The following is a 57,671-nucleotide window of genomic DNA, read 5'->3' on the forward strand; positions in this document are numbered from 1 at the left end:
ACTATCAGGCTTACCGAGATGCTCGTTTGCGCCCAGCGCAAAGCTTCTAGCTTTTTCTTCTGCCATATCAGATGTTGAAAATACCACGATGAACAGATCATCAAGCCGTTCATTCGAACGTAGCTCCTTGAGCCATTCAAGTCCACTTTTACAGGGCATATTCAAATCTAATAATAGGACTATGAGCTGATCATGCTCTATTTCCAAGACCATTTTGGGCAAATACTGAGCAAATGCTGCACTGGTTTGAAAATAGTGAAAAGAAACGGGCACTGCACTGCGCAGAAGAGCGGTCTTAACCAAGAAAGCATCTTCTGGATCATCATCCAACATCAAAAATTTCACGGCAACGTCATTACTCTTGACCATCACTCTCCACCTGCTTTTTAGCCAATTCAATGCGCATGGTAGTACCTACATTTTCTTTTGAACTTGCAGTAATAGTGCCACTGTGACGCTGTACTATTTTGCGACAAATCGCCAGCCCCATCCCTGTTCCGGTAAACATCTGCTTATCGTGAAGTCGCTTGAAGACCTCAAATATTTTATCCGCATACTGTTGGTGAAAACCTATGCCATTGTCGGCGACTTCATAGCGCACAAAGTAATCATCTTCACTACCACTAATACGGATGACAGGCGGCCTATCTGGATCGTGATACTTCAAGCTGTTATCTATAAGATTCTGGAAAAGCTGCCTTAATTGCACTTGGTCCGCCACCACATCGGGCAAGTTTGTTACTTCTACCTGCGCATGCGACTCTTCGACAGCAAGCTGTAAGTCATCCAATACTTCTTCCATCAACGCGTTCATTCGCACGGCTTTAAACGGATTAGCCTTAGACGTTACGCGACTGTAAGCCAGTAGATCCGTTAATAAGTCACGCATACGATGGGCTGCATTCACAATGTAGTCCGAAAAGACTTTCCCTTCATCGTTAAATTCTCCGTACTCCCCCTCTTGTAGCAAAGTTGAGAATGAGATGATCTTGCGAAGAGGTTCACGAAGATCATGGGAGGCAATAAAAGCAAATTCTTGCAACTCTCGGTTTGACGTTTCTAACGCTTCATTACGCTCATGGATTCGCTTTTCGTATGCCTTACGTTCACTGATATCTACCACTGCGGCCACAATCTCAGTGCCTTCATCCAACTCAACGGGGTGTAACCCCACTTCTACTGGAACATAGGAACCATCGAACCGGATACCAAAAAGATTCCGGCGGGCACCCATTTTTCGTTTTGCGGGTTTATCTTGGAACGCTTGGCGGTCGACAACGTGCTGATGACGAATTTCGCTTGGCACCAAGTTATCCACCGGTTGACCGATTAAATCCTCCACACTGCAGCGGAATATCGAAGCCACCATCGTGTTCGCTTGGGTAATGAAACCTTCTCGATTGACCACCAACATACCATTAGGGGCCGCATCAAAAATGCTTGTCATACGCTTGTTTGCCTGTGCTGTCGCTTGAACCTCTTGCTCTAACCGCGTCTTAATGTCTTCCAGTTCGCGGGTACGTTGAGCAACATCATACTCAAGAGAATCAGATGCTTTACGTAACTGCTCCTCTAGCGCCTGTCGCCGATGAATTTCTTGCTCAAGTTGCCGATACGGTGAACGGTGACGGTCATGTTTATTAAACGCGACAAAGACGCAGATCAGGCACACTGCCACCACATAAGCCATTCCCATCCCAAAGCTTAATGTGTCCAATAATGAGTCAAACTGCGCATAACGATTCATGTCTAACATGATATCAGTAGCCGATAGAGAGGCTAAAATAAGCGTGATGATTTGCAACGCCTTTCCTTGTGCTTTACTTGAGCCGGCACGGTTGTAACGCCATAACCCCCATAGTAATGCTGCATAGCAGAGCAAGAAAAATGCATCCCATCCGACTTGAACGTGCGTGCCCATAACGCCCCCTTGGCTAAAACACAGTGTAGTAACGCATTTGAATCAGTATAGATGAAGATCATAGAAGCATAATAAAGCTGGCCAATCCTAGCGCCGCAAGACTTTGATACAATTGGTTGCTCTACTTTACTACCTGCGTGCATAAGGTTTGCTACATTTACCCAGTCTAGGGTGAGCGTTTTCTAAGCATATGACCTAGATTTAATAACAATACGTTAGTTAAAAAGTCCCATAACAATAACAAGGGTTACTAATCATGAAAAAAATTGCATTAGGTTTATCTAGTCTTGCCATTTCTGTTGCTGCAGCGACAGCTCATGCAGGTGAAGTAGAAGTTCTACACTGGTGGACATCCGGTGGTGAAGCGAAGTCTATCAACGTTCTTAAAGAGTTGATGACAGAGCAAGGCCACACTTGGAAAGACTTCGCGGTTGCTGGTGGCGGCGGTGAATCTGCAATGACTGTTCTAAAATCTCGCGCAATCGCTGGTAACCCACCTGCGGCTGCCCAAATCAAAGGCCCAACTATTCAAGAGTGGGGTGATCTAGGCTTCCTAACCAATCTTGACGCTGTTGCGAAACAAGGCCAATGGGATGTAGTGCTGCCACAGGTAGTCAGTGATGTCATGAAATATGATGGTCACTACGTAGCGGCTCCTGTTAACGTACACCGTGTAAACTGGCTATGGGCTAACCCTGAAATCTTCAAGAAAGCAGGTGCATCTATCCCTAGCACTTGGGATCAATTCTTTGAAGCAGCTGACAAAATCAAAGCAGCCGGCTTCACACCACTTGCTCACGGTGGCCAAGCTTGGCAAGACGCTACCTTATTCGAAGCCATTGCTCTGGCAAAAGGCTCACAATTCTACACAGCAGCATTCGTAGGTCTTGATGACGCAACGCTTCGCGGCGCAGACATGATCGATGTGTTCAAAACATTCAAGAAAACACGTGACTACGTTGACCCTGGTTTCTCTGGTCGTGACTGGAACATCGCTACGTCTATGGTGATCAATGGTGATGCAGCAATGCAAATCATGGGTGACTGGGCGAAAGGTGAATTCACAGCCGCGGGCAAAAAAGCGGGTATCGATTACGTTTGTTACGCAGCGCCAGGCACAAGCGGCCAGTTCACTTTCAACATCGACTCTCTAGCAATGTTCCAAGTGGATGACGAAAGCGCTCAAGGTGCTCAGCAAGATCTTGCTAAGTTAATGCTTGAACCTACTTTCCAAGAAACATTCAACCTTAACAAAGGTTCGATTCCAGCTCGTCTAAACATGCCTCGTGATAAGTTCGACACTTGTGCACACGCTTCTATGGATGCCTTCCTAGCAAGCTCAACAACAGGTGACCTAGTACCGAGTATGGCGCACGGCATGGCCGTAAGCTCAATGGTGCAAGGTGCGATTTACGACGTTGTTACTAACTTCTACAACAGCGAGTCTATGACAGCTGAAGAAGCCGTTGACCGTCTAGCTCGTGCTGTCAAAGCAAGCATGTAATTTGTGTTAAAAAAACGAGGCTGACCAATAGGTTAGCCTCTCTTCTCTCCCTTAAGTAGAAGCACCCATTATGAATAAAAATGCCGCCAACGCTGGGTCTGGAGCGACTCCAGCTGGTCGTCCTGCACGCCTAAGTTTGGCTGATTGGATGCCCAAAATTGTTATGGCACCGACGGTGATTGCTGCCATCGTGTGTATTTACGGCTACATGATATGGACCGCCGTACTCTCTTTCACCAACTCTCGTATGCTGCCAACGTATAAGTTCGTAGGCTTTGATCAATACGAGCGCTTGTTCATGAATGATCGCTGGATGGTAGCCCTATCAAACCTGGGTATCTTTGGCGGCCTATTCATTCTGATCTGTCTGTTTCTTGGTGTCATGCTGGCCATTTTCTTGGACCAGAAAATCCGGGCAGAAGGGGCAATCCGTACGATTTACCTTTACCCAATGGCGATCTCATTCATCGTAACGGGTACGGCCTGGAAGTGGTTATTAAACCCAACCAACGGTATCGAAAAAATGATGATCGAGTTGGGCTTTGAAGATTTCCGTTTCAATTGGTTATCTGACCCTGACATGGTGGTGTACTGTTTGGTCATCGCAGCGGTATGGCAAGCATCTGGCTTCGTCATGGCGTTGTTCCTAGCAGGCCTTCGTGGTGTTGACAGTGAAATGATCAAAGCCGCACAACTAGATGGCGCGAGTACCATTACGACTTACCGTCGTATCATTTTGCCATCACTAAAACCGGTATTCTTCAGTGCCTTGGTTATCCTGTCGCACATCGCGATTAAGTCATTCGACTTGGTAGCCGCATTGACCAATGGTGGTCCAGGTTATTCATCAGACCTACCGGCAAACTTCATGTACGCACACGCCTTTACACGTAGCCAAATCGGCTTAGGTGCCGCGTCTGCAATGGTAATGTTGGGCTGTGTATTGGCCATCCTAGTTCCTTACTTGTACTCAGAATTACGAGGTGAGCGTCATGAGTAATGTAGCAAAACGCCAAACCTCTACGTTAGATAAAGTGCTTCGTATCGCGCTATATGTCTGCCTTTTAGGCATGGCAGCTGTTTACCTAGCGCCTTTCTTAGTCATGCTGTTAACGTCTCTTAAAGACGTAGAAGAAATCCGCTCCGGCACATTGCTGTCGCTGCCAAGCTCGCTGAACTTTGATGCCTGGTCTAAGGCATGGAGTGGTGCGTGTACTGGTAGCCAGTGTGAAGGTATGGCGCCGTACTTCTTCAACTCGTTCCAGATCGTTATCCCTGCCGTTGCCATCTCTACATTGCTAGGCGCTTTAAACGGCTACGTGATTTCACACTGGAAATTCAAAGGCAGCGACGTGTTCTTCGCAGCATTGCTAGTGGGCTGTTTCATCCCATTCCAAGTAATCCTATTGCCGATGGCGCGAACTCTGGGTTGGTTGGGCATTGCGAACACGACAACAGGCTTGGTCATGGTACACGTGGTGTACGGTGTGGCGTTTACCACACTGTTCTTCCGTAACTTCTACCAGTCTATTCCAGTAGAACTTGTGAAAGCAGCACGTCTAGACGGTGCCGGCTTCTTCACTATCTTCTACCGTATTATCTTGCCGGTATCGACGCCAATCATCGTCGTAACGGTTATTTGGCAGTTCACGCAAATCTGGAACGACTTCCTATTTGGCGTGGCGTTCTCTGGCTTCGACACACAACCTGTGACGGTAGCTCTTAACAACCTTGTAAACACCAGCTTCGGTGGTAAGGAATACAACGTCGACATGGCTGCTGCCATCATCGCCGCCCTACCAACATTGGTGGTTTATATCTTAGCGGGTAAATACTTCGTTCGCGGTCTAACAGCGGGCGCAGTGAAAGGCTAAGTCTTAAGGTTTAATTTAAAGGTTGACGGCCGGCGACAACATCCGCCGGCCAGTGAAAGAATTTGGAGAAAGAATCATGGCAAGTTTAACGATTGATAATGTAAAAAAACGCTACGGCCAAACGGAAATCCTAAAAGGCATTAACATCTCGATTGAAGCAGGTGAATTCCTAATTTTGGTCGGCCCTTCTGGTTGTGGTAAATCGACTCTGATGAACTCGATTGCCGGCCTAGAAGACGTATCTGAAGGTCGCATCCTAATCGGTGATAACGACGTTACTTACGCAAGCCCAAAAGACCGTGACATCGCGATGGTATTCCAGTCTTACGCCCTGTACCCAAACATGACCGTTGCTGAGAACATCTCATTCGGCCTGGAAATGCGTAAAGTGCCAAAAGAAGAGCGTGAAGCGGAAGTGGAACGCGTTGCAGAGATGCTACAAATCGGTCACTTGCTGAAGCGTAAACCAGCGCAACTATCCGGTGGTCAGCGTCAACGTGTGGCCATGGGCCGTGCCCTAGCGCGTCGTCCTAAGATGTACCTATTCGACGAACCACTATCGAACCTAGACGCGAAGCTTCGTGTAGAAATGCGTACTGAAATCAAGAAGCTGCACCAGAAGCTTGGTACCACCATCGTCTACGTAACTCACGATCAGATCGAAGCGATGACCCTTGCGGATCGCATCGCGGTGATGAAAGACGGCGAAGTACAGCAGCTGGGCACACCACAAGAAATCTACGACAACCCGACGAACTTATTCGTAGCAGGTTTCATGGGTTCACCAGCGATGAACTTCATCCCAGCAAAAGTGGTTGAGCAAAACGGTTCCTACGCACTGGAGCTACAAGCGGCTACACCAACGATTGTGCCTTTCCCGAAACCAGACAGCTTAAAAGCACACGTTGGCAAAGAGATCCTACTGGGCCTTCGCCCTGAAATGATCACCGAGCCACAGCCACATAAAGAAGGCAAAGAGTTCGTTGTCACAGCAGACATTGATGTGGAAGTAACAGAGCCAATGGGGGCTGACACCATGGTGCTGACACGCATTCAAAGCGCGGAAGTGAACTGTCGTTGTAACCCTGCTTACCCAGCTCGCGCAGGGGAAGCGATTGCTATGATGTTTGATACATCAAAAGCCGTTGCCTTCGACAAAGACAACGGTCAACGTATTGATAACTAACGTTTTGTAGGTAAGACTCACAGAACTTTTCGCCGGCGCAAGCCGGCTTTTTTTGTTTCAACTATACGCAATATCGTTGAAATACTTCATATTCAATCCATAGAATTATTTCTTTATCATTATCAGTTTGGATTGGTAGTGCACAAAAAAAGCAGCACATAAGACATAGCTGGAAAAATCTGGAAAGCTCAATTGAATCAGAAGAAAGCGGAACTAAAAGTGCTGGCTGCTTGACCAGCACTTTGGTTTTAACAGTATTGGTTTAAATTAAACCCAATCATAAAGCGACACTAGGTTCGCAAAGTTCTCAGCAGCTTCGTCTGTAAGTGCAATTTCAACACCTATCCAACCATAGCTAGTCGAGCCCTCATCTAGACGACTCTCATAGCCAGCAAGCTCTAGTGCGGTAGGATCTCGACCTAAGATGTTTTGATAGAATGTTGAAATAGTATCTTGAGTATCAGATTGAGCATTAAGACCTGCTTGATCTTCAAACCATTTAAGGATCGCTTCGTGATGAGTCTCTCCTGCTTCAAGTAACTCAGTTCCAATAGACCACTCCTCAAGGGAAGCACTGCGCCCCAAAAATATGGTGAATAGTCCGCCAAGCACGGTTTCCTCAGGGGTCTGAGCGACCATAAGGTTATCACCATCATCAAATGCAATCATTTCTACGTTAGACAGGTTTATCATGGACCCATCTTGATATTGAGTGATTTGTAGAAGGCCATCTACCTCCTCAATGGCTAGATCATCTTGTGAACCTGCATACTGCATTACATCAAAGCCGGCGCCGCCATCGACTTCAAGACCTAAACCAAAGTTGAGATATCTTTGTTCATCCAAATCGGATCCATTTAAGAATCGATTAGATGAGGTGATAAGAATATCTTCACTATCGCTAAAGCCCGCTAGAAGCTCATCATCGCTCATCGAGTTCAAAGATGAGGAACCAGACACACTGCGAAAGGTATCGACAATATCTAGATTCGACGTTGAAGTATTTTGCCATGCTTCTGATTGAAGTATAGCAACTTCTTCAGCTGTCAGATTACGCCCTAACCATGTAGATACTAGGTACTGTCCGATAGCTTCCGCTTCGTTTCCAGCAACATAGAGTTGAGAATCATCAAATTCAAGGAGCTCTACATCGACAATCGAGGTTGTTTCTCCGTTGGTTTTATGAGACAGCACAATATGATCCTGCTCCACCGAGATATTGTAATCATCACGATTACCGATTAATTCTGCGGTATCGAAGCCAAATCCACCATTCAATTCATCATTGCCCTCACCACCGGCTAGAGTATCTTGGCCCGCTCCACCAAACACTGTGTCATTCCCTGCTCCGCCATCGACTAAATCATTGCCTCCGAGACTACCAATAGTGTCGCTACCCCCACCAGCATGAAGCTCATCGTCGTCCTCTCCTAAGACAATAAACTGACTACCATCATCCGCAGTGACAATATTCGCACCTAAACCACCACGAGCATCGGCATCACCAACGATGGTAACGAAGTCTATATCATCTAATTTCAGCTTAGTTCCCTGCGGCAGGCTGCTAACATCAATAACTAAAGCTTCCTGACGACCCGAAGTACCGCTGATTAAAATAGTGTCATCTGCTGAAATATCACTACTTAATTCAGGGGTAATGGTTCTAACAAGAACCTGAGTTCCTTCATCTAGACTATCAAGATAGCTTTGTGCGCTTGCTATTAGCTCATCTTCTAAATCGTCACTGGCATGTGTACTAATACTACTAATTAATGTACCGGAGGCGACCGTTATAGTTTGTGTATTGGAAGGTCCTTGTGAAGTTAGTCCAGCCCCAGTAGGTAAACTAACTGACAACAATGCCCCGCCATCATCGTCTTCTGCTAATACGATGTCGGCTAGGTTACGATTTTGAGTTTGAGTGTCGTCTTCTCGTGTTGAACTCACGATTGGGACAGTGGTGGTCTGAGAACCGTTTGAGTTGGTAACTGTCGTTACATTTACACCGTCTGTAGTATTGACTTGAGTCGTTGTGTCATCAACATCGCTAACCGTTATCGCGAATGTTTGGACATCTTTAAGAGCACCTTCTCCATCATCGGTGACGGTAACCTGTACAATATAAACATTGTTTTTGTTTGCATCAGTCGGTGACTCGAAATCAGGAGCGGTTTTAAAACTCAGCTCCCCCGTAGTACTATTGATCGTAAATAGGGACCTATCGGCTCCGCTAGTCAGACTATAAGTTAGATTATTCGCATCGGTGGCTTTAACGGTAGTAACGTAAGTACCATTCTCGGAAACAGTTATAGATGGATTATCTACCCCACCGTTACTGGTGATAACTGGTGCGTAATTAGTAGTATCTTGCTTAGTTTCGACTAGTGTAATGGTAGTATTACCACTGACTGAGTCGTAAACCGCAGAGAATGAACCGCTAGATGAAGTGATGCCTAGTAAGTTTAAGGTATTGCCACTGCCGAGGTTTAAGGTGTTGCTCGCAACAGAGTTGTTCAAGCTAGATAAATCGGCCCCCATAACAATGATGCTATCACCCATGGCGAAATCCGTAATGGTGTCACCATTAAAATCGGTAGCAGAGTCCGTAAATGTATCATTGCCATCTCCGCCTGTTAGACTATCTAATCCACTCCCACCGCTAAGGGTGTCATCACCACTCTCACCATAAAGAATATCGTTGCCTGGACCGCCGAGGAGAACATCATTACCATCTCCTCCCCATAGAACATCATTATCAGTTCCTCCATTGAGGTAATCATTTCCCAATCCGCCATAAATGGAGTCATTACCTAGAGAGCCTAATAAGGAGTCGTTGCCATCCTCTCCGCTTAAAATATCACTGCCAACACCGCCACTTAGGACATCATCGCCAGCGCCACCGTAAAGGATATCATCAGCGCTACCGCCATTAATGGTATCAGAGCCATCACCACCAAGAATGCTATCATTGCCTCCTTGTCCCAAAATGGAATCATCTCCTGCTCCGCCATCAATAGTATCATTTCCATTGCCAGCCGAGACAGTATCGTTTCCAAGCCCACCTGTAACGTTATTTATAGAGCTAGAGTTAAGTACGATAAAATCATTGCCATCTCCCCCATCAATGGTATTGGTTCCGGTACCTCCAGAAAGAGTATCGTTACCATCACCGCCAAAAAGCCAGTCATCATCGCCGCCGCCTTTGAGGGTATCGTCCCCATCGCCACCGAAAAGTGAGTCGTTGCCATTTACACCAACAAGGGAGTCATTGCCGGTACCACCGATAATGGAGTCGTCGCCAGTATAACCGTACAAAGTGTCGCTGCCAGCACCACCGCTTAAAGTGTCGTTATTTGCAGTAGCAATAACCGTATCTGTTTGATCACCACCCACAAAGTTGATAGTTCCTGTGGTGGCGCTGCTGTTATCTATATATAAATAATCCCAAGTGGTGTTAGTGGGTGTAGATCCCCCACCAGGACTGCCCGTTAAAACTACACCATTTATTCTCCAGCTTGAGCCAGAAATATCGATAACAACATCGGTCGTTGTCCAATCAGTGGTGCTTACGGTAGCACCACTTACATAAAGGGAGGTTAAGCCATCGCCTATACCATCTTGGTTTGCATCTGGGTTGTAATTCCAAACTCCTGACATTCTCATACCTCTTAAATGAAGGGGCTATCGCTAAAGCACGTATCATATTAGCTACTGAACTCCCCTCTGCATGGGGTGCTATTTTTTTGTTTTGATTTCTGACTACTTTCTGGGTTCGTCCTCAGACCTAAGCTATTCAGATTGGATATTTCGTATCGAGTAACCATATTTGATGGATACTCGATGATTGTATCAAGAGTAGTTTCGTTGAAAGCATTACGTCAAGATAGTGACCAAAGAGAGCAAACAATCTTCTGCTTTCTTATATGAAGTCAACACCAACCTAGCTTCCCGCTAAGCTTACTTCTCGACCAATTAGCTGTGTAAAAGCCGTTCCGTAATGCTGAACTTCAAGAAAATTCGCGCATTCAGGAAGGGGTTTATAAACTTTAAAGGTTTTCATGATTCCAAGAGATGCAGCACTCTCTAAAGGCCCAATAAAACTTGTATCGCAGTCCAAAAAGTATGGAAGCTGTGACCACTGCTTCATCTGTTCTTGGTTAAGAAAAAAGCAGCCCGAATGAGGATTCAGAGGACGCTTAAACCGTATGTGTTTCCCTAATGCCTGCCCAGTAATTGTTGGTTCATCGTTTACATTTTGAAATTGACCGGTTGCACCAGGGCGAAGGTCTCCGTCTATGTAACATTTGAGCGCACTTTGTTGTGTTGAATATTCAAAGCGATTAGGTTGTAACAACCTGTCATGGCCGACGCGCGAGTTAAACCAATTAAGCTTGGAAAAAAATAAAGGGTCATGAATAATGATGTCATCTTCTAGAAAACAGTAATAATCATATTTCCCTAGATTTTCTTTCAGAACTCTGTGGCACTCATACCCTAGCAGCAACGGCTCGCAGTCAGACTCCCTGATGCTAAATAAGCTTTCATGAAGTTCAAGTTGTTTAAGAATGTGTTGCTCTTGAGTTGTACAGATGACAATGTCTATCGAAATGTTTTCTTCACCATTCGCTTTAACAGCCAGCTTGCTGTAATGCTCAATCATCCTTTGAGAGATACCAAAGTTCTGATGCAATGCTAAAATACTCTCAGTCAAAGCCCTGATTCTTGGTTGAGGGTCTTTACGAGATGATCCATGATCGCCTTTATTGCTCGCTTTATAGAAGTGCGGAATGGTAATGAGAATTTTCATAAAATGGTCTTCAGAAATTTCAAATTTAAATATTTCCAGCTTACCATGCTATAAACTAATCACTTATCTTTCGAAGATATAATTGGCAGTTGGGCGCACTTATAATGCTAACTTTTCGACAATACAAATTAGTAAAAGCATCAATTGCTGGCTTAGGACAACGCATAGGATCAACACCATAAGGTAAATGTTCTTGCCAAAGATAATCGTCAAAACCAAGTACACCATCGTTTCTTAGCAGCCTAAAACCCATTAGAGCATCACATAATACGTCTGTTGCTTGATGTGATCCATCGACGTAGATAAAGTCGAAATATCCTCGTTTACCCTCCACCAGAAGCTTAGAAAGTATGTTGTCGCTGTAACCTTTGTGGATTTCTAGATGTACCGAGTTTTGTGCATTACTAATCGCATTCTGAGTATTCTGATAGAATCGCTTTTCTATTTTATCCATATCAATCTGCTTATGTTCTAATCCGCCTTCCCATGTATCAACACAGTGAAGCTCAATCTCTTTGTAGGCAGCTAGATGGTCTATAAGGTAGCAAGCGCTTCGGCCTTCGAACGAGCCAATCTCTAAAATTCTAGTAGGATTAATTTGCGGAATTAAAGAATCCCAAATTTTCTTTGCAGTTAAATCAAACCAATTGTTCGTAAACTCGTAACATAGCTTGTCTGTCATCTGTCTCTCCAAGCGCTAGCCCGTCTTTAAAGATCTGTTTATGTTTATTAGAGCCTATGCTCAAGTACACGCATCACCATTAAGTTTATGAGTGCTATAGATTTAAACTGTGATGAGCACATTTCAGACAACTAGTTTGTTCTTGTAATGATACTTTCAACGTAATGCTTCAGACTCCTTTGCGCATGCCAACCAAACTCGTTTTTAGCACGAGAGACATCTAGTTGGGAGCTCATTCTATTTCCCAATCTCTCAGGTAACATAATCAGCTCTGTTTTAAACATTTCAGCCACTTCTAAAATCGAATAGCAATCTGTACTTCCAAGTCCATAACCATCTCCCTCTCCTTCCATACCAACACGAAATAGGCCTTCCACAATGTCAGAAACATGCGTGAAATGGCGCCGTTGAGTTCCAGGGGCAACGACAGTAAGAGGTAGATTCTTTTCATATTGTTGTTTGAATAAAGCAATCAGTGTGGCGTAATTGCCCTCAGAGATTTCTCTGGGCCCATAGACATTATAAAAATATGTAATGGCGTATCGAAGATTAAACCAATCACCGTAATTTATAATCAGATCCGTATTACTGGCTTTTGTCCAAGCATAAGGGCTTAAATTGCGACCTAGACCGCCATCAGAAAATTTCGTACTCGACCCTGCATATACAAGCTTTATATTGTGCTGCCTAGAAAATTCTAATACAGCTTGAGTACCCACTATATTGCTCTGCATTACGCGCGCCACATCTTCAAAGCTTTGCTCAACTCGAGCGTACTCCCCTAGATGAAAGATGATTGAGGGTATCGGAATATCGATGTTTGCAATATCCAATATATCACCAACAATGTAATTCACTCCATTGACATGATTGCTTGCCGATCCAGTACTGTAATTATCTAGCGAGTGTGTAATGAACTTCTCAGATACAAGCTTTTCACATAGATGTGATCCGATGAAACCCGCACCACCAGTTACGAGGATATGCTTATTATTCATATTTATTACCGTGCCCTACGGTTTAATTAAGCTCACTGCTTCGGAACTCTCTAATTGATATTGAAACTAGGACCTATAACACCAAGAAAGTCTCATCAACTTCGAAGCCTATCAGCATCGAGTACTATGATATTAATCACTTTAGTCTGCTGTTTTGAGTGGCCATATATGAGGCGACACATCAAAGGAATAACTTCAATCTTACATCTAAATCATACTAATCCAACAAATAGACCAATAGGCTCAATAAAAGAATTATTTTTCATTTACTAAACCTGTCCATTAGATCAATTTTGCCTCGCAGTTGTCATCTTGTTGGGTTACATTGTTTTACAAGTGAGCGCCCGTCTCATGTTGGAATCTTGAATAATACAAACTCACGCAAAGGACAAAAGAATGAACGCACATCGATTGATTGCGCCACTCGCCTTATCAGGTGTTGTGATCGCTTTGGCTGGCTGTTCAACCATGAACAGCGATATGGCTTCCAGCCCAATGTGGCAAGAAGGCAAGGAATATCACCTAACCATCCTGCACACCAATGACCACCACGGTCGCTTCTGGCAAAACAGTAATGGCGAGTACGGTATGGCGGCTCGTAAAACCTTGATCGACAACATTCGTGAAGAGGTTATGTTAGAAGACGGCAATACCCTGCTATTGTCCGGTGGTGATATCAACACCGGTGTGCCTGAGTCCGATTTACAAGATGCCGAGCCAGACTTCAAAGGCATGAACATGCTGCAGTACGATGCCATGGCTCTAGGTAACCATGAGTTTGATAACCCTCTAACCGTATTGAAGCAACAGCATGAATGGGCAGGCTTCCCATTCTTATCTGCTAACATCATCGACAATAAAACGGGCAAGCCATTATTTGATGCTTACAAGATCTTCACTGTTGATGATCTACGTGTAGCCGTTGTCGGATTCACTACCGACGATACGGCTAAAATCGGTAACCCTGAATATCTAGACGGCCTGACCATCAAGTCACCGATCGAAGTGGCGCAAGACCTGATTCCAGTACTGGAAAAGAAAGCGGACCTGATCGTCGCGGTCACCCATATGGGCCACTACGATAACGGCAACCATGGTGGTAATGCCCCAGGTGATGTGACATTAGCGCGCACCGTTCCAGGTATTGATGTGATCGTGGGTGGTCACTCGCAAAACCCACTATTTGAGCCAGACGTACAAAGCGGCACCTTGATTCTTCAAGCCCACGAATGGGGTAAATACGTAGGCCGCCTCGATATGACCATTAAAGATGGCATAATCGTCGCGTCGGACTACGAGCTGATCCCAGTTAACCTGAAGAAAAAAGTAAAGAAAGCCGACGGTTCCAGTGAGCGTGTTTTCATCGATAAAGAAATCGTCCAAGACCCAACCATGCTGTCTATGTTGCAGCCTTACCAAGACATCGGCCAAGAAAAACTGGGTGTTAAAATTGGCTTCACCGATGGTAAGTTAGTCGGCGAACGTGGCATTGTCCGTTCACAAGAAACCAACCTTGGTAATCTTATTGCAGCGGCTATGATGAAGAAAGTGAACGCAGACGTCGCGGTCATGAACTCAGGCGGTATCCGTGATGATATTCCAGCAGGCGACATCACTTACAAATCCGTATTACAGGTTCAGCCATTTGGTAACGCGCTAGCTTACGTTGATCTAACGGCAGAAGAGCTGACTGATTACCTGTCTGCAGCAGCCGCTAAAGAAGCAGGCTCTGGTGCCTTTGCTCAATTCCAAGGCGTGTCTTTGGTATTAATGGACGGCAAAGCGACCAACATCAAAGTCGGTGGCAAAGCACTGGAAGCAGGCAAAACATACCGTATTGCCATGAACAGCTTTACAGCAACCGGTGGTGACGGTTACCCGAAAGTCACTGATCACAAAAACTACGTGAACTCAGGTTACGTAGATGCTGACGTATTGGTTGAGTACATCAAGGATTACTCGCCAATCATGATCAACAACTACAAACCAACAGGCGCTGTGATTCGATAAACAATCGACTTATAAACCTTTACAAAAAGCCAAAGCGTACCTTGTGACGCTTTGGCTTTTTTGATCCAAGTCGGTAACACACAAAATTAGACTTATCTAATATTAAATAATTCTTTATACTCTTTTCATAAACAACACTTCTAGAGGAAGCGGTTATGAAATCAAATGTAGGTGGTTTAGATAAAGTACTGCGTATTGTTTTGGGTGTAGCGCTGATCGCACTGGCGTTTTTCGGAGTCGTCGGTGTGTGGGGATATGTGGGTATTATTATTCTCGCGACGGGCATTTTTAACTTCTGCGGCTTATACACACTGCTCGGCATCAACACCTGCAAGTTAAAATAAAACAGGTAGCAGTCAGTCTTATAAAAAGCGAGCACAAGCTCGCTTTTTATTGAGCTAAACGCTGATAATCTAGCGACCACTCTAACGGTTTTGGTAGTTTTTCAGACATTAGAGTTGAGAAGTACTTCATCTCATCGCCCCTTTCTTCCCAGCTGTGAGTACGCGTGCCTCGCTCGGATTGTAACGTCACAGAAACGCGATCCCCGACTTGACTAAAACTGGCCTGAATTTCCCTGCCATCATCACCTTTCAGCTTGGTATTCGAGTGCGTATTTACTGTCCATTGTGGGCCGTCTGTACATTGCCATTTGAAGGTTTGCTCTGTTAGCAACAAAGACCATCGCTGACACACCTGCGCTTCTTCCTCCAAACGTGATCGAGCAATACTACGCACGAAGAAATTCATCTCTTTCACTACTTTTTCTATGGCTTCAGAGGTGCTGCTTGAGGCCAAGTTCATATCGTGAATTTGCCACCCTCCCGTCAGCGTTGTATCCGCCATCACCTGAATGGAGCAACTTAACCCTACGACTAACGCGAGTTTATTCTTTTTGTTCATTGCGTATCTCCCTTTTAAGGGATTCAGGATGGCACATTAGACTGTTTGAAAAACGTACAATAAGGTGCAATTCATATAGCAATACAACTCACACAGTCACTAAGCACAAAAAAGGGAGCGAATAGCGCTCCCTTTGATCACCTATCTAGCGATAGATTAAGCTTCTTGGAACAGGGCTTCACGCTGCATTTCCATGATTTCGCTGATACCTTTGCGCGCAACAGACAACATGCCGATCATATGCTCATCGCTGAACGCTTCGCCTTCTGCCGTGCCTTGGATCTCGATAAATCCGCCTTTATCGTTCATGATCACATTCATATCCGTTTCCGCACTGGAATCCTCTGGGTAATCCAAATCCAATACTGGCGTGCCTTGGTAAACGCCCACAGAGATCGCCGCGATCTGCGATACGATTGGGTTCTCTTTGACTTTCTTGCTTTCAACCAGTGTTTTCACCGCGTCCGCTAGGGCCACGAAACCACCAGAGATCGATGCCGTACGAGTGCCACCGTCGGCTTGAATCACATCACAGTCAATCGTGATCGTGTATTCGCCCAGCTTTTTCAGATCCAGAGCGGCGCGTAGAGAACGACCGATCAAACGTTGAATCTCCACGGTACGGCCACCTTGTTTGCCGCGCGCCGCTTCACGGTCCATGCGGCTGTGGGTCGAGCGTGGCAACATGCCGTATTCTGCTGTGATCCAACCTTGGCCTTTGCCTTTCAAGAAACGTGGTACGCCTTGCACAACCGTTGCAGTACAAATCACTTTGGTATCACCGCATTCCACTAATACGGAACCTTCCGCGTGCTTTGTAAAGTTACGCGTAAATTTCATTGGACGTAATTGATCTGCTGCTCTACCGCTTGGACGCATAAAAGTCTCACTGTTATTCGTTTCTAAAACCGTGATTATAACGAACCTTGGCAAAAATGACTGCCCATCCTGACGGGAAAGTCAGTCTTAGGTTACACTAACCGCATCTTTTATTTCGCTGTTAGGAATCAACATGACTGCAAGCATGACCGCGTTCTCGCGCCAAGAAGCCGTATACGACTGGGGCACCATCAGCTGGGAAATCCGCTCAGTAAACCAACGTTACCTTGAGCCACACTTCCGCCTACCGGAACAATTCCGTGAATTGGAATTTGGCTTCCGTGACAGCCTACGTAAAAAGCTAAACCGCGGTAAAGTGGAATGCCAGCTACGTTTTTACGCCGAAGATACCGCTGCCAAAGGCCTTAACATCAATGCCGAAAACGCCCAAGCGCTAGCCAACGCCGTGAAAGAACTTGGCACTTGGTTCGATGGCATCAAAACGCCTTCACCACTGCAAATCCTACAATGGCCAGGCATTCTAAGCGATGAAAGCGCCGATGCCGACGAAGTGAAAAAAGCCGTAATCGCTTTATTTAACAAAGCCTTAGACGACATGATCAGTGTACGTCAACGCGAAGGCGAACAACTTAACGCCATCATCAAAGAGCGCCTAGACAGTATCGATGCCATCGTGGCCGATGTAAAAGAGAAACTACCAACGATCATCGCCGCGCAAAAGCAAAACCTACTGGATAAGCTCGAAGCGGCAAAAGTCGAGCTAGACCCAATGCGTGTCGAAGCGGAAATCGTCATGCTGGCACAAAAAGCCGACGTCGCCGAAGAAGTGGATCGCCTAGCGACCCACACCAAAGAAGTCCGCCGCCAGCTCAAAGAAAAAGGCCCAATCGGCCGCCGCCTAGACTTCCTAATGCAAGAACTCAACCGCGAAGCCAACACGCTGTCTTCTAAGTCTATTGTGGTTGAGACAACCAACAGTGCGGTGGAATTGAAAGTCTTGATTGAGCAGATGCGCGAGCAGATCCAAAACATCGAATAGATTTTTCACCCGTCCAAGAATGTCTTAGAAGCCCTGTATTACCTTGTGAAGAGCATTGAAAATACAGGGCTTTTTTATTTTTCCCGTCCAAATCAGTTTGCAGATGTCCGTTACCAACTACCTGTTTAGTGGTGGGCAGAATGGTGGGCAGCCCCCTCATTTTGGCTCAATAAGCGTTTTGCGGTGAGCAAATTGGTGGGCAGTAAGTTGCCTAATTCTCGCATTTAACTCGCCACCACAACAGGTTAGCTGCTGATTCAATAAGCAAATCGGTGGTGGGCAGCCATTATTGCCCCCTCCATTATTTCAGCAACTATGGAGTAAACATGGGAAAACTCACAGCAAAACAGGTTATTGCATACAGCAAAGCCGAACCAAAAAAATACTCAGACGGTGAAGGGCTATACTTTTGCGTCCGCAAACAAGGCTCGCCTTATTGGATGATCCGCTACACCACAGCCAAAGGAAGACGAGAAGCAACCTTGGGGCAATTTCCTTTAATGTCGTTGGCAGACGCCAGAATTGCCGCCGCATACTTTCGAAAGGAAGTACGTGACGGCATCGATCCTCTTCTGGAAAAACAGAAAATCGAGTTACCTGAGATTGAAACCGTGGATCAACTGTTCCATGACTGGTATCGAACCGATCTGAGTCGACGACTAAAGCATCCCAAGATTCCGTATCGGGTTTACACCAAAGACATAAGCCCAGTCATTGGCATTAAGTGTATTGCTGAGGTGACCGCACGCGACGTGCGCGAAGTATTAGAGCGCATTCGAGAAAGTAACCGCCCTACCATTGCCAACGATACCTTGATGTACATGAAGCAGCTGTTTCGACATGCGATAAAGCTAGACTTAACGCTGAACAACCCCGCCGCAGCATTTACCGTGGACGATGCTGGTGGCGTGGAGTCCAGTAAAGACAGAATGCTCAGCAAAGAGGAAATTCACTACGCCTTTAGCGTGTTTCATACCCATATCAATAGCTTTGGCCGCGACAACTACCTCGCTTGCTGTCTGTTTTTGGTGTTGGGCGTACGCAAAAGCGAACTGTGCGAAGCCATGTGGCGTGAAATGGATTTAACCACGGGCGTATGGGATCTTCCCAAAGAGCGCAGTAAGACTGGCGTGCCAATCAGCATCCCCTTACCGCGCCAAGCCATTGCTTGGTTTAACGAGCTGCAAATCCGCGCTTGTGGCTCGCCTTATGTTTTCCCTGCCAGACGAGCAAGCCATCGTCCACATATGGGGCCAGATACGCTAAACCGGGCCATTTCTAAACTCTTTGGTCGCGAGCCTGGGCGCAAAAAACAGCCTCCCAATAAAATGGGCAAACTGGAACACTTCACCGTACACGATTTACGCCGCACCTTTCGCAGCCTTGCCGCCTCTTTGGGCATTGCAGGCAACGTGGCAGAACGCTGTCTTAACCATAAGCTAAAAGGCGTTGAGGGCATCTACGACCGCCACGATTACTTTGAAGAGCGCCGAATTGCCCATCAAACCGTGGCTGATGTGGTTGAACCACTAGTGAACTTTGAGCCCTCTTCACAACACCACACAGGAGGACGTTAACATGCAACTGATGATGCGACTCGCCCCCATTACCTTTCCAATAGCCATGCTGGCAGGCCTTGGTTGGTGTATTGGCATTGCCTTACTCGAACAATCTCATGGCTTAGGCTACGCACTTACCCGATATTGCCTGACGACATTGGTGGTTCTCGCCCCGTGGCTGACGCTAAAACTCACATTCTACGTGATTGTCAGCCTAGGACGTAAACTAGGACTCATCCCGCCTGCACGCCCAACGCACAGCCTAGGTTATGAAGAATCACTCTATTGGTTCAGAGTATTGGCGTTCTTCGATGGCAAACGCAGCCGTATGCCAAAAAAGCCAATCAGGCGAAATTAGCAAGCCCCCATTTGCTCACTTACTGTGGGCAGTTGGGACAATGGGGCAACACTTGATACCACAAGCTTTAGAAGGTGAATAAGAGGGATTTGAACCGCCCCAAGGAATGGGGCAATTGGGGATGCGGTAAAAACTCCTAACCGCATCAAAAATGCCAAACTTGCAAAAGTCCCAATATGGGACTAACATCTATTTATGAGAATTATCGCACTATCAACCTTAAAAACATTTTGGGAAGACAGCCCAGAATACATTGACGCTAAAGAGCCAACGTTAGCGTGGTATAGGCATGCATTAAACGCTGATTGGGGATCACCGGCGGATGTGAAACAGGACTTTAGAAATGCCAGCATCCTCAAAGATGGGCGTGTCGTGTTTAACATTGCCGGTAATAAATACCGATTAGTCGTTTGGATCAATTATGCCTACAAGGTGGTTTACATACGGTTTATCGGCAGCCATGCACAATACGATCAAATTGATGTGCAAACGATTTGAAGCCAAAAGGTAGTAACAAGAGGTAAATATAATGGACATCAGACCTATTAAAACAGATGCCGACTACCGCGCGGCATTAAACGACATCGAAAACCTAATGATGGCGGAGCCAGATACCATTGAAGGCGAAAAGCTGGACATTTTGGTTACGTTAGTCGAGGCCTACGAAGCAAAGCATTTTCCAATGGATTTGCCAGACCCTGTTGAGGCAATAAAGTTTGAGATGGAGCGCAAAGGCTTAACGGTTAAAGATCTTGAACCCATGATAGGTAAAAGCAATCGTGTTTATGAAATCCTAAACCATAAGCGATCACTCACGCTAAAAATGATTTGGAAACTTCATGAAGGGTTAGGTATTCCAGCAGAGTCGCTGATCAAGCCACCGCAAGTTCGCGCTTCATAGTGCTTCGAATCAAAATTAGTTTGTTATGAATGATGCTCGCTACCCAAACATTTCTGCTATTGATAACAGGCTAGCTGAGCTTGAAAACGAAAAGCAGCAGCTTCTCGCATTAAGAGAGGCTTTGCGTAGCGCTCAAAACGAGCGTTCAGTACAGACATTCACGCCAGCACAAAAGGTCGCCCTGTTCAGACAACGATTTCGTGGACGAGAGGATATCTTTGCCAATCGTTGGCAAAACCAACAGGGCCGAAGTGGCTACTCCGTAGCCTGTGATAATGAATGGGTAAACGGGGTTTGCAACAAACCCCGCATTAAATGCCAAGACTGTTCACACCGAAAGTTTAGCGAACTAAACGAGCGCATTATTTACAGGCACCTTGCCGGTCATCAAGTGGTCGGGCTGTATCCCTTAATGAAAGATAATACGTGCTATTTGTTGGCAGCCGATTTTGACAAAGGCTGTTGGCAACAAGAAGTCAAAGCAATGTCCAAAGCGTGCCAAGCGTTTGATATTCCCCACGCGATAGAAATCTCGCGCTCTGGCAACGGGGCGCACTTATGGATATTTTTTGAAACCAATATCCCCGCTAACCAGGCTCGGACACTTGGTTTCGCTTTGCTTGATAAAGCCATGGAAATATTTCCAAATCTATCGTTTGACTCCTATGACAGGCTATTTCCTAACCAAGATGTCCTTCCTGAAGGCGGGTTTGGCAATCTCATTGCACTACCACTTCAAAAGGAGGCTCGCCTTTCAGGGTGTAGTTGCTTTGTTGACCGTGATTTGAATGCTATCGATGATCAATGGCGGTACCTTGCTGAGCTTAAAACGCTTACTCAGTCGAGCATTGATCAACTCATAACAACCATTTCACCCAATACCCTATTGCTGTCCGAACAGGGTCTAACAGACAACCGCCCTCCTTGGGAAATCACAGCCAAAGCCGCACCAATAAAATTAGAGTCTTTGCCGAAAAGCGTGACTATTACCTTGGCCAACCATATCTACTTTTTGATGAGCGAGTTACCTGGGCCACTACTGGCAGGACTAAAGCGATTAGCAAGTTTTTCTAATCCTGTGTTTTTTAAAACACAAGCGTTGCGCTTTTCAACCCATGGCATTCCGAGGTTTATTTCCTGTGCTCGTATTGAAAACGGTTATCTAGCACTACCGCGAGGCTGTCTCGATGACGCGATTGCTTTGCTACAAGAGCACAATATTTCGCCACTATTTGACGATAAGTGTGAAACCGGCAAACCATTATTAAAACTTACCCCCGAGTTCACTTTGCGAAAGAACCAGCGAGACGCAGTGGCCGCAATATCTAAACATGACTTCGGTATTTTGCATGCACCCACCGCATTTGGAAAAACGGTTACAGCCATTGGTATGATCGTAAAACGCAAAGTAAATACCCTAATACTGGTTCATAGCCGACAACTGCTCGAACAATGGCAAGAGCGCTTACGCACGTTCCTACCCGAAGTAACCATTGGCAGTATAGGCGGAGGTAAAAGAAAGCCGAGTGGCATTATCGACATAGCCACCTACCAAAGCTTGGTCGATAAAAAAGACAACTCTATCTCCCCTCTCATCCAAGACTACGGCCACATTATTGTTGACGAATGCCACCATCTGTCTGCGCCAAGGTTTGAAATGGTACTCAACGAGGTAAGAGCAAAATATGTGTTGGGCCTAACAGCAACACCAGAGCGACAAGATGGTCATCAAAAGATCATTTTTATGACAGCAGGGCCAATTCGCTACAAAGTGAAACAAAGCCCTGATGAGCAATTTACTCAAACCGTGATGATTCATCAGCTCTACGATGTACCGTCAGCAGAGCTATTAACAACAGGTGAGCGTCCAAAAATAAGCGATGCCTACCGCTGGCTCGTCGATAACGAACAGCGCACGTCAAAAATCGTCTCAGACGCCTACGAGTGTGTTCAAAATGGCGGACACCCGTTAGTCCTTACAGAGCGTAGAGAGCACGCAGAATCCATACACTCACGACTTACCGAAATGGGTATAAGCACTGTCGTACTTAAAGGCGCCATGAAAGCTGCGGAACGCAAGAACGCTGACAATCATCTGCAATCGGCTCAAGTTGTCGTCGCAACAGGAAAATATGTAGGCGAAGGATTTGACCTACCAAGACTGGATACGTTGTTTTTGGCCATGCCAATCGCATGGAAAGGCACATTGGCCCAATATGCCGGTCGTATTCATCGTGAATCGGAAGGAAAAACACAAGTGACCATTCACGACTATGTGGACTGCGCCCTCCCTATGCTGCAACGCATGTTTAAAAAACGCGAGAAAAGCTACAAGGCAATGGGGTACGCCCTTGAGTACATTGATTACAACAGTAACAAGCAACCTTCACTGAAGTTGGAAAACACCTCTTCAACAAATACCAAGTCAAAAGAAACAGCAGCACTTGATTAAACATTTCCCCATGCCTTTACCCCCTTACGCCAAAACCACTATCCGTTTGGCTTTTGGATCGAAACGCCAAACAGGGAAATTAGCCCATTTACTGTTTGGCGTCTCGATTGAAATCCAACGCTGCTAGGCCTTGCCGGTACTGGCACAAAGCAAGGTTTGGCACTTTTTGCCCCCTAAACCAACCTCGACTCCAACGTACAAACCGTTTGATTTTTTAAACCCAGAATGCAAACGATTGTTTGGCGTCTCGATTTTTTTGCACTAGCCAAATGCCGCCAAACAGCGCCGTATTGGACCATGTATATCAAACAGTTAGCCGCGCACAGGTCATCAGAAAAAACTTATTTGACTGGTGAGTTTGATGGCCATTTCTTTCATCTATTTCACCACCGCGTCTGCACCCGACGACTGAAAATAGACGACATGAAAAACCAACAAGGTGATAAGTGACGTGTTATGGGCAAGTGGCAACAATTGGGATAGAGAATGGATACAGCAGGTGGTCGCTTTACTCGTTGGGCATGGCGCGTTTACCCTCTACCCAGCATTGAGCCAGTGCGAGAATGCCGCCGAACGCTTAACCCGCTGGCTGACCTACCAGTTACCGCGCGTTAAGCAGGTGCATCCTGGCTGCCCCATTCACCAATGGCTGAATAGCATTGGCGCACAAGTGATCGTGGAAAAGTGGCAAAGCCCCGAGCAATGGCCAAACCTGTATTGGTTGCCTTTACCTGAGGTTGATGGCCACGCGCAAGGCGGGCTAGTTTTGTTGCCAGCTCATTTGTTACCGGCACATTTATTACCGACAGACAGGAATGGCACAAGTCAAACCAACACATTGCACGCAAACACACCTGCCAACGCCTGTATCTTTTGGTGCATTTCGCCTTTATCTAAAACAGGAAAACGCACTACCTTGCACCCCAAACAGCAAAACCGCGGCTTTTGCCTGCCCAGTTCGCCGGAGCAAATAGGAAAATCATGTACAGGGTTATTACTGAGAGGTTTGAAAAAAGAAATCCAAAAACGAAACGGCAACGTGATCAGCCGCCAAATCAACCTAGCGCTGTTGCGCCACCTTTGTGGGCCGGAGAATGATGTGTGGATTAAAGCGAATTTTGGTGCCGTAACTCATTACGGTACCAAAAAGTTAGAAGCCTGAAAAAAGAGTAACCCCTCGCGGGGCGCTGATCTAACGGGTAGCGGGAGGGGTGTTGTTGATGCGATTTTAATATCAAAAACGCCAAATAGCTCGATATTTTTGGCTAGAGCGGTCTCTCTTAGGTTTTACTCAGGCTTCACTTTGAACTATTCAGAATTTCCAGATGGTTGCGTTTTGTACAGCTCTACCTGCTTGATTATATGATTTTTAATAATTAACTCTTTTTTATCAGCAAGATACCTGGTACCGACATAAATGTCGGTACCAGACAACGATCATTCTTCCCTCTCAATACTGCCTAGTGTCTGGTCAATTCAAGCATTTCCAAACTTCACCACAAAAAAATACAGTAACGGCGTTTTTTCAAAATTAATTATTGACAACTTATGAATCCAAGCTTAAGCTTACTCAAAAGTTGCAGGAACGCCATTACAGCGCATTTGAGGTGACAATGAAAGTTAATTTGAAAAAAATTGCCTCTGTACAGATGGGACACTCTTTTAGGTCAAAGCTTGAGCCAGACGCTAATGGAAATATCTCTGTTATTCAGATGAAGGATCTTACTGAAGATAACCGAGTTAATGCCCAAGAGCTAGTGCAGGTTGCTATGCAGGACTTAAAGGATCATCACAGAGTTAAACATAACGACTTAGCATTTCGCTCTAGAGGTCAAACTAATACGGCAGCATTGATTGACCAAGAGTTGAATGATGCTGTTATCGCTGCGCCACTGTTGCGAATTCGAGTTGAAAGTGATTCGGTTATGCCTGCGTATTTATGCTGGTTTATTAATCAACCGACTTCACAAGCAGTATTGCAGAGTAAGGCAACAGGCACGGCGGTAAGAATGATTGGCAAACCTGCACTTGAGGATCTGGAGATAGTAGTCCCTAGTCTCGATGTGCAGAAAAAGATTATTGAGATTTACCAATTATCCATCAACGAACAGAAGCTAATGAATGCATTAGCCAAGAAGAAGGAGGTGTTAACTGACGCAATATTAATGAATTTAGCAGTGAATACCCAGTAATGACAGTTACTGGGGTTAGACGAGCCGAAAGTGTGACAGCACTTTTAGCAAAACTTTAATCCACGTTTCATTTCAAAAAACAGGAGCCAAAATTATGGCAAAGAATACATCATCAAGCAAGGGCAATACCCGACATGTCGTACCACATCCTGATGGATGGGCGAACAAAAAAGGCGGTGCAGAACGCGCTTCAAGCGTACACAGCACCAAAAAAGAAGCCGAAGCTGCGGCGCGCGAACAAAGCAAGCGTGAAGGCACTGAGCTGTTTATTCATGGCAAAGACGGCCAGATACAACGCAAAGATAGTCACGGTAACGACCCAAAAGACATTAAAGGATAGGAGCCCTTATGAGTGATGAATACAAAAAGAAAATAGGTGTACCTGAATCGCATATCCTCAACATCGTAAGTAGTCAGTGGTCGCAACGAAAAGGCCAAGACACTGATACATATGAATGTGAAGAGCTAAACGAGCAAGGTGAAGTCATTGCACGGTACACCATAAAGGACAGTACATCGATTTACCCTCCATTTGGGCGGTCGATTACCTGGACTCAATCAGCCGTACTCGATTCTTAACCTTTTAACTTACAGCTAGCGGGGCGCTACCGGTATAGCCTGCCCCGCCTTATAGACACTGACCAAATTTGAGGGCGAATTAATGAACAAGAGCATGAGCGATAAAATTCAGCAAAAAGACATTAACAATGCAGCATGGGCTGCATGCGACACTTTCCGTGGCGCGGTAGACCCTGCGCAATATAAAGACTACATCCTAGTAATGCTGTTCGTAAAATACATCTCCGATGTATGGAATGACCACTACGCAGAATATAAAAAACAGTACGGTGACGATGACGTCCGTATCAGACGTAAGCTTGAGCGCGAGCGTTTTGTACTGCCAATGGTTGAACTCACAGAAGAAGTAGAAGACAAAGTAACCAAAGAGAAGAAAACCGTTGTTACCGACACCTTTTTGGCCAACTACTATTCATTGTTAGAGCGTAAAAACGAACCCAACATTGGCGAGCTGATCAACATTGTTTTAGAGCATATTGAAACCGCGAACAAAGCCAAGTTAGAAGGCGTGTTCCGTAACATCGATTTCAATAGCGAAGCCAACTTGGGTAAAACCAAAGACCGCAACCGTCGCCTAAAAACCTTGCTGGACGACTTCAACAAGCCCGCACTCGACATGAGCCCGTCGCGCGTGTCTGAAGATGTCATTGGTAATACCTACATCTACCTTATTGAGCGCTTTGGCTCCGATGCAGGTAAAAAAGCAGGTGAATTCTACACCCCTCATAAAGTCTCTGAGCTGGTTGCGCGTCTGTCTGCACCAAAATCGGGGGCTCGTATTTGTGACCCTGCCTGTGGGTCAGCCGGGCTATTGATTGAAGCCGCACGCCAAGTGGGCGACCGTAATTACTCACTCTACGGCATGGAAGTCAACGGCAGTACTTGGGCGCTGGCGCGTATGAATATGTTCTTGCACGGCTCAGACTCTGCCCGTATCGAATGGTGTAACACCCTTACCTCTCCAGCGTTGGTCGAAAACGATAGGCTGATGAAGTTTGATAACGTGGTTGCCAACCCGCCGTTTTCACTCGACAAATGGGGTTCAGAAGACGTTGAATCCGACAGATACAACCGCTATTGGCGCGGTCTACCGCCTAAATCAAAAGCCGACTTTGCCTTTATCAGCCATATGGTTGAAGCCGCCGTTGAAAAAGAAGGCCGCATTACCGTAGTGGTGCCACATGGCGTGCTGTTTAGAGGCGCAGCCGAAGGCCGTATTCGTCAGCAACTGATTGAAGAAAACTTATTGGATGCCGTGATTGGTTTACCTGGTAACTTGTTCCCAAGTACCGGCATTCCAGTGGCAATCCTGATATTTGATCGCTCGCGTGAGAAAGGCGGCGCCAATGAAAACCGCAAAGACGTGCTATTTGTTGATGCCAGCGGCAAAGACCATTACCAAGCAGGGAAAAACCAAAACATTCTGCTGGATGAACACCTAGACAAAATTGTTGCAGCGGTAACAGCCCGTGAAGAGGTAGAAAAATACGCCCATTTAGCCACCTTTGACGAGATCAAAGAGAACGACTTTAACCTGAATATCCCGCGCTACGTCGACACCTTCGAAGAAGAATTAGAGATCGATATTGTGGCGGTACAGGCTGAGATCACCAGCCTTGAAAGCGAACTTGCCGATGTCCGCAGCAAGATGGCGGCGCTGTTGAAGGATATCGTACCTAACGAGGCGCAAAGCAACACAACGGAGGTGGCTGAATGAGCATGACTAACAACAACCATTTTGTTGACGCCAACAAAATGGTGTCTAAGTGTGAGTACGGCACTACAAACCAATTGCGTGACGTCACGAAAATGGTGGGAGGTGCGCGATGAGTAACAAGCAGCTTACCCAACCAGAACACACTAGCTTTGAAAGCTTAAAGCATGAATCGGAAGGCGCCGAGTTTTGGTATGCCAGAGAGTTACAGACTGTTCTTGACTACAGTACTTGGGACAAGTTTGAGCGCGTTATCAAAAAAGCGATCACAGCTTGTGAGGGCTCCGGCCAGTCGAGTGAAGACCATTTTTCCCAGGTGGGAAAAATGGTCGATATTGGCTCGGGGGCTAAGCGAACTACCCGTGATTATCAGCTTTCCCGTTACGCCTGTTACCTCATTGTGCAAAACGGTGATGCCAGCAAGCCGGTGATCGCCAATGGGCAGACCTATTTTGCCATTCAGACTCGTCGCCAAGAGCTACAGGATGACACTGGCTTTCAGCAACTAAATGAAGACCAAAAACGCTTAATGCTGCGCAATGAATTAGCCGACCACAACAAGCAGCTGGCTGCGGCGGCACGTGATGCAGGTGTTGAGTCTGGTTTGGACTATGCCATTTTCCAAAACCATGGCTACAAAGGCTTGTATGGTGGGTTAGACAACAAAGCCATTCACCAGCACAAGGGCTTAAAAAAGAGCCAGAAAATCCTCGACCATATGGGCAGTACCGAGCTTGCCGCTAACCTGTTCCGTGCCACGCAAACGGAAGAGAAACTAAAGCGCGATCAGGTTGCCAATAAAAGACAAGCCAATCAAACCCATTTTGAAGTGGGTGCCAAAGTGCGCGCCACCATTGAAGAACTGGGCGGCACCATGCCAGAGGATTTGCCAACGCCGGAAAAAGGCATTCCCCAGTTAGCACGTGCACAGAAGAAGTTGGAGGGTGATCAATGAATAAATCGCCTTGGAAAACCGTAAGATTGGAGAAAGTGGCAGAAATTCAAACCGGAATTTCAAAAAGTGCATCTAGAAAATTAACCGATCCAATCGAAGTCCCATATTTAAGAGTGGCAAATGTGCAAGATGGGCACCTTGACCTTTCGGTCATTAAACATATTTCCATCGAGCGGAAAAATTTAGAACGTTACACACTTAAAACTGGTGATGTACTACTTACCGAAGGAGGTGACTTCGATAAGTTAGGGCGTGGTACTGTTTGGAATAATGAAATTGAATCATGTGTTCACCAGAATCATGTGTTCTCTGTGAGAACCGACGCCTCTGTTTTACTGCCTGAATTTCTAAGCATTCTAACGGCTAGTAGCTATGGAAAACGTTATTTTATTAGCTGCTCAAAGCAAAGTACGAACTTGGCGAGTATTAATTCAACACAGCTTAAACAGTTCCCTGTGCTTCTACCTTCTTTAGATGTCCAAAAGTCTATCGTATCGGCGTCAAAGCTTTGGGACAACGCCATCGAAAGAACGGAGGCGTTAATTGCGGCCAAGGAAAAGCAGTTTGAGTGGTTAACTTCTAACTTGATCAACCGTGATGGTCATAAACGTACGTCGGCTTCTGGTTTGATGACAGAAGTTTCTAAACGCAACAAAAACAGTACGATTGAACGCGTTTTAAGCGTGACAAATCACAGTGGCTTTGTGTTGCCAGAAGAGCAATTTGAGCGACGCGTGGCCAGCGCGAACGTGTCAAATTACAAAGTTGTTGAACAAGGCCAATACGCTTATAACCCGTCTCGAATCAATGTAGGCTCTATTGCTCGTCTTGATGACTGGGAAAACGGCATTTTAAGCCCAATGTACGTCGTGTTTAAACTAGATACGAAAAAGGTATGTAGCGACTACTTTTTGCACTGGCTTAATTCAAGTGAAGCACGCCAACGTATTAAGAACAGTGCTCAGGGTAGCGTACGTGAGACAGTCAGTTTTAAAGATCTTGGCGCAATTGATATCCCATTGCCCGCAATGGACGTGCAAAAAGACGTAACCTACAAGCTCAACCTTGCTCAAAAGGAAATCAGTTTACTCAAAAAGACCTTAGAACAATACCGCAGCCAGAAACGCGGTCTGATGCAAAAGCTGCTTACTGGTGAGTGGCAGGTGAGCAGTTCCCAGCCAGTCGCTGAGAATATGTATCAGGAGGCAAGCGCATGAGCACACCGCCAGTCAATTACACAGCAAACTCGGAGCCTTCGGGCTTCGAGTTTAACGAAAAGTATTTGTCGCAAATCCCAGCCCTGCAACAGTTGATCAATTTAGGTTATCAATACCTCACCCCAGAGCAGGCGCTGGCTGAACGGGGTGGGCGCAGTGCCAATGTGATTTTGGAAGGGGTGCTACGTCAGCAGCTAAAAAAGATTAATCGCATTAACTATAAAGGTGGCGAGTATCTGTTTAGCGAAGAGAACATTCAAACCGCGATCCAAAAGCTCAAAAACATTAAGTTTGATGGCCTGCAAAAAACCAATGAGTCGATTTACGATTTAATCACCTTGGGCTCAGCCATGGAGCAAACCATTGAGGGGGACTCAAAAAGCTTTACCCTCAATTATATCGACTGGAAAACGCCTACCAATAACAGCTTTCATGTAGTCGCTGAGTTCTCGGTTGAGCGCGCGCGCAGCACCGATACCGTACGCCCCGATATCGTCCTGTTTGTAAATGGTATTCCCTTTAGCGTGATTGAATGTAAATCACCCAAAGTGGATGTAGAGCAAGCGGTATCACAAAACATTCGTAACCAGGGTGATGACTATATTCCCCGCCTGTTTACTTATGTGCAGCAAGTGTTGGCAGTGAATAAAAACGCCGCCCAATACGCGACAGCAGGTACACCTAAAAAGTTCTGGGGCGTGTGGAAAGAGCAAGAAGACAAACCCGCCGATGTCGATAAAGGCGTCAATACTGCCCTAGACGAAGACACAAAAGCACAGCTATTCAGTGGCGAGTTTGCTGCCGCACGGCCATTTTTTGATGCGCTAGAGGCGGAAGGTAAACGCTTGGTGACGGAACAAGACAACGCCATTCACAGCCTGTGCCGCCCAGAGCGTTTATTAGATATGGTGTATCGCTTTACCCTGTTTGATGGTGGCATTAAGAAAGTAGCCCGCTATCAACAATATTTTGTGATTAAAGCGACGATCGCCCGAATTAAGCGTTTGACCAATAACGGCAATGGTGCAAAAGAAAACCGCCAAGGTGGTGTTATTTGGCATACCCAAGGTTCGGGGAAATCACTCACCATGGTGATGCTCACCCGCGCTATGGCTCTAGAGCCGCTGCTTATCAACCCCAGGATCATTTTGGTTACCGACCGGGATGATCTTGATAAACAACTGGGCAATACCTTTGCGGCCTGTGGTTTAAGCCGCGAGCGTGCCACGTCTGGCCGAAACTTAGTTAAGCACCTGAAAAACAAAGTGGGCCTGATCACCACACTGATCCACAAATTTGATAAAGGCTGGGTGGCCGAGAAGTTTGTGGATGAGTCGCACGATATTTTTGTATTGGTCGATGAAAGTCACCGCACTAACTTCGGCTCATTGGCGGCCCGAATGCGCCAGATGTTGCCCAATGCCTGTTTTCTTGGCTTTACCGGTACGCCACTACTGAAAAAAGAAAAGAACAACTTTGCCAAGTTTGGTGGCCTGATTGAGCCGCACTACACCATTAAACAAGCGGTTGCCGACGAAGCAGTATTGCCATTGCTGTACGAAGGTCGACATATTGAGATGGAGCAGAATCAGTCGGCTATCGACCTCTGGTTTGAGCGCCACACCGCCGATTTAAGCAAAGAGCAAAAGGCCGACCTTAAAAAGAAATACGCCCGAGCTGAAATGCTAAACAAAGCTGATCAGGTGATTTACATGCGCGCCTTTGATATCAGCGAGCATTTTCGTGCGAACTGGCAAGGCACTGGCTTTAAGGCTCAGTTGGTTGCCCCAGGCAAACCGGCGGCATTAAAGTACCAGCAGTTTTTGCAAGAGATTGGCACCGTCACCACAGAGGTAGTGATTTCTGGCCCTGATACCCGCGAAGGCCACGACGAAGTGGACGAAGGGCCAACCGATGAGGTGGGTAAGTTCTGGAATAAAATGATGAAGCGCTTTGGCTCTGAAGAAGAGTACACCAAGCAAATCATCAACCAGTTTAAACACGGCGATGACCCTGAAATACTCATTGTGGTGGATAAGCTATTAACTGGTTTTGATGCTCCGCGCAACACCGTGCTGTATCTATGCCGAACCCTGCGCGAGCACACGCTGTTACAGGCCATCGCTCGGGTTAACCGCCTTTACGAAGGCAAAGAGTTTGGCTATATCATCGACTATGCCAGCGTATTGGGCGAGCTGGATAAAGCCCTAACCATGTATGAAGCCTTTGAAGGGTTTGACGAAGATGACTTAGCAGGCACGCTCACCTCCATCAATGAGGAAGTGTTTAAACTGCCACAGCGTTACTCTGACTTATGGGATTTGTTTAAAGCCGTTAAAAACTCAAAAGACGAAGAAGCCTATGAGGTGTTGTTGGCAGATGACGAGTTGCGTGAAGAGTTTTACGAATGTTTATCGGCATACAGTAAATCTTTAGCCATCGCTTTATCGTCTGAGCAGTTCATCATGAACTCTGATGAGAAGAAGCTACAAACCTATAAAAACGATTTAAAGCGTTTTCAGAACTTAAAGGCGGCGGTTAAGTTGCGTTACGCCGAGGCGATTGATTATCGCGACTACGAGCCGAAAATTAAAAAGCTGCTGGATACCCATATTCAGGCCAATGAAGTGACTCAGCTTAACGAGCCAGTGAATATTTTTGATGAAAAAATGTTTACCGCCGTGAAAGAAGAGCAAGGGGTTTATCAAACCAAAACCACGGCATCAAAAGCGGACACCATCGCCCACGCCACGAAGCGCAGCATTTCGGAGAACATGGACGAAGACCCTGCGTTTTATGAGAAGTTTTCGAAGCTGATCCAAGCCGCTATTGATGACTTTAAGGCCAAGCGCATCTCAGACTTAGAATATCTCAACCGAGTGATTGATATTCGTAACAAAGTGGCCACGAAGCAGCATGATGATATGCCTGATTGCATTCGTGAAAACGACGAAGCGTGTGCCTACTTTGGCTTGATTAAGCCGCAGTTTCAGCAAGTGGCAACACTCAACGAGTTAGATGATGCTCAACTTGATGCCATTGCGGCACAAACATCGTTAGCGATACAAAAGATCATTGATGATCATTGGAAGGTCGATTTTTGGGACGATGCCGACGTTCAAAAAACGGCGATGAATGATATTGACGATTTTCTTTATGACGAAGTCAAAGAGCAGTACGGCGTGACGCTGAGCCTAGAGCAAATGGACGAAATCATTGAGAAAACCATGCAAGTTGCGAAGCACCGGAGGCATTCTTGATGTCGTCAACCATCAAGCAGGCCGAGGCACCAGCGGCAAGTGCTGAAAGGCTAGCGGTCGTATACGGAGGGGGAGAAATCCCCTTCCAGCTGGCTTTTTCTAAACGCAAGTCGCTGGAAATATCAGTTCACCCTGATAAATCAGTTTTTGTGAAAGCACCTGAAGGCACCGACCGTGAGGCCATTGAAGCTAAAGTTAAAAAGCGCGCTCGGTGGATCAAACGTCAAATTCGCTACTTTGACCAGTTTGACCCAAGGACCCCTTCTCGCAAATACGTCAGTGGTGAAAGCCATTTGTATCTCGGTAAGAAGTATCGGCTAAAAATTGAAGTAGGTAGTGACAACGGTGTTGCGCTGAAAGCGGGCTTTTTTTGGGTAACGTCAGCCAATGGTAAACCAGACCATGTGGAGTCCCTACTTAGTGATTGGTATCGAGAAAAAGCCGATTTTCATTTAAATAAGGTGTTTTCGGATTGTTGGGACAAGTTCACACATTCAGATGCAGATAAACCCACCATGAAAATCATGCAACTCAAAAAGCGCTGGGGCAGTCTATCAAAAAGCGGAACGCTGACCTTAAACCGCGAGTTAATTAAGGCACCGAAAGAATGCATTGAGTACGTGATCATTCATGAACTGTGTCACCTAGAGCACCACAACCACGGCCCAGAGTTTTATCGCTTACTCGAACGCTCTTTACCAGATTGGGTGAAGCGCAAACATAAACTGGAAATGGCATTGATTTAGTCAGCACGCTGTATCGAATAGCTAAGTACACAACCAGTACACTAGCGGTATTGTCTGCCTTAGCCTTTAAAACCTAGCCAAGCTCTTAGGTTGACTGGCGGTACGCTGCAAGGCGACAAGCACACACAGAGTACATCGCCTCTTTAATCATCCAAAATGCTGTCTTTAACACAGTACATGCGTGGGCGGGTGTTGTCGGGCAGGCTGACTTTGCGCTGTGGTCGGTTGCCATCGGGGATTAGGTAACCTGCGGCCATCAGCGCTTTGGCGGCGCGATCTGGGCTGAGGCCTTCGGTGGCTTCACGCCAGCCAGTTGGGTAAAACAGGTAGAGAGTTTGTGGGCCGCTGGTATCTATCCAGCCTGCTCGTTGGCGTACTTGGCTGCTGTAACCGGATTGTTTAAGCGTAAAGCGGCTTTCGCCATGCTGCTCAATAAAACTGCGCACCTGGCGAATGGCTTGTTGGTCTTCATTGGCAGCCACACCACCACGAGCGAGTATCCATTGGTTTAGCTGGCTTAAACAGGCGGCTTCGACACTTTGGGCTGGCCAATCGAGTACTTTGGCTTGAATCGCTAACAAACCAGCACTAGCCAGTAAGGCAAATTTTTCGGCAACTCGGCGTACTTGACCGTCAGCCTCGGCTGGTAATCTGGCTAAAAAGCGTTGGCGTACGTTTTGGAAAACGGGGCGCACCTGCGCGCTGTGCTGCGTTAAATACCGTAACCAGTCCAAGGCCAAGCAGCCGTAGTGTTGGCGACTTTGCTGTTTTAGGTGGTCGGCTAAATCGGCGGCGTTCATGCCATGGCTATGGTTAAACACGCCCATTTGCGCACCGGCATCGGCACTGAGATCAATCACGCGCACTTGCTGCCCCGCTTTTACGCGCTTGCCAATACTGGCAAGGTGGCTTTCGAGTGTCACTTCACCAGTAGATAAAAACACCAAACGCCAACGGGCGGGTAAACGCATTTCACCGTATTTGCCTGCTCGTGTTTTACCCTGACCATTGGCAAGCATATAAGCGACGTCGCCTGCCTCTTTGGGGTCAACTTCACCCATTTCATCGAGCGCCAGCAAGGCATCGTTATGGGCTAATGCAGTGCCTTCTAAACCGTTGGCCGTGGCACGCCAACTGTGGCGCAGCTGATTAGGTTCGCCCCACACCGATAACGCCGGATACAACGCTGCGGTTTTACCAGTACTGCTGGCACCGTAGAGGTGTAAACCAAAACCATCAACCCCACACAAGTGTAACAAAGGCGCAGCCAATGCAGCGCAGACACCAACGATTAATAGCGGGTTATTCAGACAATAACGGCCAACGTGCTGCCGCCAACTGTCGCTATTTCCTTGTTGAATAAAGCCTTCTATCGGGTGCATGGTTTGCAGCACCATGCGCGGGTTGTTGCTGTGTTCGCTTGGGTAAAAGGTGAGGCGCGGATGCACATAAGCGTGGTGATGCCAGCCTATGCAGTTCACGCTGATGGCCTTTTGCGTGGCCAGTTCGCCCATTTGTTGAATAAACAGCGAGAGCAACTGCCGCGCTTTGACACTGTTGCTTAGCCGCATGCCTCGACTGAGTAGGATTCGACGGTACTCGCTGCCGTCTCCGGCCAATAGTTCTGCGGGCATGGCCCAGTAGCGATGGCGATTGTCATCGTCTAACCAGTGCAATAAATAGCCGTAGTTGTCCCCTTGCGGGTCCCGGGTGCGTGCCGCTACTTGCAACCAAGAGCAGATTTTAACTGGGCTATCTTGCCCTGCCGGTTGCATCACCAGCCAGTTTTGCGCGTTATAGGCAAAACCAGCCGGTAATGTTGGCTCGTTGCTATACATCTCACTGGCTGATAATGGATTTGATGCTGATGGTTTATCCACGGCCATAAGCAGCACCGATACGGCGGGTTTCAATCCACTGGTCGATATCGCTTTCTAACCAGCCCACGGCACGCGCCCCAATACGAATGGATCGCGGAAATTCACCGTTGGCCATCAAGGCATAAATGGTGCTGCGGCCAAAGCCTGTTTTGGCCTTTACCTCGGGCAAGCGCAAAATCCGCTGCTGACGAGCTGGGTGTGCTGAGTTTGAGGGTGATTGTGTAGTTGGGTTCATCGTTTGCTTCCTCACTGATCTGTTAAGTTCAGTTAGGAGTTTGCCAGTACTAAACGGACGCAGTAGGCAGATAAATGCCCAGATCGTGCAGCTTTCTGAGGGTACAGGTAGCTAGTTGCCCCAGTTTGTAGATAGTGCCCCAAATAATAAATGCTCTGTGGGCAGGGTTGGTGTGCGGCTAAGCAGCGTGAATTAAGGCTTTGCCCATACTGCCCCAAAAGCCCAAGGGATAAGTGCCAAAAGCTTTCTCAAAAAGGGAAAGTCTTGCTCAATTAGAACACCACAACACTTTTATGCGCATAAAAATGTAGAATTCCGAACTTTTCTGCGCGTAAAAGTATGCAATGCGAGCTGAGTACTCCTCTATGCATTTTACCGAACGGGAGAATTCAGAGGTTATAGGTCTACACAAAGTTACTTCATAGGTAACAATTTGTAGACCTGAATGCGACATTCAAGATTTCAACCAATCAAAACTGAACGATATTTTTTGCTAACCAAACTTGACCTGTCTATAACTTCATAGTTTATCGTCATTCGTGTTCTGGTCTGTTTGAGCCGCGCCATGAATAAAAAAAGAACGGAAAGGACGTTTTATCTGTGTATCGCATCTCTGAGTTAGCTGAAAAAGTCGGGCTGTCACGCTCAACCTTGCTCTACTACGAAAAGCTGGGGTTGTTGCAGGGTATTCGCCATACCAACGGCTATCGGCTGTATTCAGACAAAGATGTTCAGCAGTTGCACTTGTTGCAACAACTGCAAGCGGGCGGTTTAACACTTAAGGAATGTAAATCCTTTTTGGACAGCAAGGTGCAGCGCACTGTACTTGAAAAGCGCTTGCAGCAGTTGGACGAAGACATCGCGCAAAAGCAGCAAGCTCGAGCGTTACTTGCCGCTTTGCTGGGTGACGGTTCCCTGCGTCTTTGGCACCAACAGACCGATAAATTAGCGCCAGACGCCCATCTGGATTGGTTAAAGCAGCAAGGCTTTGATGAACAACAAGCCCTGCATTTGAAATGGTTATCAAAAGATATGAACGCACACGATCAATACATGGCTGATTTTATGACGGTATTTCAAGGCTTAGAACGCTGGGGGCCCAGCAGTGATGCCGATACCTTAAAAGCCTTGTCAACACTGCCAACAACACCCACCAGGATCATTGATATTGGCTGCGGCAAAGGCTTTTCAACCCGTTTATTGGCAAAGCACACCCAAGCCGAGATTGTGGCGGTGGATAACGAGCAAAGTGCGCTGGATGAACTCGGTGAACGCCTCACGAAGCAGGGGTTAGATAGCCGCGTTACCTTAAGCTGCGCCAGCATGACGGATCTGCCTTTTACACCTGAAAGCTTTGATTGCATCTGGTCAGAAGCGGCAGCTTACATAATGGGTGTTGAGCAAGCATTAATCCAGTGGCGTAAATTGCTGACTGATAGCGGCTTCATGGTAATCAGTGACTTAATATGGTTAACCGATAACCCAAGCCAAGAGGCAGTCGCTTTCTGGGAAAGTGAATACCCAGATATGCAAACCGTCGAAAAACGCTTAGATCAAATGCGCCAAGTAGGCTTTGATGTGATTGATCATTTCACCTTAAGTGAACAAGCATGGCACGATTACTATCAACCACTCAAAGCGCGAGTGGCAGAAGTAACAGCAAGCATGCCAAATTCAAACGCCATTGCAGATATCGAGCGAGAAATTGCGATTTATGAAGGCTACCTAGGCGAGTTTGGATACCACATGTTTGTGCTGCGCAAAGGAGCTTAAAACAGGGGCGTAAAATCGCCCCTGCCACAACACCGTTTAGCTGAGTTTAAGGATGAGACTTAGCGATAATAAAGCGCTGCATTTTCTTGTTTGCGCTGATCCAATGTCTTAGCAATTGCAGACACTGTTGTTTTACTGATCTCTAGTTGCGCCGCAAGGTGAGTGAATTGGCTGATGGCTTCTGCGACTTCTTCAATAACTTGCTTTGCATCATGCCAACTCCCATAGCCAGCACTGGTCGCGAGTTTTTGCATCACCTTAGTCGGAGGCGCTTTGCCATAACCTCCGAACGCAGTGGCGTGTTCGTTGAATGGATGTGGGCTGTAGGTAACATCGTAAAAAGGTGCAGGGTTCCATTGACCGTCATCCGCTTGCAAAAACGCCCAGTTTTTACTGTGATCGTCTTGGTTAGACGACAACAGGTTAAAAATGGCGCGGCGAAATTGCAACTGCCCGGCGGCTGGTGATTTACACAACTGACGACTGGCTTTGATCAAGTCAATATAATCTAAACTTGGCGTTCGAAAGTCTGCATCCAGCAGCCCGCAAGCGCTGTGCATATGCAATCGACCTGCACTGCGCTTGCTGCCTAAGTCGGCCTGTTCAGTGACATAATCAAAACGCTTGAGCGCCAACCAGGCAGGCGCACCACTTGTATGAGGCGCTTCAATGAGTTGCCAGACTGGTGGTTGACACTTGGCAAGCTCGGCCATTTGCAAATAAACCGCCTCGCACAAACCTTCTTCATGGCCGAGTGCGAGATTTTTAGAAGTAAATTTAATCAGCCACGCTTCATCACCAAGCTTTGCAAAGGTTCGACAATGCCGAGCTTCCCCAGCAGGCATATAAATTTGTGCCTTAGGTCTTGCCCCACCCGAACTCCCTCCGGCGACTAATGCAGCCAACACCTGTTGCGTATGCCCATCTAACTCATCGTGGTTGTCGTCCATATAGTCTGACATTGAAGCATCGAACAGCGTTTGCGCTTCTAATCCCAAGGTTGCTAAATCAATATCCGCGTGCGTGGCGGCTGAAAACTCAGACACCGGAGAAAAAGACAATGCCCCCATGCCTTTGTCACCGACAAAGGCCAGTCTATCCATCGCTGTTAATTGATTAGGCAAGATGTCCTTTTGCCGGAAAATACGATCTTGCAACAGCATGCCCCAGCCGTCGGGCAAACAATCTCCAAATACGCCATGTACACCTTGGTGCGGCGCTTTAGGTGCGGCTTGAACTTGCGTATTCGCTTGCAAGGTAAACGGTGATAAATTGCCAAACTGCTGCAAATAGTCATCAGCATACTGAAAAAAAACGCCTTGCCGATTCTGCGCCAAGACTCCAACAGATATCTGTTCACCTGAGCTTAGCGTACGAGTAACATTAAGCTTCTGAATCGGTTTAAAACTCATCTTTTAGCACCTCATCAATACTCGTGGGCATAGCAGCGCGTTCTTTGCTAGGTTGCGTGAGCTGATAAAGCCTATCCAATGAGTCGAGAGTCTGCCAAAGCAACAGCAATTGGCGAAATGAAATTTGCCCAGTCAGCTCAAATTTCTTAATGGTGGCCGCAGGTACGCAGCTTCGCTCAGCAAGCGCCGCTCGTGACAGCTTTGCCTGCTTGCGTAACTCACGTAAATAAGCCGCATAAGCTTGGCTTACATCGGTATCATCAAGTAAGGTAAAATTCATCCGCAAAGACCAAATGGATACAGTTATATCCATTATAGCGAAATAAAACAGAAAGTGGATACTATGATATCCATAAGTGCGTAGAGTGTTGAAAAAATCACTCGATAAAGCCCTTCAAAACTGCTATTTTTAGACCCTAACAGCAGCATAAAAGCGGCACTGTTTTTCCATTGCTAACCACTAAGATTTAGTAAAAGCCATAGGCAAGTGGTGGGCAGTTTGGTGGGCAAACAAGCATTTTTGAACGGTTTCTTTTCGATAACGCATTGAGTTTGTTAGGGTCTAGACCGCTACTCAATGAGCAGATTCAGAATATTGAGTAACTTTTATTGGTGAGTGGATAACGAAGCTATCCACTCACCAATAATCCTGATGGAAGCATTATGAATGAAATCATTGATCATAAAATCGCGATAATCCATCACAGCCTAGCTCGGATCCGTGAGGTCTATAACCTAGCTCAAGATAGGCTTGATACGGACCTAACAAGCCAAGACTCAATCATCTTCAATCTACAGCGCGCCTGCCAAGCCAGCGTTGATATCGCCAACTACTTCAATAAAACACTCTTTTCTCAATTTCCGAAAGATAACCACGACAGCTTTGAAGCGCTTCATAAATCGGGCTTTATCTCGGCAGAACTTGCTTTACGTTTGCTTGAGCTAATCGAGTTTAGCTGTTCAGCAGTCCGTGACGAACAAACGCTTAACTTAGAGATAGTAAAGCATGTGGTAGAGAATAGACTATCGGATTTTGAAGACTACATTACTTCTATAAAAGAATTAGAAGCTTAACCCACCGCCAACTTTGCAGCCTGTTGCCACATAAAGTGTGGCATCGGTGTTTGTAGTTGCCATGTGATGCTCATCGGTTGCGAGCCGGAGTGTGACACGTATTCCACTTCTCCGTAGTTGACAAAGCCCATGGTGCGGCCGTACTCGTCTTTGCTTTGCTCACGTACAAATAGAAATAAGCGCTTACCTATCTCACGATGCTGGATGTATTCCAAACCACGCCCACGGTCCGGTCGAGCGCTGTTTTGCGATTGCCAATGGAATAACGACTCATTAATGGCGTAGTCGTGGTACATGGTGGTCGGTGAGAATTGCTTTTCATTTTTATCGAGCGTGACAAACAGCAACTCAATATTATCTTCTTTAATAACGAACACTCCTTCTCTTGCTGGCGGTTGACGCTCAAATGTCGTCGCACCAAATGCTACCAATATCTGCTCACGAGCATAGCGAGCATGCACTTTAAGCGGCACCTCAGGAAGCTCGTTCATATCCACCAATTCATGTTTGATACGAGCAAGTTGCCAGCGAATTACATCGGCTAGCTCCTGCGCCACCCCAAGATGGCTGAGCTGTTTGATACTCTGCGCTAAAGTCGCCAAGCCTATATCAGGACCTGGCTTTTGCCAGAAATCATAATGGCACATCACCACACGTCGATCGTCCACGTTGACACCACGAAAGTCGGTCTGACAAAGCTGTTCAAGAAAGTTTAAATAACCATGATCATCACAGGTCAGAATGCGGTTATGAATCGCTTTACGCACTATTTTAAAGGCTTCACCGATCTGCAAGCCTTCTTTGGCTTCATCTTTGGCTTTCGCGACCAACTCAGCCCAACTGCCACGTTTATAGAGTTCGTTCAGATCAATATGTGGATGTTGCGCGATAAAGTTCGCCAGCGTTAGAGGTTGTGTCGAATGTTGTGGGAATTGGCGGATCATGGCCGTCAGGCGATTTTGAGTCAGTGTCGCTTGGTGAATATTGCTAAGCACCATTTCTTGGGTGAGTTTTGTCAGCTCGATTCGACAACCTAACGGCGCATGCGGAAAGCCTTGTTTGATTTCATCACTGATCGCTTTCGGACTTCTGCCCACTAACGCCCTGAATTTATTGGCAAAATCGTACTCAGGCCGTGAGTTACCAACGAAGTCCAGTACAGTGCAACACTCTTTACCCTCGGCTAGACGCAGACCGCGCCCTAGTTGTTGTAAAAAGATGGTGAGGCTTTCGGTGGGCCGCAAGAACAACAAGGTATCGACTTCTGGAATATCGACGCCTTCATTGAAGATATCCACGACACACAGCACAGTGATTTGCCCACTACGAATGGCCTGCTGTTTCTGCTGACGCTCAGCGCTGTTATCACTGGTCAGTACATCCGCTTTAATACCTTTGAGCAGGAATTGGCTCGCCATGTACTTTGCATGCTCGCGACTGACACAAAACGCTAACGCCTTCATTTGACTGATATCGGTAACGATCTCCTGCAAACTTAGTAGTATCTTGTCAAAACGCGCTTGGTTATGAGTATAAAGGTTGGTCAGCTGTGCAATATCGTAGCGCCCGCGGCTCCAAGCGATATTCCGCAGGTCGGTATCGTCATCGATGCCAAAATATTGAAATGGCGATAAGTGGCGACGATTGATCGCTTCCGGCAAACGAATTTCCGCAGCAATCACACCACCAAAGTCCGCCAAAATATCTCCGCCATCATGACGCTCTGGCGTAGCGGTTAAACCGAGTAAAAGAGTCGGCTGGAAGTAGCTCAATACAGTCCGATAGCTATTGGCCGCGATGTGATGCACTTCATCGATAACAATGTAATCGTAAAAGTCTGGAGTGAGTTTGAGCTGCTCTAGTTGATTATTCAGCGTTTGGATCGACACAAACAATTGACGATAGTGGGCTGGCGTATGACCGCCAACCCACAGTTCACCAAAGGAACCATCTCGCAATACGCCACGGTAGGCCGCTCGGGCTTGCTTTAGAATTTCTTCTCGATGCGCTACAAACAAGAAGGTCGCGTTCGGCTTCTGTTTCACAAAGCGCGCAAAATCAAACGCCGAAATCAGGGTTTTACCTGTACCGGTAGCCGCGACAACGAGGTTGCGAAAGCGCTGATGAATATCTCGCTCTACAGCGAGCTGTTCCAAAATCTCACTTTGATGAGGGAACGGCGTAATATCAAAAAAGTGCGCTGTCGTGTGTTCATCGCCAACACGCTGCTGCCGCAAAGCTTTGTTAAGCTTTTCGGTGCTGCTGGCATCGCCGTTAAACGGCTCAAACTCATTGGATGCCCAATAGGTCTCAAAGGTACTGAGCGACTTGTCGATAATATGCGGGATTTCTTGTGAGGTGATCTTTAAGTTCCACTCAAGGCCATTGGTCAATGCCGAGTGCGATAAGTTAGAAGAGCCGATATAGCCCGTGTGGTAGCCCGTATTGCGCAGGAACAAATAGCTCTTAGCGTGTAATCGTTCACGCTCGGTGTTGTAACTCAGCTTTACTTCGGTATTCGGTAAACTCGCCAAATACTCTACCGCTTTAGCATCGGTCGCCCCCATGTAAGAGGTAGTGATGATCTTTAGCTCCCGACCACTGGCAGTGAACGCTTCCAGCTCCTTGCGGAAGATACGTATCCCTGCCCATTTGATAAAAGACACCAACCAATAGATTTTATCGGCGGATAGAATCTCGCGTTTTAACTCAGACTCTAACGATAACCCTGCGTTGCTACCGCAAAACAGCTCACTTTGCGTCAAACCCGTTAGCGGAAAGATATCTTCTACGTATTGCTTGAGGTTGGCCGCTACTGGATTTTCCAGTTCATACAAAGCGGTCAGAATTTTGCCTTGGCTATCGAGCAGGTTTTCCTCGATCAGGTCATCATCCTGCAAACGCTCTTTCAGCCATAACAGTAGTTCGTTGGATAAAGCGATTTGCTGCTGCAGTTGGTCATTGCCAGTCGGTACGGACCCGATGGCATATTCCAGAATATTCGATAGAAAACGCGACAGCCAAACCGATGCTTCTGCAGGTGATAACGTACGTTCGCCCACATAAAAGCGCTCACGATCCAAACGCTTTTCCACCAGTTGTGTAATCAACTGCTCATAAATACCCGACTGCTGCATAACATCCCTTTATCGCTTCTCAATCAATAATGGGACTATATTCCCATATCTCAGCTAAAACTGGGAATACAGTCCCTCTTTTCGCTGTTAAGCGTCGGCTTGCTGTGTTTACTCTATGCTACAACTGAGTCTGCCACGACTTGATTACGACCGTTTTGCTTAGCGCGGTACAAGGCTCTATCGGCGCGGGCAATGATTGCACTGCTCGTTTCATTTGTTACTCGCTCGGTCACTCCGAAGCTAGCGGATTGCTTAGGCACCAAGGAAAACGATGTACTGTAAACCTGCTCACGCACGGTTTCAGCGAGTCGAGTGGCTTGGGGTAACGATAAGTTGGGACAGACGATCAAGAACTCTTCACCACCAAAGCGAAAAGCCATATCGCTTTCACGAATATTCTGGTGAATCACCTTGGCGATCTCGATTAACACTTTATCACCCGCTGCATGGCCGTATTCGTCATTCACGCTTTTAAAGTGGTCAATATCCAACAGGATCGCGGCTAAAGGTTTTTGCTCTTGCTCACATTGTTCGATTAACTCTGGCACACACTCATTTAATTTGCGTCGGTTGAACAACCCCGTTAATGAATCACTGTATGCTTGCTCTTCTGCAGCCATTTTATCTCTTTCTAATGTTTCCGCGCGTTGCACAAGCTTTTGTTCATTCTTAGTCAATTCAGATATAGAAGCGTCTTGCTCCTGCATGTAGCGATATAAAAAAACATGAATGATTTGACCAAGCGTGACGATAGACGCGATTGATAGGCATACTCTGATGGCAGAGTAAAAGTCTTGCCCAATGGTAATCGATGCAATGTAGATCGATGTGCCGAGTAATCCGATCGATATCAGACCATAGATGGCTCGATTCGCCAGAAACAGGCAGATCACTAACACAAAAGGATAAAGGCTTAACGCGATAAAGCCATTTTTGAAAGCCGCGATACTCGCCGTCACGGCGACGATGATAGCCAGCAGGTTTCCCAGTGACTCAGGTATCCTGCGCTCACGAAACCACAAATACAGTCCGTATAGGTTGCCAATAGAGAAAAGGATCGCGCCGATCAACAAATCATTGATCGAAATGGCTGGGGTATAAAGTACAACGCAGACAAACGAAACAGTGAAGATAGCACTGATAAATAGGACGCTCGCCCTAATTTTTTCAAGCAAATAATACATATCAGTGCTACCCCCGTTTACCGGCTAAGTGAACACTTCCAAGAGCCACAGTGATGCTATGGCTGAGTATTGTGATCAGTTTGTATTGAATATATACAATTCTAATTAAGCCTTCATTCAAATAGCAAAGGCTTAATTGTATGGATTCTTTACAATCCGTATGAACATGTAATAAATACCCTAAGGTCAGTGCGTCGCCTTCGCCTCAATATAATCTAGCGCGGCTTGCAAGGCTTGTTCACGGGTCGCGCAGTCGTTGCCTTCTTGAATAAAGCTCATCACGTGGAATTTATCGAGTTGTTCACGGGTGCGTTCATTCGGACACAGAAGTAAAACTTCGCAGTTCACGTCGTTGGCGTCTTTGATGGCGTTTTCAAGCGCTAAGCCTACGGTGACGTCGATCATGGGCACGTCGCTCAAGTCCAAAATCATCACATCGTATTCATCGATGCTGGCATGTTGGCGTGAGATGGCTTTGGAGACACTAAAGATCATTGGGCCAGATAAGTAGAAGAACAGCACCTTACCTTGAGCTTGATCCAGCATGGCACGTTCATCGTCGGTTAGAGGAACGTTGTTGTTATCCGAGTCACTGATGGCTTTTACATGACGAGTCTGTTCGCGGCTCAGTTTTTCGATAATGATGATGTTAGAAATAAATACGCCGAGGCCGACCGCTGCGATTAAATCGACAAACACCGTCAGCAGCATCACGCCATACATAATCGCCATGCCTGACAAGCTGACTTTGTGAGCCCGTTGAATAAAGCTCCAATCGAGAATGTTAAAGCCGACATAGACTGCAATACCCGCCAAGACCGCCATTGGAATCGGTTCGGTAAGTCCTCCTGCAACCAATACCACCAGTGCTAATACCAATGCGCGCACAATACCTGATACTGGAGAGCGTGCGCCCACTTGGATATTGGTCACTGTCCCCATGGTCGCGCCAGCACCTGGCAAAGCACCGAATAAACCAGAAATCATATTCGCAAGACCCTGACCGCGCAGTTCTTTATCGGAGTCGTGCTCGGTACGCGTCAATGAATCGCCAATCACCGCTGTGAGCAAGGTATCAATACAACCCAGAGTACCTAGTACCAAGGCATCAATGACCATTTTGGTGAACATATCCGCACTAAAATGCGGCAACACCAACGATGGCAAACCAGATGGGATTTCACCGATACGACGGATGCTATCGCTATCAAACAGAATGACCGAAATCAGTGTGATCGCCACCAGCGCCACCAATTGAGCGGGAACGTATTTTCGATACTGCTTCGGAAAGAAAAATAACACGGCCAACGTCAAGACACCGAGTAATAGCTCGCGCCATTGCAAGTTCGCTAGAGTCTCAGGGATTGCCATCAACGTGCCGCTAACGCCACCTGGAGGTGCTGGGGACCCTAGCAAGGGGGATAACTGCAAGATAATCAGAATAACGCCGATACCGGACATAAAGCCCGATACCACACTGTAGGGCATTAAGGTGACGTACTTACCGAGTTTGAGCCAGCCGAGCAGCATCTGGAAGGCTCCCGCCATCATGACCACGGTAAACGCCATAGCCATGCCGTGTTCTGGGTACTCAGCCATCATGCTGGTCAAGACCGCTGTCATAATCACGGTCATTGGGCCAGTCGGTTCAGAAATCAGCGTGGTAGACCCACCAAATAACGCTGCAAAAAAGCCGACCATAATCGCGCCCCAAAGGCCTGCTTCTGCCCCAGCACCGGATGCCACACCAAATGCCAACGCCAATGGGAGAGAGATGATTGCAGTGGTCACACCACCAAACACATCCCCTTTAAAATCGAATGCAGCAAAACGCTGAGAATCTAACAACAAACACCCCCAATGGTTGCGATAAGGACACGAATAACAAAGGCTAAAACGTTATAAGAGTAACATATTTCGAGGGTCTGCAAGACAAAAGACTCATCCTGACGATAGGATCTTCGCCAATGCTTTAAAAATAGTATCGTAGCGTTTGGGTAAGGTGCGATAACGCTTGTGCACCAAATATAAGGTCTCTTCGACTGGCTGTTTCGGCACCACGACATGCAAGCTCTCCTGATGCGCAAAGCTCGCCACTGCCGCTTCTGGTAAAACCGTAAACCCTAGCCCTTTTGCAACGGGTAAGAGAATCTGGCCCAGCTGGTTAATATAACCCGTTACAGCAAGGCGTTCGGTGTCTAACTCAGCTAAGACTGAATCACCACAGCGTTCTAGATATAAGGGAAGGTAATGCTTGGCATCTGGGTGATTAATCAGCCCTACTTGATGCAATAACTCTGGCTGTATCACCGCATCTTGATAGGCACTAGGCAACACCAGACATAAAGTTTCACTGCCGATAACGGTACTTTGATATTGGGTCTCGTTAGGTTGATGTGTCACGATTCCCAAATCGACCGCGCCTGTTTGCAGATCCTGCAGTGTCTTATGGTTAGGAGCGACTTCTAGTTGGATGATTAAGTTAGGATGCTGTTGCTGTAACACCAGCAATGGTGTGTACAAAAGCAGTGCTAGGGCGCCAGAGCACGACAATTTGCAGACACCGGAAAAGGGGTCATCAAAGCTTAGGCGTTCTAGTAAAGTGGCTTCGTCCTTTGTGACCTTTAACGCATAGTCGTACATCAAACGCCCCTGCTCGGTCAGCTCAAAGCGCTTCCCTTCTCGCTTAATCAAAAGATGGCCGCAGGCGCTTTCCAATTTATGAATGTGTTGGCTCACCCCAGGCTGAGTCATGTGCAGCACCTCAGCCGTCTGAGTAAAGTGCCCCACTTCCACTAAAGTTTTAAACGTATTCAGCCAAATAGGGTTTAGCATTGACGCTCCCTGATAACAATAAATTATTATTTTGAGAATAAATGATAATTTTTAATTTATCAGCCTCAATTTTATAGTGACCTCATCGAAGCACATAGTATTTATAGCGAGGTTAATATGTCTGTTCACGCAACAACGCCCTATCCAAGAACATTCTCACACATTGGTATCTCGGTACCGGACCTAGAAGCAGCGGTGAAGTTTTATACCGAAGTTTTGGGCTGGTATTTAATCATGGAGCCGACCGAAATCGTCGAAGATGATTCTGCCATTGGTGAGATGTGTACCGATGTCTTTGGCGTGGGCTGGGACAAGTTTCGCATTGCACACCTATCAACAGGTGACCGCATTGGTGTTGAGCTGTTTGAGTTTAAAAACCAAGAGAACCCGGAGAACAACTTCGAGTACTGGAAAACGGGCATTTTTCACTTCTGTGTCCAAGACCCAAATGTCGAAGAGCTGGTTGAACGCATCGTCGCAGCAGGCGGCAAGAAACGCATGAAGGCTCCGCGTTACTACTACCCTGGGGAAAAGCCATATCGAATGATCTACATGGAAGACCCATTTGGCAACATTCTTGAAATTTACAGCCACAGCTACGAGCTACATTACGCTAGCGGTGCCTACACAGGTTAATGCTTTATCGCATCACAGATGCCAGCGTCCATGCTGGCATCTGCACGATAAGCTAGACGATTATTTCTTTTCCCAAGCATACACTTTGAACACCTCGTCCACTGGTGTTTGCGCTAAATGATTTACGTAGTTACTCATCACTTTTTGCGACAATCCCAAGATAATTTCCAGCAACTGCTTCGGACCATAACCCGCTGCAAAGAAGGCTTCGACCTCTTGTTCTGATAAATTACCGCGGCTTCGTACCATGGCCAGAGTCGTATCATGAAGAGCTTGTAACCTAGCCGTTGGCATCGGTGCTTCATTACGTAGCGCTTCCGTTAGCGCTGGATCCACCTTCATCATATTGGCAATGCCTGTATGGGCTGGCACACAGTAATGGCATTCATGCTCAACGTTGATGGTTTGCCAAACCACAGTGAGCTCTTCTGCATCAAAGGATGTGTCTTGAAACAACTTGTGCAGCACCTGATAGCCTTCTAACAACTGTGGCGATTCTGCCATCACCTTATGTAACCCAGGTAAACGACCGAATGCTTTCACTGAATTTTCGATCAGCGGCTGACTCTCTGGCGGCGCAGTCTCAATAGTATGAAATGTAAAATGACTCATCATAATCTCCTCACCTTTCACAAAAGGCGCTCTTTGAATGAATAGAACCAAAGCACATTAACTGGATTTGAACGATCGTTCAAGCCATAATTGAACAAACGTTCAAGCAATTATTCGGCTCCCTATGAAATTCGATCGACAAGAAGCATTACATCAAGCCACCGACTTATTCTGGGCCAAGGGCTTCCATGCCACGTCTATGCGTACCATTCAGCAAGCCATGGACATGCGCCCAGGTAGCATCTACGCCAGCTTTGGCAGTAAAGAAGCACTCTTTAAGCAGGCGCTGCAGTACTACGCCGCCAACAGTCAGGCGCGGCTCGCCGCTTGCGTCGAGCAGTCAGACTCGCCCCTAGCTGGGCTGAAGCGTTTTATCTCTGAAGTAGTCATGGGCTGCGACCAAGCGCCAAGCAGCATGTGCATGTTGGTCAAAAGCATTACTGAGCTCACCGAAGACAACGTCGAGCTGCTTCTAGAAGCCAAGCGATTGTTAAATGGTATGGAACAGGCGTTTGCAGAAGTGCTCGCCCAAGCTCAAGCGCAGCAGCAACTTTCAGGCGACGTAGACAGCACGCGTCTAGCACGCTACTTGCAAATGCAGCTAATGGGGCTACGCGCTTACGTGCGCGCCAATAGCGATGCGAAAGAACACTTGGAAAGCTTGATTGATGATGTGTTTAATGGATTCATCACAACATGAGAAAGAATACGACTACCCAACTTCTCGAGTCGTCTGGTAGTCTGTTCTCTTCAAATTACTCTCATGAGGCGTTTAAACGACAATAAACGCCTGCTATCAAGGGAAGACCTATGCTGAGTTTTGCTCCAATTCAAAAAAACTATCCTAATACACAGATGCTGAATGCTATACCTTTCGTCGGCTTTCAGGATGATGTGCTGTCCGCTGAGGAATGCGAATACATTATTGAACTGGCTTCTGGCAAAACACAAAGAGCAAAGGTTTCCCTAGACAAAGAAAGTGAGATCATCCCCGGGCGCAGCGGTAGCAACTGCTGGATCAGCTACGCCTCTGATGAGAAGGTAAAGCGAATCGGTGAACGCATCGCTCAAATCGTTGGCATTCCATTGGAAAATGCTGAGGCGATGCAGGTGATTCACTATGGTCCCGAGCAGGAGTACCGCAGCCATTACGATGCCTACAACTTAGCCAATGAGCGCGGACAACGCTGTTGTCGTTATGGCGGACAGCGCTTGGTCACTGCGTTGGTGTATCTGAATGATGTCGAACAAGGTGGCGGAACACGTTTCGATAAGCTTAATACTGCTATCGAGGCAAAACGTGGGCGTATGGCGTTATTTAATAATGTCGACGAGGATTACAATCGCCCTCACCCTAACAGCCTTCATGCGGGAGACGCTGTTATCAAAGGTGAAAAATGGGCGTTTAACATTTGGTTCCACGCGCGGCCTATGAAAGAAAGGCAAAATTTTGAACAATACGCCAGCCTGAAAAAGAGTCATCAGCCACATACAGAAAGCACTCTAATGCCGATCATAGCCAATCGTGCTCGGGATATTTTTACGCAGGCCATCAATCAGCTCGATCCTGTTCTGATTAAACAAGCCCACCCAGCCTGTTTTACCTACTGGGACACTTACGGGCATTCTGCCCCTGATTTATCGGATATTGATAACAAGACCGCAGTGTTCAAATTAATCGAACGACGCATCACCAACCCGCTGGCCAATAAAGGTCAACTTGCCCAACTCCTGCAAACGCACCAGCTTGAACACCTAGCACCAAAAACCTTTTTCAAGGTCGAACATGCTATCGCGTATGATGCCCCAGACTCTTCTCTTTGGTTTATAAAGCATATTTTCGGTACTGGCGGTAAGGATATGCGCTGCCTTCGCAAAGAAGAGTTAACAAGCATCGCTTTAGAGAAGGATCAAATCATTCAGGAAGGCGTTACTCAACTAAACTTGCTCAATGGGCGTAAGTTCACTGTGCGTATTTACTGTTTCATTTGGAATCAGAAAATTTATCTGTATAAAAATGGCTTTTTGGTGGTTCATGGAGCCGACTTTGACCCCAACAGTACAGATTACAAAGTACAGATTGATCACACGGGGTATCACAAGTCAGACGGACAAGTGAAACTCGTGCCACTGATAAACTATGCTGACTACAATCGTTACTACCCTCTTATCAAAGAGTTGGTATCCAATCTACAGCCGATTTTAGAAAGCACACGTCATGCTTCGAGTCCGCTGGACTACACCATGTTAGGAATGGATGTTTTGCTGCGTGAAGACGGTTCGGTTCGTCTGCTAGAAATTAATACCGTCCCCAACTTCATTCACTCTCGTGAGGTCATAGAACGCGTTAATATTCCTTTTTTCAAAGCGGCTATCAGCACGATGCTTGGGGATAGCAGTATCGTTTTTGAAAAAATCTGTTAATCAAACAACGTTTACCAAAGCCGTTATTTTTATATAACCTTTTGTTTTTAAATGCATAAAATCGACCACCGTACATTTGAAAGCAATCTTTACTCACAAATTCTCCCATCCTTAAGAGTTTCTTAAGTTTCGCGCTTTATCTTTTGATTATAAATCAAACAGAGGAAGCGCGAATGAAGCACTCTATTACACGAACTGATAACGAATTATCTCTCGATATTGTGTGTCCTTCTGACCCACGCTGGGAGGCCGTTGTTAAGCATGTGTCGACTCGGTATCGCCAAGCTTTCTTTGCTGATTTACAACAATTCATGCCGGCTTATCTCACCCTGACGGACCATAACGAGATCATGTCTGTCTGTGGTTTCCGCCAAGCTAACACTGAACAATTGTATCTAGAGCAATACCTAGATGATGAAGCACAAATCCTGCTATCAGATGCCTTCAAGTGCGAGGTTAAGCGCGACCACTTGGTGGAGTTTGGTCACTTAGCGTCTTTCGCTCAAGGATTGTCGACTCTGCATTTCTATCTGATTGCGCAGATGTTGGTAGAACGTGGTGTGGAGTGGTGTATTTTCACCGCAACCGAATCCCTTCATACCATGATGGCGCGCTTAGGACTTGAGCCGCAGATCATTGCTCAGGCTGACAAAAGCAAAGTACCAGACGCCCACACAACTTGGGGGGCCTATTACGAGCATCAGCCGAGAGTGCTAGCCGGCAACTTAGTAAAAGGACTGGAGCGCTTAAGCTTCGTTCAAGAACGCAGACGCAAACTCGCCTAGGTATCCTATGAACAAGATTCTTTTCGCACTGCATCATTGGGCTCAACAAGCACCGAATAAAGTCGCGTTGGTCGGCCTCGACCATCACGAACAGCCTTATCAGCTAAGCTATGCAGAACTTTGGCAACAGGTGCAACAGACGTCAGAGCAGCTTAAAGCCCTGAATATCACTTCTCTTGCGTTACGTGCAGAAAACTCACTCTATTGGGCCATTATCGATTTAGCCGCGATGCATGCCGGGGCCGTCGTTGTACCTGTGCCTACTTTTTTCTCTGAACAGCAAGTACTGCATACTCTGGAACAATCGGATGTGGATGCGTTAATCGGCGACTGGAGTACCATTCGATCCGACGCCTTACAAGCACTGGGGGTACAAATCAGTACACCAGAGTACCTCGTTAACTTGCCTGTTTATCGCCGCACATCAAATGCCCAACATGCTTACCTATCTGGGACAGGGAAAATCACCTTTACGTCAGGTTCAACGGGTCAACCAAAAGGCGTGTGCTTAAGTCACGAGCACATCAGTATTGTCGCTCAGTCCTTGGCAGATTGCGTTAATGGCATTGCTGAGACACATCTGGTGTTACTTCCTCTTTCTACGCTACTGGAGAATATTACGGGTATCTATGTGCCGATTTTGTTGGGGGCCACATCGCATATTTTACCGGGACAACGCACGGGGCTGATGGGCTCTAGTCAATTCGACCCGCAACGCTTTGCTCAAACATTAGCGGTCATTCAGCCAGAGAGCTTAGTGCTGACGCCGGCTCTATTATTGGCACTTATTCATGTGGCGACGCTGCAACCAGCATTGGTGACATCACTTAAATTTGTCGCCGTTGGCGGTGCCCGCGTGTCTTCACAACTGATTCAAGCCGCTCATGCATTGGGTATTCCTGCGTTTGAAGGCTATGGCTTATCTGAATGTGGTTCTGTGGTGTGCCTAAACACACCAACGTCTATGAAAGCAGGCTCTTGCGGTAAGCCACTGCCTCACTCAGAAGTTCGCATCGCAGAAGATGGCGAACTGTTGGTAAAAGGTAATGTTGCCTTGGGTTACCTCAATGAGCCCTTTCAGTCGGAATGGCTGGCGACTGGCGACCTTGCACAAATGGATGAGCAAGGGTTTATCACCCTTTCTGGACGTAAGAAGAATCTGATTGTTACCGCATATGGACGCAATATTTCCCCTGAATGGATCGAATCTGAAGCGCTTGCCCTCTTGCCGATGAACCCTCTTATCATCACGGGAGATGGCGAACAAGCTTTGTGTGCCGTGGTAAGTAACGCTGAGGATGTGCTGAATAAAGTGGCGCAACTTAATGCGTTACTACCGGACTATGCCCGTATCCGCACCTTGCTGTTATTGGAGAATCCCAACGCCATCCCTCATTGGTACACCGACAATGGCAAGGTCAAACGCGATGAAGTAGAAGCCAGCGTTAAGCAATTGCTTGCGAGCCATGGCGACCTATCACTCGCAGGCCAGTCCATAGAGCGCATCGATTTACCTTTTTCTCACCCTATTTCTGTCTAATTTTTATTTTTTGGAGATTGTTATGAGTCGTTTTTTTGATCAACTAAAACAGCAAACACAACCCGCTCAAACGCAAATGCTCATGGCCCCGGTCATCGCCAATGTGCAGCAAGGCAATATTTCGAAAGAACTGTATATCGCGTTTTTGACACAAGCCTACCATCATGTAAAACACACCGTACCTTTGCTGATGGCTTGCGGCGGCCGTTTAACTCAAGAGTACGAATGGGTACGCAAAGCCTTGGCGGAATACATCGAAGAAGAGTACGGCCATCAAGAGTGGATTCTGAATGATATCCAAGCCTGTGGTGGTGATGCAGAAGCGGTTCGTCACAACATTGGCGAAGGCAAAGTCGGACAAGCGATTGAGTTGATGACATCGTATCTCTATCACCAGATTGATCGCCATAATCCTATGGCTTTGTTTGGTATGGTGTGGGTACTTGAAGGCACCAGTGTCGGCATTGGCGGTCAAATTGCAGCAAAGATCCAAAGCACGCTACAACTGCCTGAGTCAGCTATGAGCTATCTCGTTTCACACAGTGTACTCGACCAAGACCATTTGAAATTCTTTGAAGAGCTAATGAATCAAGTCACACAGCCAGAAGACCAACAAGCCATTATTGAATCGGCCAACATGGTGTTTTCTTTGTACGGCCAAATGCTGCGCGACTTGCCCACGCAATCAGCCCTGAATGCAGCCTGAGGTGATCTATGATTATCCAAGACAGTCACATCGTTTTAATTGGCGCAACAGGTGGCATCGGTCAAGCAACCGCACTTGAGCTGGCTCGTCGCGGTGCTCGTCTGACGCTGGTATCCCGCCATTTAGATGCACTCAATGAGTTGAAAAATACTCTCCCAAATCCTGAGCAGCATACTGTCATGGCGATCGATATTACTTCAAAAGTGGACCTTGCTAGCCTGTCTGAGCATATTCAGGCTCACGGAAAAGCAGACGCCTTAATTAATAATGCAGGCGCTAATCACTTTTCCATGCTCAGTCAGAAGCAGGCAAAAGAGGTAGAACATGACGTTCAGCTGAACTTGATCGCCCCTATGCTGATCTGCCAGTCCGCATTCTCTTGGCTAAATCAACCAGGCATCATGCTCAATATTGGCTCAACGTTTGGCTCAATAGGCTACCCAGGTTATACCTCTTATTGTGCAGCCAAAGCCGGATTGCAGCGCTTTACTGAAGCACTGGATCGAGAACTACACACTACAGGAATTCGAGTACTTTATCTGGCACCTAGAGCCACCGATACCGCATTGAACAGCCATGCGGTGATCGAAATGAATCAAAAACTAGGCAATAGAACCGATTCACCGTTAGTCGTTGCAGAACATATCGTCATGATGCTTGAACAGGAAATATCAGCTAAATGGATTGGCTGGCCAGAAAAACTGTTTGCTCGTATCAATCAAATCTTTCCAAGCATCGTGTCATCTGCCATTCGCAAGCAACACGCAACCATTCAAAATTTTATCAACCGTACAAGCCACTAGGAGGCAAATGATGAATAATAAACGACTCCTGACACTCGCCATTTGTTCCACACTGACCGCCTCTGCCAGTTTTGCCGCCTCAACAGAGCTGCAAGCGCTTCAAACAAGCTGGGCAAAGTGCCAATACAACACATCTGACAAAGACCAAAAAGAGCAATGTTTAAATGAAGTGGTTCAGAAGAATACTGAGTACCTAGATGCACACCCGAATGATCCTGAGTTAACCGTATGGCTAGCGATTAATAAATCGACTTTGGCTGGTGCTAAAGGCGGTTTAGGCGCATTATCATTGGTGAAAGAGGCTAAAGCATTACTCGAAAGCGTCATTGATCGTGCGCCGCAAACATTGGACGGCTCAGCCTACACCAGTCTAGGTTCACTATACTATCAAGTACCTGGCTGGCCACTCGGATTTGGCAATGATAAAACAGCTGAGCAAATGCTGAAAAAAGCCTTAGAAATTAACCCGAATGGTATCGATCCGAATTACTTTTATGCGGATTTCCTAGCACAAGATGGTCGCAAAGAAGAAGCCAAACAGTATTTCAATCGAGCCCTACAAGCTCCATCACGCCCTGACCGCCCGTTGGCTGATCAAGGCCGTAAAATGGAGATCCAAGCGAAACTCAAGGAACTTTCATAAGTTATGCGCTTACTACTGGTAGAAGATGACAAGTTATTAGGGCAATCCATGGTGACGTCGTTAAGTCGCCATGGCTACACGGTAGACTGGGTTGAGCAAGGGGCAGGCGTTGTCACTGCGTTAAAAACCGAAGTCTTTACTGCGGTGATTCTTGATCTCACTCTACCAGACATGGATGGATTAGACGTACTACGCAGCCTTCGTCATAGCGGTTACAAATTACCCGTTATGATTCTCACGGCAAGGGATGACATTCAAGACCGAGTGCAAGGGCTAGATCGAGGCGCTGATGACTACCTTGGAAAGCCGTTTGCGCTGGAAGAATTACTGGCTCGTTTACGGGTATTGATTCGACGTCAGTCTGGTAATGCGGATGAGGTCATTCAAGTTGGCCCTTTGACCTTATCCCTTTCAGAGCAAGCGGTTAGCTACGACAGTGAACCGCTGAAATTGACGAAGAATGAATTCAAATTACTCGCCAGCTTTATGATCAATGCAGGCCGGGTACAAAGCAAAGAGCAATTGCAGCAATCTCTGCACGGCTGGGATGACAGCGCCAGTGATAATGCCATCGAAGTACACATTCATAACCTTCGAAAAAAAGCCCCTAATGTTGTGATTAAAACGATTCGTGGCGTAGGGTACATTCTTGAAAAGTAATAAGCCCTATTCTATCAAGCGACAACTGACGCTGTCTGTAGGGCTGTTAGTCAGTGCCCTAATGCTGTTATCACTGTACTTCAATTTTCAGTCGGCCAAACACGAAGTCGAGGAAGTCTATGACGCACGCCTTGGCCAATCGGCCAAATTACTATTACTTACACTGTCCATTTCATCCACGGATGACGCCGCTCTAGCAAATTACAAAACGCACTTTGATCACTGGATGAACAATATAAACCAGATATCAAACGCCACAGCAGACGATGATCAACCAACCGCCTTTGGTCATCCCTATGAGCAAAATCTGGTGTTTCAATTTTATCAGCAGGGGCAATTAACGTGGAGCTCTGTCTCTGATCTACCTCCACTTTCAGATGCATCTTCTAATATTGGCTACTCCGACCTCCTCAAAGCGGGCGAACAATGGCGCACTTTTCAGGTGTCTATGCCAAACAGTGAGTCCTTAAATCAATATGTTGTGGTCGCGGAGAAACAGAAAATTCGTGAAGAAATTATTCATGAAATCGCTCTGTCGACGGCGGTTGAGCAGTTACTTCTATTGCCCGCTCTATTATTGCTACTGATTTGGCTTATTAACCAATACTTTCGCCCCATCAGTGAAATGCGTTCGGCGATTGCGCAGCGCAATCTACATCGCCTAGACCGTATCTATATTTCCAAAAATACCACTGAGTTAGCCCCCCTCGTTGAGGCACTTAACTCCCTACTCGCTGAACTGGAGCAAGCTTGGCAACGCGAAAAACGCTTCACACGTACAGCGGCTCATGAGCTCAAAACACCGCTCACTATTTTACGTCTTAACGCTGAAAACGCCTTGAAAAGTAACGACCCTGAGCAATTACGAGAAGATCTAGCGAATATCTTACAAGGCATAGATCGAACAGACCGTTTGATTCACCAACTGCTCACCTTGGCAAAAGTCGATAGTATCGGAGCGCCTGCCTTTGAGCGTGTTGAGCTATCTGCCATGCTTAAAGCAGTGGTTTCAGACCTAGTCCCTCTTGCCCTAAAACAAGATCAAGACATAAGCCTTAACGCGGAAGAAGTGAGTTGTTTAGGCGATAAGCTACTACTGGAGGTACTGTTTCGCAACTTAATCGATAATGCGATTCGCTATTCAGGAAAGCAAAGCACTATATGTGTGGACGTCACTCAAGAACATCACTCTATTAGAGTCTCTGTCTCCGATAGTGGCCCGACTATTCCTGAAGCAATCAGAGCACGCATCTTTGAACAGTTTTATCGAGGCGCCAGTCAGGTTGGCGATGGTGCAGGACTGGGTATGTCCATCTGTAAGGACATCACCTCATTGCATGGAGCAAGTATCGAGGTCACAGCAAAAGAAGGCGAAATGAACTGCTTTATCGTACGCTTTCCTATTACTAATCGATGATTTTATCACGACCTGTATTTTTGGCCTGATAAAGTTTCGTATCGACATCATGAATGATGTCCCCTAGGTTTTTCCCATCAAGGGTTTGTAAATGCGTGACCCCAAAGCTCAGCGTCACACTAACATCTTCCAAGATAGGTTGCTCAACAAGTGTTTGTCGCACAGATTGTAAGCGCTGCATCAGTTCATCTTTTTCCATACCCGCTATGACGAGCATA

Annotated in this window: 51 protein-coding genes (2 of these 51 cut by a window edge); 33 read left to right on the forward strand and 18 right to left on the reverse strand. The window is 46.6% G+C overall.

What is annotated here, in order from left to right:
* On the reverse strand, positions 1–369 hold the 5' portion of the coding sequence (locus tag JHD44_RS10560; RefSeq protein ID WP_199462722.1) for a response regulator. The gene continues 66 nt to the left of window position 1, outside the view; only the first 369 of its 435 coding nucleotides appear in the window; it begins with the start codon at positions 367–369; its stop codon lies beyond the left edge, outside the window.
* Positions 356–1,921 (reverse strand): sensor histidine kinase, encoded by a 1,566-nt coding sequence (locus JHD44_RS10565; protein WP_199462723.1) that lies wholly within the window; start codon positions 1,919–1,921, stop codon positions 356–358. The genes JHD44_RS10560 and JHD44_RS10565 overlap by 14 nt, the downstream gene beginning before the upstream one ends.
* 256 nt (positions 1,922–2,177) lie before the next feature.
* Here JHD44_RS10565 and JHD44_RS10570 point away from each other — a divergent pair, with 256 nt between their 5' ends.
* The 4 genes from JHD44_RS10570 to JHD44_RS10585 all read left to right on the forward strand — a co-directional run bounded on the left by JHD44_RS10570 (position 2,178) and on the right by JHD44_RS10585 (position 6,485).
* Positions 2,178–3,425, forward strand: a complete 1,248-nt coding sequence (locus JHD44_RS10570; protein WP_199462724.1) for an ABC transporter substrate-binding protein — start codon at positions 2,178–2,180, stop codon at positions 3,423–3,425.
* 70 nt (positions 3,426–3,495) lie between these two features.
* A complete protein-coding gene (locus JHD44_RS10575; RefSeq protein ID WP_199462725.1) occupies positions 3,496–4,425 on the forward strand; it encodes a carbohydrate ABC transporter permease in 930 nt (309 codons plus the stop codon).
* Positions 4,418–5,299, forward strand: a complete 882-nt coding sequence (locus tag JHD44_RS10580; protein WP_199462726.1) for a carbohydrate ABC transporter permease — start codon at positions 4,418–4,420, stop codon at positions 5,297–5,299. The genes JHD44_RS10575 and JHD44_RS10580 overlap by 8 nt, the downstream gene beginning before the upstream one ends.
* 76 nt (positions 5,300–5,375) lie before the next feature.
* Complete coding sequence (locus JHD44_RS10585; RefSeq protein WP_199462727.1) at positions 5,376–6,485, forward strand: ABC transporter ATP-binding protein; 1,110 nt, start codon at positions 5,376–5,378, stop codon at positions 6,483–6,485.
* A 267-nt stretch (positions 6,486–6,752) separates the two neighbouring features.
* Here JHD44_RS10585 and JHD44_RS10590 read toward each other — a convergent pair whose 3' ends face one another.
* The 4 genes from JHD44_RS10590 to JHD44_RS10605 all read right to left on the reverse strand — a co-directional run bounded on the left by JHD44_RS10590 (position 6,753) and on the right by JHD44_RS10605 (position 12,972).
* Positions 6,753–10,142 carry a cadherin domain-containing protein gene (locus JHD44_RS10590; protein ID WP_199462728.1) on the reverse strand — a complete coding sequence of 1,130 codons (3,390 nt, stop codon included), beginning with the start codon at positions 10,140–10,142 and terminating at the stop codon, positions 6,753–6,755.
* Between the two features lie 283 nt (positions 10,143–10,425).
* Positions 10,426–11,292 carry a hypothetical protein gene (locus JHD44_RS10595; RefSeq protein ID WP_199462729.1) on the reverse strand — a complete coding sequence of 289 codons (867 nt, stop codon included), beginning with the start codon at positions 11,290–11,292 and terminating at the stop codon, positions 10,426–10,428.
* Positions 11,293–11,347: 55 nt separating this feature from the next.
* A complete protein-coding gene (locus JHD44_RS10600) occupies positions 11,348–11,974 on the reverse strand; it encodes a class I SAM-dependent methyltransferase (RefSeq protein WP_199462730.1) in 627 nt (208 codons plus the stop codon).
* Positions 11,975–12,105: 131 nt separating this feature from the next.
* Positions 12,106–12,972, reverse strand: a complete 867-nt coding sequence (locus JHD44_RS10605; protein ID WP_199462731.1) for an NAD-dependent epimerase/dehydratase family protein — start codon at positions 12,970–12,972, stop codon at positions 12,106–12,108.
* A 396-nt stretch (positions 12,973–13,368) separates the two neighbouring features.
* On the opposite strand from JHD44_RS10605, the gene ushA reads away from it, so the two are divergent.
* Together ushA and JHD44_RS10615 are read left to right on the forward strand one after the other, a co-directional pair.
* Positions 13,369–14,982, forward strand: coding sequence for a bifunctional UDP-sugar hydrolase/5'-nucleotidase UshA (gene ushA, locus JHD44_RS10610; protein WP_199462732.1), 1,614 nt, complete (start codon positions 13,369–13,371; stop codon positions 14,980–14,982).
* Between the two features lie 155 nt (positions 14,983–15,137).
* Complete coding sequence (locus JHD44_RS10615) at positions 15,138–15,326, forward strand: YgaP family membrane protein (protein ID WP_199462733.1); 189 nt, start codon at positions 15,138–15,140, stop codon at positions 15,324–15,326.
* Between the two features lie 46 nt (positions 15,327–15,372).
* Here the strand turns inward: JHD44_RS10615 and JHD44_RS10620 are convergent, their stop codons facing one another.
* The gene (locus JHD44_RS10620; RefSeq protein ID WP_199462734.1) at positions 15,373–15,885 is read right to left on the reverse strand and encodes a hypothetical protein; all 513 of its coding nucleotides are present in this window, start codon (positions 15,883–15,885) and stop codon (positions 15,373–15,375) included.
* A gap of 156 nt (positions 15,886–16,041) precedes the next feature.
* The gene (gene rph, locus JHD44_RS10625; RefSeq protein ID WP_199462735.1) at positions 16,042–16,764 is read right to left on the reverse strand and encodes a ribonuclease PH; all 723 of its coding nucleotides are present in this window, start codon (positions 16,762–16,764) and stop codon (positions 16,042–16,044) included.
* A gap of 133 nt (positions 16,765–16,897) precedes the next feature.
* Between rph and JHD44_RS10630 the strand changes: the two genes are divergently transcribed.
* The 15 genes from JHD44_RS10630 (at position 16,898) to JHD44_RS10700 (ending at position 33,697) form a co-directional block, all read left to right on the forward strand.
* Entirely contained in the window at positions 16,898–17,764 is an 867-nt protein-coding gene (locus JHD44_RS10630) for a YicC/YloC family endoribonuclease (RefSeq protein WP_199462736.1), read from the forward strand.
* A gap of 326 nt (positions 17,765–18,090) precedes the next feature.
* Positions 18,091–19,341, forward strand: coding sequence for a tyrosine-type recombinase/integrase (locus JHD44_RS10635; RefSeq protein WP_199462737.1), 1,251 nt, complete (start codon positions 18,091–18,093; stop codon positions 19,339–19,341).
* Between the two features lies 1 nt (position 19,342).
* On the forward strand, positions 19,343–19,681 hold the full coding sequence (locus tag JHD44_RS10640) for a hypothetical protein (RefSeq protein ID WP_199462738.1): 339 nt from the start codon (positions 19,343–19,345) through the stop codon (positions 19,679–19,681).
* A 195-nt stretch (positions 19,682–19,876) separates the two neighbouring features.
* A complete protein-coding gene (locus tag JHD44_RS10645; RefSeq protein ID WP_001219934.1) occupies positions 19,877–20,179 on the forward strand; it encodes a type II toxin-antitoxin system HigB family toxin in 303 nt (100 codons plus the stop codon).
* A 31-nt stretch (positions 20,180–20,210) separates the two neighbouring features.
* Positions 20,211–20,582 carry a helix-turn-helix domain-containing protein gene (locus tag JHD44_RS10650; RefSeq protein WP_000354813.1) on the forward strand — a complete coding sequence of 124 codons (372 nt, stop codon included), beginning with the start codon at positions 20,211–20,213 and terminating at the stop codon, positions 20,580–20,582.
* A 25-nt stretch (positions 20,583–20,607) separates the two neighbouring features.
* Complete coding sequence (locus JHD44_RS10655; protein ID WP_199462739.1) at positions 20,608–23,034, forward strand: TOTE conflict system archaeo-eukaryotic primase domain-containing protein; 2,427 nt, start codon at positions 20,608–20,610, stop codon at positions 23,032–23,034.
* A gap of 499 nt (positions 23,035–23,533) precedes the next feature.
* Complete coding sequence (locus tag JHD44_RS10660; protein WP_325097082.1) at positions 23,534–24,196, forward strand: hypothetical protein; 663 nt, start codon at positions 23,534–23,536, stop codon at positions 24,194–24,196.
* Positions 24,197–24,647: 451 nt separating this feature from the next.
* Positions 24,648–25,226: a restriction endonuclease subunit S gene (locus tag JHD44_RS10665; protein ID WP_199462740.1), complete on the forward strand. Its 579-nt coding sequence runs from the start codon at positions 24,648–24,650 to the stop codon at positions 25,224–25,226.
* Positions 25,227–25,320: 94 nt separating this feature from the next.
* Positions 25,321–25,566 (forward strand): DUF2188 domain-containing protein, encoded by a 246-nt coding sequence (locus tag JHD44_RS10670; RefSeq protein ID WP_077578217.1) that lies wholly within the window; start codon positions 25,321–25,323, stop codon positions 25,564–25,566.
* An 8-nt stretch (positions 25,567–25,574) separates the two neighbouring features.
* A complete protein-coding gene (locus JHD44_RS10675) occupies positions 25,575–25,805 on the forward strand; it encodes a hypothetical protein (RefSeq protein ID WP_077578216.1) in 231 nt (76 codons plus the stop codon).
* Between the two features lie 94 nt (positions 25,806–25,899).
* Positions 25,900–27,522 carry a type I restriction-modification system subunit M gene (locus JHD44_RS10680; protein WP_199462741.1) on the forward strand — a complete coding sequence of 541 codons (1,623 nt, stop codon included), beginning with the start codon at positions 25,900–25,902 and terminating at the stop codon, positions 27,520–27,522.
* Between the two features lie 109 nt (positions 27,523–27,631).
* Positions 27,632–28,474 (forward strand): DNA damage-inducible protein D, encoded by an 843-nt coding sequence (gene dinD / locus JHD44_RS10685; protein ID WP_199462742.1) that lies wholly within the window; start codon positions 27,632–27,634, stop codon positions 28,472–28,474.
* Positions 28,471–29,691 carry a restriction endonuclease subunit S gene (locus JHD44_RS10690; RefSeq protein ID WP_199462743.1) on the forward strand — a complete coding sequence of 407 codons (1,221 nt, stop codon included), beginning with the start codon at positions 28,471–28,473 and terminating at the stop codon, positions 29,689–29,691. The genes dinD and JHD44_RS10690 overlap by 4 nt, the downstream gene beginning before the upstream one ends.
* Positions 29,688–32,951 (forward strand): type I restriction endonuclease subunit R, encoded by a 3,264-nt coding sequence (locus tag JHD44_RS10695; RefSeq protein ID WP_199462744.1) that lies wholly within the window; start codon positions 29,688–29,690, stop codon positions 32,949–32,951. The genes JHD44_RS10690 and JHD44_RS10695 overlap by 4 nt, the downstream gene beginning before the upstream one ends.
* Positions 32,951–33,697, forward strand: coding sequence for a M48 family metallopeptidase (locus JHD44_RS10700; protein ID WP_199462745.1), 747 nt, complete (start codon positions 32,951–32,953; stop codon positions 33,695–33,697). The genes JHD44_RS10695 and JHD44_RS10700 overlap by 1 nt, the downstream gene beginning before the upstream one ends.
* A gap of 143 nt (positions 33,698–33,840) precedes the next feature.
* Here the strand turns inward: JHD44_RS10700 and JHD44_RS10705 are convergent, their stop codons facing one another.
* Positions 33,841–35,583, reverse strand: coding sequence for a DUF927 domain-containing protein (locus tag JHD44_RS10705; protein WP_199462746.1), 1,743 nt, complete (start codon positions 35,581–35,583; stop codon positions 33,841–33,843).
* Complete coding sequence (locus JHD44_RS10710) at positions 35,570–35,812, reverse strand: helix-turn-helix transcriptional regulator (protein ID WP_199462747.1); 243 nt, start codon at positions 35,810–35,812, stop codon at positions 35,570–35,572. The genes JHD44_RS10705 and JHD44_RS10710 overlap by 14 nt, the downstream gene beginning before the upstream one ends.
* 600 nt (positions 35,813–36,412) lie before the next feature.
* On the opposite strand from JHD44_RS10710, the gene JHD44_RS19115 reads away from it, so the two are divergent.
* A complete protein-coding gene (locus JHD44_RS19115; RefSeq protein ID WP_199462748.1) occupies positions 36,413–37,585 on the forward strand; it encodes a MerR family transcriptional regulator in 1,173 nt (390 codons plus the stop codon).
* A 59-nt stretch (positions 37,586–37,644) separates the two neighbouring features.
* Here JHD44_RS19115 and JHD44_RS10720 read toward each other — a convergent pair whose 3' ends face one another.
* Positions 37,645–38,997, reverse strand: a complete 1,353-nt coding sequence (locus JHD44_RS10720; protein WP_199462749.1) for a type II toxin-antitoxin system HipA family toxin — start codon at positions 38,995–38,997, stop codon at positions 37,645–37,647.
* Positions 38,987–39,277 (reverse strand): helix-turn-helix domain-containing protein, encoded by a 291-nt coding sequence (locus tag JHD44_RS10725; protein ID WP_112403815.1) that lies wholly within the window; start codon positions 39,275–39,277, stop codon positions 38,987–38,989. Before JHD44_RS10725 ends, JHD44_RS10720 begins: the two co-directional genes overlap by 11 nt.
* A 383-nt stretch (positions 39,278–39,660) precedes the next feature.
* Between JHD44_RS10725 and hepT the strand changes: the two genes are divergently transcribed.
* Positions 39,661–40,071 carry a type VII toxin-antitoxin system HepT family RNase toxin gene (gene hepT / locus JHD44_RS10730; protein ID WP_199462750.1) on the forward strand — a complete coding sequence of 137 codons (411 nt, stop codon included), beginning with the start codon at positions 39,661–39,663 and terminating at the stop codon, positions 40,069–40,071.
* On the opposite strand, the gene JHD44_RS10735 is transcribed toward hepT, so the two are convergent.
* From JHD44_RS10735 to JHD44_RS10750, 4 genes are all read right to left on the reverse strand, one after another.
* Positions 40,068–43,208, reverse strand: a complete 3,141-nt coding sequence (locus JHD44_RS10735; RefSeq protein WP_199462751.1) for a DUF3427 domain-containing protein — start codon at positions 43,206–43,208, stop codon at positions 40,068–40,070. The genes hepT and JHD44_RS10735 overlap by 4 nt on opposite strands.
* Before the next feature lie 113 nt (positions 43,209–43,321).
* Complete coding sequence (locus JHD44_RS10740) at positions 43,322–44,392, reverse strand: GGDEF domain-containing protein (protein WP_199462752.1); 1,071 nt, start codon at positions 44,390–44,392, stop codon at positions 43,322–43,324.
* 186 nt (positions 44,393–44,578) lie between these two features.
* The gene (locus tag JHD44_RS10745; protein WP_233402016.1) at positions 44,579–46,243 is read right to left on the reverse strand and encodes a SulP family inorganic anion transporter; all 1,665 of its coding nucleotides are present in this window, start codon (positions 46,241–46,243) and stop codon (positions 44,579–44,581) included.
* Between the two features lie 90 nt (positions 46,244–46,333).
* Positions 46,334–47,227, reverse strand: a complete 894-nt coding sequence (locus JHD44_RS10750) for a LysR family transcriptional regulator (RefSeq protein WP_199462753.1) — start codon at positions 47,225–47,227, stop codon at positions 46,334–46,336.
* 117 nt (positions 47,228–47,344) lie between these two features.
* On the opposite strand from JHD44_RS10750, the gene JHD44_RS10755 reads away from it, so the two are divergent.
* Complete coding sequence (locus JHD44_RS10755; RefSeq protein WP_199462754.1) at positions 47,345–47,863, forward strand: lactoylglutathione lyase family protein; 519 nt, start codon at positions 47,345–47,347, stop codon at positions 47,861–47,863.
* Between the two features lie 60 nt (positions 47,864–47,923).
* Here JHD44_RS10755 and JHD44_RS10760 read toward each other — a convergent pair whose 3' ends face one another.
* Entirely contained in the window at positions 47,924–48,475 is a 552-nt protein-coding gene (locus tag JHD44_RS10760) for a carboxymuconolactone decarboxylase family protein (RefSeq protein ID WP_199462755.1), read from the reverse strand.
* Between the two features lie 124 nt (positions 48,476–48,599).
* Between JHD44_RS10760 and JHD44_RS10765 the strand changes: the two genes are divergently transcribed.
* The 9 genes from JHD44_RS10765 (at position 48,600) to JHD44_RS10805 (ending at position 57,453) form a co-directional block, all read left to right on the forward strand.
* Complete coding sequence (locus tag JHD44_RS10765) at positions 48,600–49,175, forward strand: TetR/AcrR family transcriptional regulator (RefSeq protein WP_199462756.1); 576 nt, start codon at positions 48,600–48,602, stop codon at positions 49,173–49,175.
* 110 nt (positions 49,176–49,285) lie between these two features.
* The gene (locus JHD44_RS10770) at positions 49,286–50,899 is read left to right on the forward strand and encodes a 2OG-Fe(II) oxygenase (RefSeq protein ID WP_199462757.1); all 1,614 of its coding nucleotides are present in this window, start codon (positions 49,286–49,288) and stop codon (positions 50,897–50,899) included.
* A gap of 173 nt (positions 50,900–51,072) precedes the next feature.
* Positions 51,073–51,684: a thermostable hemolysin gene (locus JHD44_RS10775; protein ID WP_199462758.1), complete on the forward strand. Its 612-nt coding sequence runs from the start codon at positions 51,073–51,075 to the stop codon at positions 51,682–51,684.
* A gap of 7 nt (positions 51,685–51,691) precedes the next feature.
* Complete coding sequence (locus JHD44_RS10780; RefSeq protein ID WP_199462759.1) at positions 51,692–53,224, forward strand: AMP-binding protein; 1,533 nt, start codon at positions 51,692–51,694, stop codon at positions 53,222–53,224.
* A 22-nt stretch (positions 53,225–53,246) separates the two neighbouring features.
* Positions 53,247–53,930, forward strand: a complete 684-nt coding sequence (locus JHD44_RS10785; protein WP_199462760.1) for a TenA family transcriptional regulator — start codon at positions 53,247–53,249, stop codon at positions 53,928–53,930.
* 8 nt (positions 53,931–53,938) lie between these two features.
* Entirely contained in the window at positions 53,939–54,733 is a 795-nt protein-coding gene (locus JHD44_RS10790; protein WP_199462761.1) for an SDR family oxidoreductase, read from the forward strand.
* A 7-nt stretch (positions 54,734–54,740) separates the two neighbouring features.
* Positions 54,741–55,376 carry a tetratricopeptide repeat protein gene (locus JHD44_RS10795; RefSeq protein ID WP_233402017.1) on the forward strand — a complete coding sequence of 212 codons (636 nt, stop codon included), beginning with the start codon at positions 54,741–54,743 and terminating at the stop codon, positions 55,374–55,376.
* Positions 55,377–55,379: 3 nt separating this feature from the next.
* A complete protein-coding gene (locus JHD44_RS10800; RefSeq protein WP_199462762.1) occupies positions 55,380–56,036 on the forward strand; it encodes a response regulator in 657 nt (218 codons plus the stop codon).
* Positions 56,026–57,453 (forward strand): sensor histidine kinase, encoded by a 1,428-nt coding sequence (locus JHD44_RS10805; protein WP_233402019.1) that lies wholly within the window; start codon positions 56,026–56,028, stop codon positions 57,451–57,453. The genes JHD44_RS10800 and JHD44_RS10805 overlap by 11 nt, the downstream gene beginning before the upstream one ends.
* Here JHD44_RS10805 and JHD44_RS10810 read toward each other — a convergent pair.
* Positions 57,443–57,671 carry the final stretch of a sensor domain-containing diguanylate cyclase gene (locus tag JHD44_RS10810; RefSeq protein ID WP_199462763.1) on the reverse strand. It continues 1,544 nt past the right edge of the window, so 229 of the gene's 1,773 nt are visible here — the last part of the coding sequence; the start codon falls outside the window, past its right edge; the stop codon is at positions 57,443–57,445. The two genes, JHD44_RS10805 and JHD44_RS10810, sit on opposite strands and share 11 nt — an antisense overlap.

Origin of the sequence: Marinomonas ostreistagni (genome assembly GCF_016461785.1) — a bacterium.
Lineage (GTDB): Bacteria > Pseudomonadota > Gammaproteobacteria > Pseudomonadales > Marinomonadaceae > Marinomonas > Marinomonas ostreistagni_A.

Coding starts and splice junctions, on each gene's coding strand:
- JHD44_RS10565 (WP_199462723.1), bottom strand. CDS start 1,921: ATGGGCACGCACGTTCAAGTCGGATGGGATGCATTTTTCTTGCTCTGC.
- JHD44_RS10570 (WP_199462724.1), top strand. CDS start 2,178: ATGAAAAAAATTGCATTAGGTTTATCTAGTCTTGCCATTTCTGTTGCT.
- JHD44_RS10575 (WP_199462725.1), top strand. CDS start 3,496: ATGAATAAAAATGCCGCCAACGCTGGGTCTGGAGCGACTCCAGCTGGT.
- JHD44_RS10580 (WP_199462726.1), top strand. CDS start 4,418: ATGAGTAATGTAGCAAAACGCCAAACCTCTACGTTAGATAAAGTGCTT.
- JHD44_RS10585 (WP_199462727.1), top strand. CDS start 5,376: ATGGCAAGTTTAACGATTGATAATGTAAAAAAACGCTACGGCCAAACG.
- JHD44_RS10590 (WP_199462728.1), bottom strand. CDS start 10,142: ATGTCAGGAGTTTGGAATTACAACCCAGATGCAAACCAAGATGGTATA.
- JHD44_RS10595 (WP_199462729.1), bottom strand. CDS start 11,292: ATGAAAATTCTCATTACCATTCCGCACTTCTATAAAGCGAGCAATAAA.
- JHD44_RS10600 (WP_199462730.1), bottom strand. CDS start 11,974: ATGACAGACAAGCTATGTTACGAGTTTACGAACAATTGGTTTGATTTA.
- JHD44_RS10605 (WP_199462731.1), bottom strand. CDS start 12,972: ATGAATAATAAGCATATCCTCGTAACTGGTGGTGCGGGTTTCATCGGA.
- ushA (WP_199462732.1), top strand. CDS start 13,369: ATGAACGCACATCGATTGATTGCGCCACTCGCCTTATCAGGTGTTGTG.
- JHD44_RS10615 (WP_199462733.1), top strand. CDS start 15,138: ATGAAATCAAATGTAGGTGGTTTAGATAAAGTACTGCGTATTGTTTTG.
- JHD44_RS10620 (WP_199462734.1), bottom strand. CDS start 15,885: ATGAACAAAAAGAATAAACTCGCGTTAGTCGTAGGGTTAAGTTGCTCC.
- rph (WP_199462735.1), bottom strand. CDS start 16,764: ATGCGTCCAAGCGGTAGAGCAGCAGATCAATTACGTCCAATGAAATTT.
- JHD44_RS10630 (WP_199462736.1), top strand. CDS start 16,898: ATGACTGCAAGCATGACCGCGTTCTCGCGCCAAGAAGCCGTATACGAC.
- JHD44_RS10635 (WP_199462737.1), top strand. CDS start 18,091: ATGGGAAAACTCACAGCAAAACAGGTTATTGCATACAGCAAAGCCGAA.
- JHD44_RS10640 (WP_199462738.1), top strand. CDS start 19,343: ATGCAACTGATGATGCGACTCGCCCCCATTACCTTTCCAATAGCCATG.
- JHD44_RS10645 (WP_001219934.1), top strand. CDS start 19,877: ATGAGAATTATCGCACTATCAACCTTAAAAACATTTTGGGAAGACAGC.
- JHD44_RS10650 (WP_000354813.1), top strand. CDS start 20,211: ATGGACATCAGACCTATTAAAACAGATGCCGACTACCGCGCGGCATTA.
- JHD44_RS10655 (WP_199462739.1), top strand. CDS start 20,608: ATGAATGATGCTCGCTACCCAAACATTTCTGCTATTGATAACAGGCTA.
- JHD44_RS10665 (WP_199462740.1), top strand. CDS start 24,648: ATGAAAGTTAATTTGAAAAAAATTGCCTCTGTACAGATGGGACACTCT.
- JHD44_RS10670 (WP_077578217.1), top strand. CDS start 25,321: ATGGCAAAGAATACATCATCAAGCAAGGGCAATACCCGACATGTCGTA.
- JHD44_RS10675 (WP_077578216.1), top strand. CDS start 25,575: ATGAGTGATGAATACAAAAAGAAAATAGGTGTACCTGAATCGCATATC.
- JHD44_RS10680 (WP_199462741.1), top strand. CDS start 25,900: ATGAGCGATAAAATTCAGCAAAAAGACATTAACAATGCAGCATGGGCT.
- dinD (WP_199462742.1), top strand. CDS start 27,632: ATGAGTAACAAGCAGCTTACCCAACCAGAACACACTAGCTTTGAAAGC.
- JHD44_RS10690 (WP_199462743.1), top strand. CDS start 28,471: ATGAATAAATCGCCTTGGAAAACCGTAAGATTGGAGAAAGTGGCAGAA.
- JHD44_RS10695 (WP_199462744.1), top strand. CDS start 29,688: ATGAGCACACCGCCAGTCAATTACACAGCAAACTCGGAGCCTTCGGGC.
- JHD44_RS10700 (WP_199462745.1), top strand. CDS start 32,951: ATGTCGTCAACCATCAAGCAGGCCGAGGCACCAGCGGCAAGTGCTGAA.
- JHD44_RS10705 (WP_199462746.1), bottom strand. CDS start 35,583: ATGGCCGTGGATAAACCATCAGCATCAAATCCATTATCAGCCAGTGAG.
- JHD44_RS10710 (WP_199462747.1), bottom strand. CDS start 35,812: ATGAACCCAACTACACAATCACCCTCAAACTCAGCACACCCAGCTCGT.
- JHD44_RS10720 (WP_199462749.1), bottom strand. CDS start 38,997: ATGAGTTTTAAACCGATTCAGAAGCTTAATGTTACTCGTACGCTAAGC.
- JHD44_RS10725 (WP_112403815.1), bottom strand. CDS start 39,277: ATGAATTTTACCTTACTTGATGATACCGATGTAAGCCAAGCTTATGCG.
- hepT (WP_199462750.1), top strand. CDS start 39,661: ATGAATGAAATCATTGATCATAAAATCGCGATAATCCATCACAGCCTA.
- JHD44_RS10735 (WP_199462751.1), bottom strand. CDS start 43,208: ATGCAGCAGTCGGGTATTTATGAGCAGTTGATTACACAACTGGTGGAA.
- JHD44_RS10740 (WP_199462752.1), bottom strand. CDS start 44,392: ATGTATTATTTGCTTGAAAAAATTAGGGCGAGCGTCCTATTTATCAGT.
- JHD44_RS10750 (WP_199462753.1), bottom strand. CDS start 47,227: ATGCTAAACCCTATTTGGCTGAATACGTTTAAAACTTTAGTGGAAGTG.
- JHD44_RS10755 (WP_199462754.1), top strand. CDS start 47,345: ATGTCTGTTCACGCAACAACGCCCTATCCAAGAACATTCTCACACATT.
- JHD44_RS10760 (WP_199462755.1), bottom strand. CDS start 48,475: ATGAGTCATTTTACATTTCATACTATTGAGACTGCGCCGCCAGAGAGT.
- JHD44_RS10765 (WP_199462756.1), top strand. CDS start 48,600: ATGAAATTCGATCGACAAGAAGCATTACATCAAGCCACCGACTTATTC.
- JHD44_RS10770 (WP_199462757.1), top strand. CDS start 49,286: ATGCTGAGTTTTGCTCCAATTCAAAAAAACTATCCTAATACACAGATG.
- JHD44_RS10775 (WP_199462758.1), top strand. CDS start 51,073: ATGAAGCACTCTATTACACGAACTGATAACGAATTATCTCTCGATATT.
- JHD44_RS10780 (WP_199462759.1), top strand. CDS start 51,692: ATGAACAAGATTCTTTTCGCACTGCATCATTGGGCTCAACAAGCACCG.
- JHD44_RS10785 (WP_199462760.1), top strand. CDS start 53,247: ATGAGTCGTTTTTTTGATCAACTAAAACAGCAAACACAACCCGCTCAA.
- JHD44_RS10790 (WP_199462761.1), top strand. CDS start 53,939: ATGATTATCCAAGACAGTCACATCGTTTTAATTGGCGCAACAGGTGGC.
- JHD44_RS10795 (WP_233402017.1), top strand. CDS start 54,741: ATGATGAATAATAAACGACTCCTGACACTCGCCATTTGTTCCACACTG.
- JHD44_RS10800 (WP_199462762.1), top strand. CDS start 55,380: ATGCGCTTACTACTGGTAGAAGATGACAAGTTATTAGGGCAATCCATG.